At 31.7% G+C, this 57,671-nt stretch carries 51 protein-coding genes (2 of these 51 cut by a window edge); 30 read left to right on the top strand and 21 right to left on the bottom strand.

Annotated features, from left to right (window positions below; all coding sequences use genetic code 11):
- Positions 1-307: the 5' portion of a translation initiation factor IF-5A gene (locus EJ01_RS12120; protein WP_048080894.1), read on the bottom strand. It extends 83 nt beyond the left edge of the window; the window shows 307 of its 390 coding nt (coding positions 1-307); it begins with the start codon at positions 305-307; the stop codon falls past the left edge of the window.
- A gap of 690 nt (positions 308-997) precedes the next feature.
- On the opposite strand from EJ01_RS12120, the gene EJ01_RS12115 reads away from it, so the two are divergent.
- The 7 genes from EJ01_RS12115 (at position 998) to EJ01_RS12085 (ending at position 7,953) form a co-directional block, all read left to right on the top strand.
- A complete protein-coding gene (locus EJ01_RS12115) occupies positions 998-1,441 on the top strand; it encodes a pyruvoyl-dependent arginine decarboxylase (RefSeq protein ID WP_048080895.1) in 444 nt (147 codons plus the stop codon).
- 4 nt (positions 1,442-1,445) lie between these two features.
- Complete coding sequence (locus tag EJ01_RS12110) at positions 1,446-2,282, top strand: bifunctional fructose-bisphosphatase/inositol-phosphate phosphatase (RefSeq protein WP_048080896.1); 837 nt, start codon at positions 1,446-1,448, stop codon at positions 2,280-2,282.
- Positions 2,282-3,124 carry an NAD(+) kinase gene (locus EJ01_RS12105; protein ID WP_048081073.1) on the top strand — a complete coding sequence of 281 codons (843 nt, stop codon included), beginning with the start codon at positions 2,282-2,284 and terminating at the stop codon, positions 3,122-3,124. Before EJ01_RS12110 ends, EJ01_RS12105 begins: the two co-directional genes overlap by 1 nt.
- A 46-nt stretch (positions 3,125-3,170) precedes the next feature.
- On the top strand, positions 3,171-4,505 hold the full coding sequence (cfbE, locus tag EJ01_RS12100; protein WP_048080897.1) for a coenzyme F430 synthase: 1,335 nt from the start codon (positions 3,171-3,173) through the stop codon (positions 4,503-4,505).
- 757 nt (positions 4,506-5,262) lie between these two features.
- Entirely contained in the window at positions 5,263-6,132 is an 870-nt protein-coding gene (hemC, locus tag EJ01_RS12095) for a hydroxymethylbilane synthase (protein ID WP_048080898.1), read from the top strand.
- Positions 6,129-7,082, top strand: a complete 954-nt coding sequence (locus EJ01_RS12090; RefSeq protein ID WP_048080899.1) for a Gfo/Idh/MocA family protein — start codon at positions 6,129-6,131, stop codon at positions 7,080-7,082. The genes hemC and EJ01_RS12090 overlap by 4 nt, the downstream gene beginning before the upstream one ends.
- A gap of 271 nt (positions 7,083-7,353) precedes the next feature.
- Positions 7,354-7,953, top strand: coding sequence for an orotate phosphoribosyltransferase-like protein (locus EJ01_RS12085; protein WP_048080900.1), 600 nt, complete (start codon positions 7,354-7,356; stop codon positions 7,951-7,953).
- A gap of 655 nt (positions 7,954-8,608) precedes the next feature.
- On the opposite strand, the gene EJ01_RS17350 is transcribed toward EJ01_RS12085, so the two are convergent.
- Positions 8,609-8,749, bottom strand: coding sequence for a hypothetical protein (locus tag EJ01_RS17350; RefSeq protein ID WP_157197553.1), 141 nt, complete (start codon positions 8,747-8,749; stop codon positions 8,609-8,611).
- An 818-nt stretch (positions 8,750-9,567) separates the two neighbouring features.
- Entirely contained in the window at positions 9,568-10,797 is a 1,230-nt protein-coding gene (prf1, locus tag EJ01_RS12080; protein WP_048080901.1) for a peptide chain release factor aRF-1, read from the bottom strand.
- 371 nt (positions 10,798-11,168) lie between these two features.
- Here prf1 and pyrH point away from each other — a divergent pair, with 371 nt between their 5' ends.
- Positions 11,169-11,843 (top strand): UMP kinase, encoded by a 675-nt coding sequence (gene pyrH, locus EJ01_RS12075; protein WP_048080902.1) that lies wholly within the window; start codon positions 11,169-11,171, stop codon positions 11,841-11,843.
- A 191-nt stretch (positions 11,844-12,034) separates the two neighbouring features.
- Positions 12,035-12,235: a DUF2116 family Zn-ribbon domain-containing protein gene (locus EJ01_RS12070; RefSeq protein WP_048080903.1), complete on the top strand. Its 201-nt coding sequence runs from the start codon at positions 12,035-12,037 to the stop codon at positions 12,233-12,235.
- A 183-nt stretch (positions 12,236-12,418) separates the two neighbouring features.
- Here the strand turns inward: EJ01_RS12070 and EJ01_RS12065 are convergent, their stop codons facing one another.
- From EJ01_RS12065 to EJ01_RS12045, 5 genes are all read right to left on the bottom strand, one after another.
- A complete protein-coding gene (locus tag EJ01_RS12065) occupies positions 12,419-13,354 on the bottom strand; it encodes a transcription initiation factor IIB (RefSeq protein ID WP_048080904.1) in 936 nt (311 codons plus the stop codon).
- Positions 13,351-13,617 (bottom strand): H/ACA ribonucleoprotein complex subunit GAR1, encoded by a 267-nt coding sequence (locus EJ01_RS12060; RefSeq protein ID WP_245611204.1) that lies wholly within the window; start codon positions 13,615-13,617, stop codon positions 13,351-13,353. Before EJ01_RS12060 ends, EJ01_RS12065 begins: the two co-directional genes overlap by 4 nt.
- 497 nt (positions 13,618-14,114) lie before the next feature.
- Positions 14,115-15,176 carry a UPF0104 family protein gene (locus EJ01_RS12055; protein ID WP_048080906.1) on the bottom strand — a complete coding sequence of 354 codons (1,062 nt, stop codon included), beginning with the start codon at positions 15,174-15,176 and terminating at the stop codon, positions 14,115-14,117.
- 145 nt (positions 15,177-15,321) lie between these two features.
- Positions 15,322-15,987 (bottom strand): RraA family protein, encoded by a 666-nt coding sequence (locus EJ01_RS12050; protein WP_048080907.1) that lies wholly within the window; start codon positions 15,985-15,987, stop codon positions 15,322-15,324.
- A 6-nt stretch (positions 15,988-15,993) separates the two neighbouring features.
- Positions 15,994-16,284 (bottom strand): DUF211 domain-containing protein, encoded by a 291-nt coding sequence (locus EJ01_RS12045; RefSeq protein WP_048080908.1) that lies wholly within the window; start codon positions 16,282-16,284, stop codon positions 15,994-15,996.
- Positions 16,285-16,808: 524 nt separating this feature from the next.
- Here EJ01_RS12045 and EJ01_RS12040 point away from each other — a divergent pair.
- The 10 genes from EJ01_RS12040 to EJ01_RS11990 all read left to right on the top strand — a co-directional run bounded on the left by EJ01_RS12040 (position 16,809) and on the right by EJ01_RS11990 (position 28,439).
- Positions 16,809-17,156 carry a toprim domain-containing protein gene (locus tag EJ01_RS12040; protein ID WP_245611203.1) on the top strand — a complete coding sequence of 116 codons (348 nt, stop codon included), beginning with the start codon at positions 16,809-16,811 and terminating at the stop codon, positions 17,154-17,156.
- Between the two features lie 98 nt (positions 17,157-17,254).
- Positions 17,255-18,415 (top strand): DNA primase DnaG, encoded by a 1,161-nt coding sequence (dnaG, locus tag EJ01_RS12035; RefSeq protein ID WP_048080910.1) that lies wholly within the window; start codon positions 17,255-17,257, stop codon positions 18,413-18,415.
- A gap of 118 nt (positions 18,416-18,533) precedes the next feature.
- On the top strand, positions 18,534-20,045 hold the full coding sequence (locus EJ01_RS12030) for an ATP-binding protein (RefSeq protein WP_048080911.1): 1,512 nt from the start codon (positions 18,534-18,536) through the stop codon (positions 20,043-20,045).
- A gap of 81 nt (positions 20,046-20,126) precedes the next feature.
- Positions 20,127-21,107, top strand: a complete 981-nt coding sequence (gene xerA, locus EJ01_RS12025) for a site-specific tyrosine recombinase/integron integrase (protein WP_084689214.1) — start codon at positions 20,127-20,129, stop codon at positions 21,105-21,107.
- Between the two features lie 88 nt (positions 21,108-21,195).
- Positions 21,196-21,501, top strand: a complete 306-nt coding sequence (locus EJ01_RS12020; protein WP_048080912.1) for a WYL domain-containing protein — start codon at positions 21,196-21,198, stop codon at positions 21,499-21,501.
- 581 nt (positions 21,502-22,082) lie between these two features.
- Positions 22,083-22,826: a class E sortase gene (locus EJ01_RS17850; protein ID WP_052376140.1), complete on the top strand. Its 744-nt coding sequence runs from the start codon at positions 22,083-22,085 to the stop codon at positions 22,824-22,826.
- Positions 22,827-22,913: 87 nt separating this feature from the next.
- On the top strand, positions 22,914-25,463 hold the full coding sequence (locus tag EJ01_RS16675) for a chitobiase/beta-hexosaminidase C-terminal domain-containing protein (protein ID WP_052376138.1): 2,550 nt from the start codon (positions 22,914-22,916) through the stop codon (positions 25,461-25,463).
- A gap of 192 nt (positions 25,464-25,655) precedes the next feature.
- Positions 25,656-26,843: an MFS transporter gene (locus tag EJ01_RS12000; protein WP_048080913.1), complete on the top strand. Its 1,188-nt coding sequence runs from the start codon at positions 25,656-25,658 to the stop codon at positions 26,841-26,843.
- Between the two features lie 118 nt (positions 26,844-26,961).
- Complete coding sequence (locus EJ01_RS11995; RefSeq protein WP_048080914.1) at positions 26,962-27,450, top strand: TspO/MBR family protein; 489 nt, start codon at positions 26,962-26,964, stop codon at positions 27,448-27,450.
- A gap of 41 nt (positions 27,451-27,491) precedes the next feature.
- Positions 27,492-28,439: a YbgA family protein gene (locus EJ01_RS11990; protein WP_048080915.1), complete on the top strand. Its 948-nt coding sequence runs from the start codon at positions 27,492-27,494 to the stop codon at positions 28,437-28,439.
- A gap of 162 nt (positions 28,440-28,601) precedes the next feature.
- Here the strand turns inward: EJ01_RS11990 and EJ01_RS16670 are convergent, their stop codons facing one another.
- Positions 28,602-30,674 carry a histidine kinase dimerization/phosphoacceptor domain -containing protein gene (locus tag EJ01_RS16670; protein ID WP_052376136.1) on the bottom strand — a complete coding sequence of 691 codons (2,073 nt, stop codon included), beginning with the start codon at positions 30,672-30,674 and terminating at the stop codon, positions 28,602-28,604.
- Positions 30,675-31,378: 704 nt separating this feature from the next.
- On the opposite strand from EJ01_RS16670, the gene EJ01_RS11980 reads away from it, so the two are divergent.
- Both EJ01_RS11980 and EJ01_RS11975 read left to right on the top strand, forming a co-directional pair.
- Positions 31,379-32,041, top strand: coding sequence for a biotin transporter BioY (locus tag EJ01_RS11980; protein ID WP_084689211.1), 663 nt, complete (start codon positions 31,379-31,381; stop codon positions 32,039-32,041).
- A 265-nt stretch (positions 32,042-32,306) separates the two neighbouring features.
- On the top strand, positions 32,307-32,882 hold the full coding sequence (locus EJ01_RS11975; RefSeq protein WP_048080916.1) for a DUF1284 domain-containing protein: 576 nt from the start codon (positions 32,307-32,309) through the stop codon (positions 32,880-32,882).
- A gap of 2 nt (positions 32,883-32,884) precedes the next feature.
- Here EJ01_RS11975 and EJ01_RS11970 read toward each other — a convergent pair whose 3' ends face one another.
- The 7 genes from EJ01_RS11970 to nadA form a co-directional block, all read right to left on the bottom strand.
- Positions 32,885-33,145, bottom strand: coding sequence for a hypothetical protein (locus EJ01_RS11970; protein WP_048080917.1), 261 nt, complete (start codon positions 33,143-33,145; stop codon positions 32,885-32,887).
- Positions 33,146-33,270: 125 nt separating this feature from the next.
- Complete coding sequence (locus EJ01_RS16665) at positions 33,271-35,202, bottom strand: sensor histidine kinase (RefSeq protein WP_211253435.1); 1,932 nt, start codon at positions 35,200-35,202, stop codon at positions 33,271-33,273.
- A gap of 501 nt (positions 35,203-35,703) precedes the next feature.
- Entirely contained in the window at positions 35,704-36,471 is a 768-nt protein-coding gene (locus EJ01_RS11960) for a hypothetical protein (RefSeq protein ID WP_048080918.1), read from the bottom strand.
- 213 nt (positions 36,472-36,684) lie between these two features.
- The gene (locus EJ01_RS11955; protein ID WP_048080919.1) at positions 36,685-38,661 is read right to left on the bottom strand and encodes an FUSC family protein; all 1,977 of its coding nucleotides are present in this window, start codon (positions 38,659-38,661) and stop codon (positions 36,685-36,687) included.
- 185 nt (positions 38,662-38,846) lie between these two features.
- Entirely contained in the window at positions 38,847-39,836 is a 990-nt protein-coding gene (hisG, locus tag EJ01_RS11950; RefSeq protein WP_048080920.1) for an ATP phosphoribosyltransferase, read from the bottom strand.
- Positions 39,837-40,751: 915 nt separating this feature from the next.
- Positions 40,752-41,897, bottom strand: coding sequence for a DUF763 domain-containing protein (locus EJ01_RS11945; protein ID WP_048080921.1), 1,146 nt, complete (start codon positions 41,895-41,897; stop codon positions 40,752-40,754).
- Positions 41,898-42,043: 146 nt separating this feature from the next.
- On the bottom strand, positions 42,044-42,964 hold the full coding sequence (gene nadA, locus EJ01_RS11940) for a quinolinate synthase (RefSeq protein WP_211251415.1): 921 nt from the start codon (positions 42,962-42,964) through the stop codon (positions 42,044-42,046).
- 776 nt (positions 42,965-43,740) lie between these two features.
- On the opposite strand from nadA, the gene EJ01_RS17710 reads away from it, so the two are divergent.
- From EJ01_RS17710 to EJ01_RS11900, 9 genes are all read left to right on the top strand, one after another.
- A complete protein-coding gene (locus tag EJ01_RS17710) occupies positions 43,741-44,244 on the top strand; it encodes a hypothetical protein (protein WP_048080922.1) in 504 nt (167 codons plus the stop codon).
- Positions 44,245-44,268: 24 nt separating this feature from the next.
- Positions 44,269-46,017, top strand: a complete 1,749-nt coding sequence (locus tag EJ01_RS11930; RefSeq protein WP_048080923.1) for a hypothetical protein — start codon at positions 44,269-44,271, stop codon at positions 46,015-46,017.
- Between the two features lie 1,724 nt (positions 46,018-47,741).
- Positions 47,742-47,927 (top strand): hypothetical protein, encoded by a 186-nt coding sequence (locus EJ01_RS11925; RefSeq protein WP_048080924.1) that lies wholly within the window; start codon positions 47,742-47,744, stop codon positions 47,925-47,927.
- Positions 47,928-47,961: 34 nt separating this feature from the next.
- Positions 47,962-48,258 (top strand): hypothetical protein, encoded by a 297-nt coding sequence (locus tag EJ01_RS11920; RefSeq protein ID WP_048080925.1) that lies wholly within the window; start codon positions 47,962-47,964, stop codon positions 48,256-48,258.
- An 11-nt stretch (positions 48,259-48,269) separates the two neighbouring features.
- Positions 48,270-48,668 (top strand): hypothetical protein, encoded by a 399-nt coding sequence (locus EJ01_RS11915; protein WP_048080926.1) that lies wholly within the window; start codon positions 48,270-48,272, stop codon positions 48,666-48,668.
- Between the two features lie 234 nt (positions 48,669-48,902).
- Positions 48,903-49,064 (top strand): hypothetical protein, encoded by a 162-nt coding sequence (locus tag EJ01_RS17345; protein WP_157197554.1) that lies wholly within the window; start codon positions 48,903-48,905, stop codon positions 49,062-49,064.
- Positions 49,065-49,267: 203 nt separating this feature from the next.
- Positions 49,268-49,504: a hypothetical protein gene (locus EJ01_RS11910; protein ID WP_048080927.1), complete on the top strand. Its 237-nt coding sequence runs from the start codon at positions 49,268-49,270 to the stop codon at positions 49,502-49,504.
- Positions 49,505-51,337 (top strand): RNA polymerase sigma factor sigma-70 region 4 domain-containing protein, encoded by a 1,833-nt coding sequence (locus EJ01_RS11905; RefSeq protein ID WP_048080928.1) that lies wholly within the window; start codon positions 49,505-49,507, stop codon positions 51,335-51,337. It abuts the gene before it with no gap.
- A gap of 440 nt (positions 51,338-51,777) precedes the next feature.
- Positions 51,778-52,497 (top strand): hypothetical protein, encoded by a 720-nt coding sequence (locus EJ01_RS11900; protein ID WP_048080929.1) that lies wholly within the window; start codon positions 51,778-51,780, stop codon positions 52,495-52,497.
- 133 nt (positions 52,498-52,630) lie between these two features.
- On the opposite strand, the gene EJ01_RS11895 is transcribed toward EJ01_RS11900, so the two are convergent.
- From EJ01_RS11895 to EJ01_RS11875, 5 genes are all read right to left on the bottom strand, one after another.
- Entirely contained in the window at positions 52,631-53,821 is a 1,191-nt protein-coding gene (locus EJ01_RS11895) for a tyrosine-type recombinase/integrase (protein ID WP_048080930.1), read from the bottom strand.
- A 337-nt stretch (positions 53,822-54,158) separates the two neighbouring features.
- The gene (gene mtnP / locus EJ01_RS11890) at positions 54,159-54,929 is read right to left on the bottom strand and encodes an S-methyl-5'-thioadenosine phosphorylase (protein ID WP_048080931.1); all 771 of its coding nucleotides are present in this window, start codon (positions 54,927-54,929) and stop codon (positions 54,159-54,161) included.
- Positions 54,930-55,025: 96 nt separating this feature from the next.
- Complete coding sequence (locus tag EJ01_RS11885) at positions 55,026-55,367, bottom strand: hypothetical protein (protein ID WP_048080932.1); 342 nt, start codon at positions 55,365-55,367, stop codon at positions 55,026-55,028.
- 100 nt (positions 55,368-55,467) lie between these two features.
- Entirely contained in the window at positions 55,468-56,112 is a 645-nt protein-coding gene (locus tag EJ01_RS11880; RefSeq protein WP_157203592.1) for a hypothetical protein, read from the bottom strand.
- Positions 56,113-56,340: 228 nt separating this feature from the next.
- Positions 56,341-57,671 carry the 3' portion of an RtcB family protein gene (locus EJ01_RS11875; RefSeq protein WP_048080934.1) on the bottom strand. It continues 118 nt past the right edge of the window, so 1,331 of the gene's 1,449 nt are visible here — the last part of the coding sequence; its start codon lies beyond the right edge, outside the window — the gene reads right to left on this strand; the stop codon is at positions 56,341-56,343.

The raw sequence follows: 57,671 nt of genomic DNA, 5'->3' as shown, positions 1-57,671 counted from the left end.
CGTCAGGGATAGGTAGTTCAAAAGTTTCGTAACTTTCAATGTCCATAAGTTGAACTTCTTTTCCCATTAGAGCAAGAACTTGAGCTACCCTTTTATCGATTATAGGTACATCACATTTAGCATCTACAGGTTTTACAAGGCTTCTTTTCTGGTTATCGAATATACCGACAGCTTCTACTCTTGCTTTTGCAGCCCCGTGTTTTCCAGGGGATGATGTCTGGATACTTTTGATTTTTGATGCTTCACCATCTAATATGACATATTTACCTACTTTTAAGGTTTTTACTTCTACAACCTTCTTTGACATGTTATTTACCTCCAAAATCCTCAAAAATCTTTTGATTTTTGGGAGTTAGAAAAATACTTTGTATTTTTCTCAAATTTCAAATTTTGGGGCCTCGAACATTTTATGTTCGGGGCATGTAAAAATTCTTTGAATTTTTACTGCTGCAAAACTTTTAGTTTTGCAAGCATCGAAAATCTTCAATTTTCGAATGTTCAGAAAATACTTCGTATTTTCTTCAACCTCCAAATTAAATTAATATTAAAGAACTTATGAAATTTATAGCGATACCAAATGACCATTACTCCAGACATTTGGAATTATAATTTTCCATAATGAGATAATATTATTAGAATCTATCACCCAATATAAAAATACATTTCACTATAAAAATATTTAAACATGAAATTAATATGTCTAACCAAATTTAGCTCTTTAACTAAATCTAAAAGATATTTTATTTGTGTATGTATATAAAAGTTTTATAGATAACTCTCAAACATTTCATGTTTGGAGCCGCCACAAAAAATGAAATTTTTTTGTATGCGTTCGAATCATAGATTCCAATCTGTGCAAATACGATCAACAACAGATTTTTAAATCCATGTTAACATTTGCATCTAATTAGAGTATAATTTTTGCACAATGAATGTTTTATTATCTATTAAAGTTAACTATATCTTTTTCAATATTTAAATCTATTAAGTGATAACAATGAAAGTAGCAATAACATCAGGAAAAGCAGAGGGTCCAAGTAAACTCAATGCATTCGATAATGCCCTGTTAGATGCAGGAATAGGCGACGTTAATTTAATAAAAGTATCTAGTATTCTCCCAGCAGGTTCACAATTCGTAGAACTCCCAGAACTTACAGCGGGAGACATGATAAACTGTGTTCTAGCCCATGCAACATCAGACAAAAAAGGGGATGTGATCACTGCAGTGATAGCCGTCGCAACATCGGATGATTTTGGCTGTGTTGTTGAACATTCAGCTGTAAACGAAGATCCAGAAGAAGTGAAAAAATATGCTGTCTTTATGGCAGAGCAGATGATGGAAATAAGAAAAATGAAGATAAACGAAATAATCGTTGAGGGGAAAAGCCATGTGGTGGAAAATGAAGGCTCAGTAATCGCCTCAATTGTTTATCTGGGGTAAAATCATGAAAAAAGAGGATATTGAATTTTGGAGGGCTGTTTCATATCGAATAATAACTGAAGTAGGTGAAGCCATTACTCCACTTGTAGGTAAGGAAAAATCAGGCGAAACCGTGAAAATGGGTGCTGATGGTACCCCCACCAAAATGATCGATGTCGTTGCAGAAGAAAAGGTTATAGAAATTTTAAAAAATACTGGAAGATCTATGACCCTCATAAGCGAAGAAATAGGCGAATATAAAATAGGAAAAGGAACATCAGAAGTTGTTTTTGTAGTTGATCCCCTGGATGGGACCATAAATGCCCTTAAAAAGATTCCATTTTACGGAATTTCCATTGCAATTGCAGATTCATCCAGCAAATCATTAAATTCACTTACCCTGCAGGATATTGAAATTGGCTTTGTTAAAAATCTTGCAACTGGAGACATTTATGAAGCAGTTAAAGGAGAAGGTGCCAGTTTAAACGGTGAAACTGCAATTCCTTCATCGAGAGAAGATGTTACTGGTTCTTTAATAGGAGCTTATGTTCGCGGGGCCATGACCAAAATGAATGAAATATGCAAAACTGTAAGGCGAATTAGGTTACTTGGTTCTGTTGCTACTGAGCTGTGTTATGTTGCCGATGGTACCTATGATGCTTTTTTAGATATCAGAGGGAACTTAAGGGTAGTAGATATAGCCGCTGCTAAACTCATAGTTGAAGAAGCTGGAGGCACTGTAACCAATGAACAGGGAAAAAGATTGGATAATAAATTAGGTGTTACAGAAAGAACATCTATAATTGCAGCATGTAATTTAAACGTTCATGCAGACATAATAAACATTACGGAGGTTTTATGATGCGAATAGGGATTGCAGCACGCCTTGATATTCATAAAGCCATTGAACTTACCGATGACTTAACAGATTTTCTGATTAAAAATAGTGTAGAAGTTTTTTTAGATCCTGCCCTTGTAAAAAAACTTAATAAGTATCATGATTCTGCCAGAGAAATTCAGGACATGGATGTAGATATTATCATTGCAATTGGGGGTGATGGAACAATTTTAAGGACCCAGAGTTTTATAGATGGGAAAAATATCCCAATATTTGGGATAAATATGGGTACAGTAGGATTTTTGACAGAAATAGGTCCTGAAGAATCATTTCATGCCCTTAAAGAAGTGTTAAATGGTAATTATTTTATTGAAGAACGTACTCGCCTTGAAGTATGGCACAACAAAGACCTTGCACCAGCATTAAATGAAGTCGTTTTAATGACCCGGAAACCTGCAAAAATGCTTCATCTTGAAATAAGGGTTGATGATGAAATAGTTGAAGAATTAAGGGCTGATGGACTTATAATTGCAACTCCAAGTGGTTCTACTGCCTATGCAATGTCTGCAGGAGGCCCCATTGTTGATCCTCGTGTAAATGCATTTATAATAGTTCCAATATGTCCATTTAAACTTGGTTCGCGCCCTACGGTAGTATCTGGCGAAAGTATAATAAGTGTAAAGCTGCTTAGAGAAGGTAAAAAAGCCATAGCAGTTATAGATGGGCAGGTTGAGGAAGAGATCAACTACATGGAAGAAGTTATATTTAAAAAATCAGACCAGCATGCTTATTTTGTAAGATTGACCAAAGAGTTCTATAAAAAAGTAAGAGAGAAACTTATAAAAGGCGGAATAGGTCTGGAATAACTACTTCTTTTTTTATTTTTAGTGAATACATAGGAGCATATACTCAATGAATGCGTTAATTGTAGACATGACACATGGAGGAAAATTAATAGCTTCAGAGTTTTCAAAATTAGATGATTTTAATGTCTTTGCACTGGATATATATAACACGCTTTCTCTAGATGAAAAACTTTCTTTAGAGAAAAAAGGGATAAAATTCGTTGAAAAATCGTTTCTGGATGAAGCAAATAATGATAATTTTTTAATTGTTGCCCCTGTACACTGTAACATCGACTCAAAAGTCGATATGACTCATCACGAAGCAGTTAATTTTCTGATGAAAGACAAGATTAATATTCCAGTAATTGAAGTTACAGGAGTAAAAGGAAAGACCAGCACTGTAAAAATGCTCAAAGAAATATTTAAAGATTTAAACCCATTAATTTTAAGCAGCTTAGGTGTTGAAGTCGTAGAAAACCGTAAAAGCACACTTTTAAAAAAAGACATAAGTATAACTCCAGCAAGTATCATTGAAGCGTGGCATCTGGCTGAAGATTATAAAAATATTGGAATCTGTATATTTGAAACTTCTCTTGGGGGAACTGGACTTGCAGATACAGGCATAATTACCAATATAGCTGAAAACTACTCCATAGCATCTGGAGGGAAAACTGCAAGCCAGGCTAAAGCGCAAATATTTAAAAGCAATGTAATGGCATGTGATTTTGATTCATTTAATCAATTTTATTCAGATTTCTACAAAAAAACAAACACCTTCGGCAGCGCCAATGCAAATGTCCGTGCATCTAATATAAAATTTGGGCTTGATAAAACATCTTTTAATGTAGAAGTTAACGGCCTCAAAACCATAGATGGGGATATTCTAAACACTTCCTTCGATGTTTCAACTTTTGCACCTGCAGAACACCATTTAAACAATGTTCTCGGAGCTTTATGTGCCGCTTTAATTTTAAAAACTTCCATTAACCAGATTAAAACAGGATTAAGAAATTTTAAAGGAATTGATGGCCGAACTTCCATAAAAAATTACAAAGGAAGCAAAATTATAGAGGAAATCAACCCCGGAATTAATGTTACAGCCATTAAAAAATCAGTTAAAATGATTCAAGATCTAGAAAATCCAGTAATTATTTTTGGGGGCAGATATGGAGTAACCTGCGAAGAAATAGATGAAAAGGCCACTGCAAGGTTTTTTAATTCTATGGACTCTAAAATTCAGCTTATACTGGTTGATGAACTTGGTAAAAGCATCACAAACATGATAAAACGAAAATATAAGTATACTGACTTCAATAATGCTATTGATGAAGCTGCCCAAATGAATTCTAAAATGATTCTTTTGATATACAGATCTAATTTTTCAGATCTTGCCAGAAGATAATTTAAATATGAAAATTTTGAAATTACATGAAAATCTAGGATAAATCTTAAATTATATACCTAATGATCAATAAACCAATTTTTGTAAAGTTATGAGGTTATGATAATTCTTATAAAGTTATGATCTAAATGTGAAATTATTCACAAAAATCTTTTTAAAGGTCATTGATGAACATTCAATATGGAGTTGGAAAAACTATATATTATTTTGAGTACTCGAAAATCTATCGATTTTTGAGGCCTTCGAAAAATCAAATCGTTTGAAAATCGGAGATTTTCGGTGTTTATGGAGCATAACTCCGTAACCGTAAAAAACCAAATGTTTTTTACATGCATCGAAAATTCTTTGAATTATAGGAAATGCAAGCATGCGAAAAATGAAGCATTCGAAAATTCTGTGAATTTTCGATGCATTGAAATCAGAGCTTGCAAATCTTTGATTTGCGCTCCGAAATCGTAGATTTCGAGAGATTTCAATAGTTTTTTGCGGTTACAAACACGAAGCTTTCGAAAAACAAAGGTTTTCGATGCGTCAAATCGAAGATTTGACAGTGTTTTGTGCATTCAAAAACCTGTCAAAAATCAATTTATTTTTGACGCACAGAAAAATGCTTCGCATTTTTCTTAAGTTTCGGTTTTTGAAAGATTTTGTAAACATTTCCGAACCACAAAAAACCTATGGTTTTTTGAGGATTTCGAGGGATTTTTGATGATTTTGTAGGGTTTTTTAGTTTATTAAATAATTTGGAGAGGATTCTTTGAAAGTTGGCACCCGGGGAAGCAATTTAGCAGTGACTCAAACGAAAAGTATAATCAGTCAGTTGTCTAAAATAATAAACGAAGAAATAGATATGGAAATAATTAAAACTACCGGAGATAAAATCACTGATTCTCAACTTTATTCCATTGATGTAAAAGGCATATTCACCAAGGAACTGGACAAAGCAGTTCTGGAAGAAGACGTTGATTTTGCAGTACACAGTTTAAAAGACCTTCCCACAGAACTCGCAGGTGACCTTGAAATAGTAGCTGTTCCAGAAAGAGAGTCCCCAAATGATGTGCTTATATCTTCACATAAATGGGATGAACTCCCTGAAGGGGCGTCTATTGGGACAAGCAGCCTAAGAAGGGAAGCTTTTTGTAATTATCACGGCAAAAAATTGAATATTAAACCTATAAGGGGAAATATAGATACAAGAATTAAAAAAGTAATTAGTGGAGAATATGATGCAACAATAATGGCAGAAGCTGGCCTTAATAGGCTTGGTCTAGCCCATCATATCAAAGAAGTATTTCCAGTAGACTATTTCACTCCTGCAGCTGGGCAGGGAGCATTAGCTGTAGTTGCAAGGCATGACAGCAGTGTTAGGAAAACTTTAGAAAAATTAAATCATTTTAATTCAGTACAAGAAATAGCAGCTGAAAAAGCTGTGCTTGCAGAACTTGGAGTAGGCTGTCAATGGCCGCTTGGAGTATCTGCAAAGGCAAATGGCAATAAATTAGATGTTTACAGTATTTTATTAACAAAAGAAGGCGATGTACTGTCTGAGGCCAAATTAAGCGGATCAATAAACGATGCAGAAAAATTAGGTAAAGATGTTGCAAAAATAATGGAGGATTATGTGTGAATAAGGTAAATGTGGGCGTAATTGGTGTAGGAGCTATGGGAGTTCACCACGCCAGAGTATATTCTGAACTTGAGAATGCTAATCTAATGGCTATATCTGATCTTATGAGAGAAAAATCAGAGGAGGTTGCTAATCAATACAATACAAGGGGATTTGTAGATTATATGGATATTCTTAAAATGCCTGAAATAGATGCGGTTAGTGTATGTGTTCCTACTACTCATCATTTTAATGTTGTTATGGATGCAATAGAACATGGTAAACATGTATTGGTAGAAAAACCAATAGCATTTACCTTAAGAGAAGCAGAAGCAATGGTAAAAGCTGCAAAAGATGAAGGTGTTAAACTTGCAACTGGTCACGTTGAAAGATTCAACCCCGCTGTAGGAAAGGCAAAAGAACTTATAAAGGATGATGTTATTGGTGAAGTTGTATCTGCATCTGCAAAAAGAGTAGGTCCATTTCCTCCACGAATTAAAGATGTTGGAGTTATAATAGACCTTGCAATACATGATGTAGATATAATGTATCACCTCTTTGACAGCCCAATATCTCGAATATATGCCAATATGGGAAGCAAACTCGAAAAATGTGAATATGAAGACCATGCAGAAATAATGAGCAGTTTTAAAAACGGCATTATTGGTATGCTTGAGGTAAACTGGCTTACACCTTACAAAAAAAGGAAATTAGAAATAACTGGTGTAGACGGGATAATTTCCATTGATTATATCGATCAAACAGTTCACGTATACGGAAAATCCACCCAAAATGTAGATATAGACTACAAAGAACCTTTAAGGGAAGAACTAAGTTCATTTTTAAATGCAGTGGATAACGGTGAAGATCCTAAGATCACTGGTAAAGACGGGATATATGCACTTAAAGTTGTAACTGCAGCCATGAAATCTGCAAAAGATAATCTTCCGGTTGAAATAAACGGTTACTAAGACTTTCTTTTTTTAAAATGTCGATGCATATTCTATCTTTTCGGCATTTAAACTTTTTTTTTGGCGATCATAATTTAAAATTGTGATAAATTAAATATTATAAAAATTTTAGAGAAATTAGTTACAGAATTCCCATATATTTTTATTTCTCAAAAATCAAACCATTGTATAATGTCTGTTTAGTAACAGATAAAAACTTATATGGCAATATCTTAAAAATTAAGTATGTATATTATTAGAAATAATCCTCAATTAAATTGGACGTGTTTTTATGAATGAAGAGCTTATAAAAAGGGCTTATGAACTAAGAAGCAGGGGCTTTACCACTGGAGAAATAGCAGATGAACTTAATGTCTCTAAAGACACCGCCAGATGGCTTATTTTACAGGTAACTGGTAAAAAAATGGAAGAAGGAACCCAAAAAGCTCCAGTTGATTTCGCTATAAACTGGAAAAACTTAGGCAGCAGTTCTACACGAATGATGCATGTATCTGCAGCCATGGCTGATTTAGCTTTAGAATATGGTGATGTTGAAGTAGTAGTAGGTATAACTGTAAGTGGAGTACCATTTGCAACCATGATGGCAGAAATAATAGATGCAGATATAACCATATTCCACCCTATAAAACACAGAAAAGAGGAAGATGCACGGGGAGCAATAAGCAGTAACTTTGCATCAGTTGAAGGTAAAAAAGTCGTGATTGTGGACGACGTCATAACAAGTGGAAGAACTGTAAACGAAGCAATAAACATATTAAACGATCTTGGGGCAAATCCACTTTGTGCAGTTGTTTTAATTGATAAAAAAGGAATAGACGAAATTGAAGGAGTTCCTGTGGAATCCTTGATTCGTGTGAGTAGGTTAGGATAAAACTAATTCCTATTTATTTTTAACAGGTATGGTAGTTTTAACTGTCAATTTTTGAGATTCAGGACTAGTGTAAATAATATATTATCCTTTCCCAATCTATAATCAGCTTTTTCTAAAACTGATTTATTATTTTCTTCATATCTAATTGTTTTTACAGGGATTAATGGTTTATATAGCTCAACACTCTAAACTAATTGCTATATATTTGATATAACAAGTTATATTATCAAAGTCCATCAGAATTCTATTTGATGGAACAATTTTTACCTTTTTAGTTATAGGAGTATCTCCTTCATTCAAACCTTGGAATAAATAATTATCAAATTTATCATTGGTTTCCCTGATTATATCAGCTAAACTAACGTTTTTCCCTGTTGATTCTATTCTAAATTTTTTTCATTGATTTCTAATTGAAAATTTATGGGTTTTCTTTTCCACTATTTTCATTTTCTAGTTCTATATTAATACATTTACAAAATATATCCACTATCTTAAATTCTGGACCACCTTCTTCCACAATGAAAATTCCATTCATTTTTTTACTTCTTCAGCTTTAAAATCTCTTAATTTTCTTAAAACAACATTATAATGATTAGCTTTAATTATTGCTTCATCAGTAAATCCAGAAGTTGAAACTGCAATAACCTTATTAGCATTAGCCGTTTGTTATTATTTGTTCAATCCAATCAATTTCTCCTTTTTCTGCCCTATCTCTACATTCAATAATAGTTAAAAATTCATGTTTACCTACTTTATTTCTAATTGAAATATCAACTTCTCTTTTCTTTCCAGCCACAACATCAAATATATAATCTGGAGACTTAACTACTGCTTGACTATTAAGCTTATACTTTCAAGCTCTTTTAAAATTAATTCAGTTTCTCTACCTTTTCTTGGCATTAAGACACCATATTTTTATTTTATTCCCCCTAATTAACAGTTAATATGATTATAAAATAAGTTTTAAATTAATAAATTTTTTGTTTAAAATAAACAACTGATTAGGATTAAACCAAATTTTATGATTCAATAGCACTTGGAATGCAAAAATATAAAAAAATAGCATACATTTCATATAATAAGAGAATATTATTTTCCAAATTAGTAAAAAAAAGAATTCCATTGATTTATTTTTCCCACAGCTCTCAAACATGTAGTGTTTGGAGCATCGAAACGAAGTTTCGATAGCTCAAAAATTTTTTATTTTTGAGCGAGGATTTTTTGATCAACCTTTTTTAGAAAAAAAAGTTGAGGTGTACCTGTGGAATCCTTGATTCGTATAAGTAGACTTGGATAAGTCTAATTCTTATTTATTTTTAATCCTTTTTTCTTAAATTATTTAAAAAAATCAGAATCTATTCTATCTAAACTACTTTTCAAATTAAATAAAAAAAATAGAGATAGAACTCTATGTTCTATACCTTAGCAGCAATACCACCAAATGCACGTGATAACTGCATCTCCTCCACCTTTTTTCTAAAAAAGTCCTCAAAAATCAGAGATTTTTGGGACGCCAAAAATTCGTAGAATTTTTGAGCGGTGGTCAAAAAATGCAGAAAAATCGTAAATTTTTCTGCCCAGAAAATTTCTCAAAAATCATTAAAAAAATATAGATTAAGTTCTATATCTCAATATAGCAGCAATACCACCAAATGCACGCAATAACTGCATTCCTTCCTCTGTTTCAGTTGAAATAATCTCGATATCAGATCCAACCTCTTCAGCCATATCAACAAACTCGTCGATAATGTCCCTTGATCCAACGACCTTCATTATTTCTCCACATTGTGGGCACTGCTCATTTCCTATTTCTTCAGATTTTTTAATAGTTTTTCCTTCGGTATATGCACATGCAGGGCATTCACATGTCTCGCGCTTGTAACTAACATCTTCAGATAGAAGAAGGACTTCAACTGCACCCATTTCAAGATTTCGCCTTACATCTTTTTCTCCATAAGATGAAAGCCCATCTTCGTTAATGAGTTCCTTTAAAAACCGCTGTACAAGTTTTTTCTCACGCATTATATCCATTTCATTTAAAACATCCATGGACTTGTCAATGACTTCCCTTATACCAAATTCACCAGTATATGAAGTATCTACAGTGGTTATAACCTTATTTTTAATTTCATAGTGCATATAATCCCCTTCAAGGAACTCTTCCTTGGTATGCCCGGGTCCACCTAACACTACTCCCTTTAAGTCAGGGATCGGTAAAAAAGCATCGTTAATATGATGTCCTATTCTTTTTAAGAACTCATGAGCTGCAAGGTCAATTAAACGGTCAAACCTTCGCTGGGACTGTCCACCTGCTTTGTGCTTACCTGGAACACCACTAGTTAATGTTTTAACAATATCAATTCGTTTACCACGTAAGACAGCAATTGTAGCTTCTTTTCTGTCCAGTACAGCAAGTCCATATGTTTCCTTTACATCCAACATATCCTGAAGCGGTTCCAAATAAAATTCAGAATTACAGTGATATGTGTAAGTCTGTATAACTTCTGGCGGCTCAAAAACGTAAGTTTCCATTTTTTCAGTACCAGGACCTCCTTTAGGGATCATTCCAACAAAAAGGAGCAGTCCATGTTCAGGGGGTTTTGGAAACAGCTTCAATTTCTGCACAATTACCTCAATTGCAGACTGTACATTCTTTTTGGTTTGTTTACTCTTAATGTTAGCACTTTGACTTAATTCTTCCCTCATGTGCTTAACTACATCACTCACCTGTTTATCAGGGGGGATATAAACTGACACAAGTTCAGTTCCCCTTCCTTTTTTATCTGCGAGTTCTTCGATGGTTCTTTTAAACTCGTATAACTCTTTTGATGACACTTCAGCCAAAAAAATCACTCCTTAATAATAGTAATAGTAAATTAGTTCATTATATCAACATAATTTAAAATATCAGAACATAAGCTATTTTATATTATATCTTCAATATATAAATTAAAATTTTACCCGTAAATTAATTCATTATATCCATCATTTAAAATATTAAAACATAAGCTCTTTAGTATATTATATCTTCAGTAATATATAATTAAAACCTTACTAGCAAATTAGTTCACTATATCCTCATAATTTAAAATATCAGAACATAAGCTATTTAATTTATATTATATCTTCAATAATATATAATTAAAACCTTACTAATTCTACTTTAGAATTATATTTATTTAAGTTACATTGACAGTTAATATGGTGATGATAATATGAAAATTGTGGTCGCAGTAGGCGGATCTATAATAATTAAAGAGAATAGCCATGAAAAATTTAAAGATTATGCTGATGTTTTAAGAAGTATGAATGATGAACACAAGTTATTTATTGTAGTTGGTGGTGGAAAGCCCGCTCGAGAATACATTGGAATTGCAAGGGATCTTGGAGTTTCTGAAGCAGCTTGTGATGATATAGGGATTGATGTTACACGATTGAATGCTAAACTTTTAATTATGGCCCTTGGTGAAGATGCATATCCAAAGGTAGCTAAAAATTTTCACGAAGCAATGGAATTTTCAGTATCTGGTAAAATTGTGGTTATGGGTGGAACTGAACCAGCCCACAGTACAGATGCTGTCAGCAGTATCCTTGCAGAATTTGTAAATGCTGATCTTTTGATAAACGCCACATCAGTGGATGGATTATACGATAAAGACCCAAATAAGCATGATGATGCTAAAATGTTTGAAAAAATTACCCCTGCAGAAATGATGTCCATTTTAAGCAGTAAAGAAACCAAAGCTGGTACTTATGAGTTTTTCGACAGCACAGCAATACAAATAATTAAACGATCAAAAATAAAGACCAGAATTGTAAATGGAAATCACGCTGAAAATATTCAAAAAGCAGTTTCCAGCGAAATAGGGACTACAATTGTTCATGATTAAAAAATCACTTCATTATTTAATTTTTCATAATTCATGGTAGTCTTTATAAATGTGAAGGATATAGGTTGTATCATAAAGTATTCCAAACATCATTTTTTTTACATGAGTTAAAATGGTTAAATAATGAATACATATTTTTAAAGTTTTAAAATTCAATTTTAAACTACTTACAATAAAAGAGGTGTATTAATATGACAAAACCACATAAACACTGTCCAGTATGCGGAATATCAATTCCACCAGAAGAGCGATTTTGCTCACCTAAATGTGAAGAAACATACGCAGAAAGAGCTAGAAAAGTCGCCAAAACTCGGAGAATGTTTTATATAATTCTTGCAGTAATTATCGTGATTTATATAGCATATGTATTTAGAGGACAATTAGGATTTTAAAATTCCTCTTATTTTTTATTAGTCTTTCAAGTTAATTCTGCAGTATAATTAATAAAATTAGTGCACAAAAACAAATTTCAAGTTTTAATAAAATTTAACAGGCAATAGCTTTATATAACATGCACATTACCTTTTTTTTACTAAATGATTAAAAATAGATTTTATTTAAAGTAAGTAGGGTAACTATAAAGTTACACCCATATCAAGCTGTTCTGTAAGCTCTTTGTATCTGTTACGGATGGTTACTTCAGTTACACCCGCGATGTCTGCAACATCCCTTTGAGTTTTTCTTTCACCAAGAAGTACAGATGCTATATATAAAGCTGCTGCTGCAACTCCTGTTGGTCCCCTACCTGATGTAAGACCTTTTTCCATAGCTTTTTCAATTATTTCAATAGCTTTGGATTGTACTTCACCAGATAAGCTTAACTCACTTGCAAATCTTGGTACGTAATCAACTGGAGATGTTGGTGGTAATTTTATGTTAAGTTCACGTGTTAAGAACCTGTAAGTTCTTCCAACTTCTTTTTTACTTACTCTAGAAACTTCTGCAATCTCATCAAGAGTCCTTGGAACGTTACATCGCCTGCATGCTGCATATAATGATGCTGCAACTACTCCCTCTATACTTCGCCCTCTTATGAGTTTGTTTTCAACAGCACTTCTGTAAACAACTGAAGCTGCTTCTCTCACACTTCTAGGTAAACCCAGTCTCGAAGAGTCTCTATCAAGTTCACTTAAAGCAAACGCGAGGTTCCTTTCTGTGGCACCAGAAATCCTTATTTTTCTCTGCCATTTCCTTAAACGGTACCATTGAGCACGGTTCCTGGCAGGGATATCCCTACCGTAGATGTCTTTGTTCCTCCAATCGATCATGGTACTTAAACCTTTATCGTGGATGGTATAAGTTATTGGAGCACCTACCCTTGTCCTTTTATCCCTTTGCTCATGGTCAAATGCTCTCCATTCTGGTCCCATATCAACTAAATTATCATCGATAACCAGTCCACACGCACCGCATACTATTTCCCCGCGTTCGTGATCGTTAATGAGTTTGTCAGAATTGCATTCCGGGCATCTTGTTTCGACCTTTTCAATTTCTGAAACGTCGTATTTCATCTTTTCTTTCGTTTTTTTCGCCCCCATTTTTTTATAGGTTTTGATGATATATACAAGCTCTCTCCAACTCGCTTTTCAAGATTTTTAGTGTTTTTTGCGTAAACTTTGACTGATATATACGGTCTTTTTGTAGGTCCAAAGAAATCGTGAACAGTTCCAATCCTTTTTTTATCTTCAGTAAAAACAGGTAGTCCAAAACCAGGCGTTTTATCGGATCTTAGTATGATTTTGCCCTTGTTGGAGATATGTGATATAATTCCCAATTTTTTCAGTTTATCATCAACCGATAATTTTATATATTATTATAGTGTGCGGAAGTTATATATAAATATTTCGATATTTTTAAATAATAAATGTTAATCTCTAATATAAGTCTTTTGAATTTATAACCCAACATCTACTCCTAAAACTAAAAATTACATATAGTAAGATAAATCTATAATCAAATTTTAATCTAAAATACAAAAACCATGAGCACAGGCATCTGAAGTTTCTAAAATCTATAAAGTACCACTAAAACTAAAAATAAAGGATCTTAATAAATAATAATTCTTAAACGCTCATGCCCAGAATGTTGTGTAAATAATAACGCTTCATTTTTCATGTGATTAATGGTTAAATAAATTGCATTTTTTAAGATAAATCCCATATAATCAATTAAAACTACAATTTAACATAAGTATAACTCATGCACAGGATCATGGACACGAGCGTTCTTAATTATGCTTTTAATCATAAATTAATTGATAACATATCAAGCTTAAGCTTTTGAACTTACCTTTTTTTCTTTATAGATTTTACCGTAGTAAAACGTTGCAAGGGCTCCAATAGACGTTGGAATAACATAACTTACCACACGATCCAGCAGAGATACTGCAAGGACTATATCTGGAGAAACACCTACAGGCAGGAAAAGGGCAATCATTACAGCCTCACGAATACCAAGAGACCCGGGTATATTCGGGATTATAGAGACCACAAATGCAACAGTATAAATAATTACCACAGGTAAAATTGGAGGATGGTAACCTACAGCCACAAATGTTAAATAAAAACGTAAACTATCTATTCCCCACATTAAAAAAGAGATTAAAATACCCACAACAAACATCTTACGATCTTTAAGTACTCCCTGAAAACCAGTGGTAAAGCTTTCGATATATCCTATCAGCTTATCGTGGATATTGCTAAAAGGTGTTTCTTTAGATGTTAACCTTTTTGCAAGCGGATATATACGCTTTGCAATAGAAATAACCAATCTGGTAGCGACCTCCTTCTTATAGCCAACATATATCATAAGTCCAAAGATAACTATCACAAGTATAATTAAGATAATGATTATCAAACTAAGCCAGAATCCGGCATCTAATGTAAATATGAGATATATAGTAAGTATAGAGACCAGTACAAATGGGAAAAATTCAAAAACCCTATCTGCAGTGGTAGATGCAAATCCAACTTCAAAAGGAATACCCTCAAACTTGTCAAGAAGATACGCACGTAAAGGTTCTCCACCAGCTGCACCTGGAGTGACGTTATTCCCAAAAATACTCGAATAAAGCATTAAAATTATCTGTTTAAATTTAGGTGCCTTATCGAGAATATCTAAAATAAATTTCCATCTTACAGCCCACATAAGCAGCATAACAAGTTCTAAAACCAGTGTAAACAACATTATCGTTAAATCAGTGTGATCTAAAACACTTAAAATTTCATCTAAGCCTATAAAAAAAGACACTAAGAATATGATAAATAAGCCCGCAGCAAACGACAGCGCAATTTCCAGTTTATGATCCTTTATAAATTCGGTGGTGTTCTGCATATTAAATCCCTGTAAAACTAGTATTATCCTTATTAGTACATTAAAAACATCTTCATAAGTTATGTGAATATAACCTTATATAAATGTTTTTCAAGCAGTAATTAACATTTGATTATAAATAAAACAAATTATTAGGATTAAATATTTAATTTAATCCAAGTATATCTGAAAAAGAATAGCCTTTTTCAATTTTTGAGATGATTTGAGCCTCATTTCTTTTAATGCGCAATGTTTCATCTATAACGTCTTTTAAATGCTCATCTGGCACAACTACGACTCCACATTCATCCCCTATAATTAAATCATGAGGATTAACAGTTACATTTCCACAGGTTACTGGAATATTAATTTTACCTTCTGCTTTTGAGCTTCCGGCATTAGGAACAATAGTCTTTGAGAATACGGGATATTTTAATTTCTTTACTGCTCCAACATCCCTTACAGCCCCATCGATTACCGTACTTATTATTCCCCTCTCTTGCGCTGTTTTTGAGGCTAGCTCACCCCATACAGCTTTATCATCACCTTCAACCTGAATGACAAGAACTTCACCTTCTTTAGCCGCTTCAATAGCTTTAATACTTGTGCCCCAGTCATCAGCCATCGTACTGGCAGTTACTGCCCTTCCAACGATGGTCCTATCAAATAATGGCTTAATTCCAGAAAGCACTCCCGGATTACCTGTTACTTTGTTTAAAGCATCTGAAACCTGGGATGTATTAAGATTCAAGCGTGCTACTTTAGAATCAGAAAATTTGGGTGAAAATAATTCTAAGATGCTCTCAGGTGAAAGCTTCTTCTTATTTTTCATATAAAATCAGTCCTGAGGTGTTGTAACTTCTTCAACAAGTTTTTTACCGGCAACAACCTCGTCAACACTGTGAATTGAACCGCCGTATTGCTTAATTGCTTCACTTATTTGTTCAAAATTTAAATCATTTCCCTGCATTGTTACTTTAACGTTCTCTGTTTCTTTATCTATTTCCATTAAAGTAACGTTTACACCATCTACTCCATCTATTTCACTTAAATATTTTGCAAAATAAGGTATATTTGGTTCATGAGGTTTTAGTATATCTAAAACAATTCTAATTAGGCCTTTTGCCAATTTAATATCCTCCAAAAATATTTTTAATATTTTTGAGGTTCAAGAAATGCTATGCATTTCTTTCAACCTCCAAATTTTTGTTAGAAAATTTGGGGTTTCAAAAATCTCGAAAAAGATTTTCTTCAACCTCCAAAAAACTTTGTTTTTGGGGTTCCAAAATTCATTCTGAATTTTGTCAACCTCCAAGTTTGGTAGTTAATAAATCATATTTCTACAATATCATTTAAAACTTTACATTTATATCAAAGTTTTAAACGAAAAACTATATTATTTACATAATTCTGATTTAAATAGTCTACTAGCCGATCATTTGATATAGATCAGGACTTAAACTTAATAATAAAATGTATTAAATGGTTTAATTATTTATAATTAATACTTGTTTTGAATGTTCAATTATTTATATAAGATAGACTATATAATCTCATAGATACTATTTAGACATTTCATAAAAAGGGCTTACCATGAGTTTTAGAAGATTATCTCGCATTGTTGAAGAGCTATCATCCTGCGTAGAACAAGGAATGCCAATTCTTATCGAGGGTAAGAAAGACGAAGAGGCTTTAAGAGAGTTAGGTATTACTGGTAATATCATCAAAGTTTCAGGTTCTGGTCTTAAACTCTTTGAAATTGCAGAAATAGCCGCCAAGACATCTTCAAAAGTCATTATACTGACAGATTTTGATAAAAAGGGAGATATACTTGCAAAAAAACTGTCAGAAGATATACAGAGCCTTGGCTCTCATCCTGATCTTAATATTAGAAAAAATATTATAAAAATCACGCGAAGATATATTAAAGATATAGAAAGTCTTCCAAAACATATGAAACAATTAGAATTAGAAATAAATCCTTATGGTAATTACCTATAATTATTATCAAGGGATTTCCGCCGAAATGGAAAGCCCACCCTTAATGATCTTAATCGATTCAAATGTATCTATAATTACAATAATAAAGGAGGCCCATTATGGGAAAAGGAGAAGAAATAAGTACAACTAAATACCTCATTCACGCTCAAATTAACGCTAACGGAATTGTAGAAAAGCCGGACGTCGTCGGTGCGATCTTTGGACAGACAGAAGGGCTTTTAAGCAATGACCTTGATTTAAGAGAATTACAAAAAACAGGACGTATAGGGCGAATTAAAGTCAACATCAATTCAAGGGGAGGACGCTCAAAAGGAGAAATAGTAATCCCTTCAAGCCTAGATAGAGTTGAAACTGCAATTCTTGCAGCATCACTTGAAACAATCAATCGTGTAGGGCCTTGCGAAGCTTACATACAGGTTTCTAAAGTTGAAGATGTAAGGGCTGTTAAAAGAAGGAAAGTTGTTGACAGAGCAAAAGAATTATACAAAGGCATGATGGAAGAAGTGACTCCTGAAAGCCTTAAAATGATAGAAGAAGTAAAAGAAGCCATGAGAATTCATGAAATAACTGAATTTGGTGATGAAAGGCTTCCTGCAGGACCTAACGTCTCTACTTCAGACGCTATCCTGGTAGTTGAAGGAAGAGCAGATGTCCTGAACCTCCTCAAATATGGAGTAAAAAATGCAATAGCAGTAGAAGGAGTAAGTGTACCCAAAACTGTTGCAGAATTAACTAAAAATAAAACTGTAACTGCATTTGTCGATGGAGACAGAGGCGGAGAACTTATACTAAAAGAATTATTACAGGTTGGCGAAGTAGATTATGTCACCAGAGCTCCAAGAGGAAAAGAAGTTGAAGATCTTGAAAAGGACGAAGTAATGGTAGCTTTAAGGGACAAAGTACCTGTTGAACAGATGTATCATGATCTTGGAGTTAAAGTTGAAAAAATAGAAGAAAAAGAAAAAGATAAAGCTGAAGATAAAATCACCGTTCTTCGAAATGTATTAAAAGACCTGGAAGGTTCAGGTAATGCAGAGATCTTTGATGACGCTTTAAACATCTTAAAAGAAGTTAAAGTTGAAAATCTCTATGATGAACTTAAAAACATCGAAAATAATACATATGCAGTAGTATTTGACGGTGTTATAAGTCAGAGATTAATAGACATTGCAAAGGAAAAAGGGCTTAAACACGTCGTAGCGGTCAGAATGAGCGATGTGGTTAAAAAACCAAGTCCAATTAAAGTTATAACAAGATAATTTTTTAATTTCCACTTTCGGGTGGAAACCCTTTTATTTAATAATCCATTAATTTAAGCACCACATGGGATAGTTATTTAATTAACATCCCCCAATCCACATTCCAGGGGTATTTATTATGTATGTTAACATGAAAAAAGAGTTTTTAGGAGATATAGAAACTACAAAAGACATTTTAATACCAAAAGACCCCTTAAATAGAGTTATCGGGCACGATGATATTATAAAATTTGTAAAAATTGCTGCGAAGCAACGGAGAAACCTGCTGCTTGTGGGACCTCCAGGAATTGGAAAATCATTGATAGCCCAGGCAATTTCTTTTCATTTAACCAAACCTAATGAAGAAGTAACCGTTGTACACAACCCTGAAAGACCCGAAAGGCCTTTTGTTGAACTCAAAACGCGTAAAGAACGGGAAAATGAAAGAATAGATCTACAAAAAGCAGAAGGAGATGTTGTAGATCCTGCTGAAGTCCCAGATGCAGTTGCGGAAAGACTAGGGTTTAGATGCATCCACTGTGGAAGTTTCAACAGCGCATATCAAAGTATATGCCCAGAATGTGGTGGAGATAAATTTTCACATATCAATGCCCGAAGAAAACACTTAGGTGATCTCCTCGGAATGTTTGAGATGAACAGCGGCCCTATAAGCATACCCCAAGATAGAGTTACAACAACCCGAGTTAAAAATGGAAAAGAAGAAGTTGTAATCTATGAAAGAATTGATGGGGACCAAATTAAGATACTTGACCAGCATGCCCTTGAAAAACGGCGTGAACTTGTGGATGAAAAACCAAAAAATGTTATAGTTCCACTTAAAAGAAAATTATTTGTTCAGGCAACGGGAGCAAGTGAAACTGAACTTTTAGGTGATGTCAGGCATGACCCTTATGGGGGACATCCAGATTTAGGGACACAACCCTATGAAAGAGTCGTACCTGGCGCCATCCATGAAGCCCATGAAGGCGTTCTTTTTATAGATGAAATAGTTCATATTGCAAGATTACAGCGTTATATATTAAGCGCTATGCAGGACAAAGTATTCCCAATTATAGGAAGGAATCCGCAAAGTGCTGGAAGTTCAGTTAAAGTTGAAAATGTTCCATGCGACTTTATTTTTGTTGGAGCATGCAATATACGAGATATACAGTACATCCTGCCACCGTTACGTTCAAGAATACAGGGAGAAGGTTATGAAATCCTTATGAAGACAACGATGCCAGATACTGAAGAAAATGTTGCAAAACTTGCACAGTTTGTAGCTCAGGAAATTGAAATGGACGGTAAAATACCCCATGCATCAAAAGGGGCTGTTAATATTTTAATTGACGAAGCCAGGAAAAGGGCAAATGTTATTGATGAGCAAAAAGACTCTTTAACTCTTAGATTAAGAGATCTTGGTGGTGTTGTTAAAATGGCAGGTGATATGGCTGTAATGGAAGGTGCAGATCTTATAATTGAAAAACATATGAACTTTGCCGTAAATAACGCAATTTCAATCGAAGATCAAATTCTTAAAAGGTATAATTCCTTTGAAAATGCTATTCAAAAAGATCTGTCCAGTTCTCAGAGCATGGGAAATGGAAAAGGATACAGACCAAATGAGAATGTGGACAGGAGTTATATGTAGTAAAACTTATGTAGTATAACCCCTAAACCAAAATACGCTATTATCTAATTTCAATTAAATAAACATGTCATAGCTGATACCATGAATCCATATTCTAATCACATGAGAAGAAACGGGGGCGAAGTTGTTTCTGAAGCACACGGCTATGACATAGATGAATCTATTTTAGAACGTTATGATTTTCCCGAAATGATAGAAGATTATCTCATTGAGATGGAGATAAGAAACTATTCTAGAAATACCATCAAAACATACAAATCAATCGTTATTAATTTTTATAATTTTTTACTTGCAGAAAAGAACCTCACTGATGATCGAAGGGTTTTAAGGGCATTTAAAAAATATATAACCCACCTGAAGCGTGACAAAAACGTTTCACAGAACTACATATACCTTGTAACCGTAGTGGTGAAAAAGTTCTTTGAATTCGGCGGTATTCACATTTTAAATGAAATTAAAACACCTAAACGGACTAAATCACTCCCTAAACATTTAAATGAACAGGAAGTGAAAAACCTGATACATGCCTATGATAAAGCAGGTGAAAACATAACTAAACATGCCCAACTTAGGAATCTCAGAAATAAAGTTATTTTAGCTTTACTTTATTCATCAGGACTTAGAGTTTCAGAGCTGGTATATTTACATACAGATAATGTTGATCTTACAGAAAGGACAATAAGGATCCGTGGAAAAGGGGAAAAAGACAGAATTGTACTTTTTGACGGCAGGACAAAAACATTAATTGAAGAATATATCGAGAAAAAAGACGACGACAGCCCATTTCTTTTTGTAAACAGGTCTGGAAATCATTTAACTCCTAGATATATCCAGATGATGATTAAAGACCATGCTAAAGCTGCAGGGATTAAGAAAAAGGTAACTCCCCACATTTTAAGGCACTCCTTTGCAACCCACCTTTTAAAGAATGGTGTTGATATTAGAGCAATTCAGCAGCTTTTAGGACACGCCAACTTGAGTACTACCCAGATTTACACCAGTGTTGATATGCACACACTTAAAAATGCTTATGATAAAGCTAAGTCTGTTCATGGCGATTAATTTTAGATTTAAAGCTAATTTTATTTTTAATGTTATAATTATCTAATTTTCATAATGGTCAAATACTCCTTTTTATCATAATAATATCATGCAAAATGATATTAAAAATGTGATCTGTTCTGCAATACAGTCCAAAAAAATGATCCAGTTCAACTACGAAGACAGTACTCGTGTAGCTGAACCGTACTGTTACGGCGAAAGTAAAGTAGGCAATGAAGTTTTAAGAGCTTTTCAGGTAAAAGGAGAAAGTAAATCAGGCAAACCTGTTGGCTGGAAGTTATTTAAAGCCTCTAAAATAAAAAACGTGGCAGTCACTGACGAATACTTTGCTATTGGACATCATTACGGCAAAGAGCCTGTTATTAAGAATTCATACTGCTGCATTGAACTGTAAAATTTATTTATCAAACTTAAGACTTATTTTATCTAATAAATTTAAAGCTAAGTGATTACAGTCTTTAATTTAACAACTTTTTTCAATATTTCATTAGTTTATTTTAAATATATAGTGATCTCGCTGGCTAAAAATAGTTTTGCTAACGAAATTATATCCAGTTAAAGTTATAAAAATTTTTGAGTTCCATTTATCAAATAAATCATTTTTAAATTATATTTCCTATTTTTGAGAATATATAAAATTATAATCGTTAAACTGTCTCTTTTATCAGTTATTAATCATATTTAAACCAAATAATGCTATTTTATAGATATAAACCAATTAATTATCGTCACAAATGTAAAAAATACCCTAAATAAATATAATAAAAATAGAAAACTTTAAATTATGATTTAATTACAAGAGTAATATTTAATAATAATTTCATAGTTAATATTTGAAATATAATATGTAATATAAGTAAAAAAACACCAAATAGGATTTAAATATAAAAATAAAATATTATTCTGATTCTATTTTTCCAAATAATATGTTTATTACTTAAATAAATAAAATAATGCATTCAAAATGGTGATTTGATGTTAAAAAATAAAATTTTACCTTTAATTATTGTATTAGCATGTGTTTTAGTTCTTTCAGCCATTATTGTATTTAATTTTGAAGAAAGTCATGCATCTAATTCAAGTGATGCATTATCAAATCCTCAAGAAAATAAGGACTTATCTAATATCCTAAATAATAATTTAATTAATTCATTGACTGTAAATCCAAATAATACTCTAACTGAGTTAAATAACAATCTAACTACTATTTTAAATATTAACATAAATAATGCGGCAAATATCAGTCAAACCTCCATAGATATAAATTCCACCAATGAATCAAATCAGATAACTAAAATCCCGGGAAATCGATACATATTGATGATTCCAAAAATGAGAATAACTGGAAAAATTCGTTCTAATACTGTAAACGGCTATAATACTGTGTACCATTATTCTCAAAGTGTTAATCCAGGGCAAAGCGGAGAATGTGGGCTTTTAAGTCATAGAACAAAATATTCCGGGCTATTTAGTAAACTAGGCTCTCTTGAAGCTGGAGATGAAGTAATAATAACTGATTATTTGCTCCATAGAAAATATGTATATATCGTTACCTCAAATGGTAACGATATTCGATGGAACTACAAAAAGAAACCATTAACATTTGCCCAAAGTGGAGATGCAAAATTACTATTAATTACATGTTATCCTCCAGGAAAATCTGAAGCAGCATTCATTACACATTGTAAATTAGTATCAACTACCATTCTGGCAAATTAAATATTATTTTTCTTAAATTTCAAGCAATAGTTAATTAATTAAAATCATTTATTTTAAATGAAAAAATGTAAGGATGTGAAAAAGAGAATGAAAAAACAAGTAATATTTTTAATATTAGCACTTAGTTTTTCAGTAGTAATTTGCAGCACAGCATCAGCAACAAGCCTAACTAATAGTTCACAACCAAAATATCAGCACGATACTCAGAACACCGGCCAATCACAATATAATGGGCCATCGACCAATACTACAAAGTGGATCAATAACTTAACAAATGATTATCTATTTTCTCCAGTTACGGGTAGTGATGGAACAATCTACATTGGAGGATACACTGGCCTATATGCTTTGAATCCTAACGGCACAGTTAAATGGCATAATGATACTATTAATACCCACTCATCTCCGGCCATCGGTGCCGATGGGACTATCTACATCGGGTCTAATTACTATAATGAAACTACTTATGAATCAGGAGGTATTTTATACGCATTAAACCCTAATGGAACCAAAAAATGGGCATATGCTATAACAAACTCCAGTATAGAAAGTTCATCTCCAACTATTGGGAATGATGGAACCATTTACATTGGAGGACAGAACTATGATTCTGATACTGACACAATCACTGGTTTTTTATATGCTATCAATCCCAATGGAACCAAAAAATGGAGCTATGAAACTAACGGAGGTATAGAATCCTCCCCAGCTATAGGGTTGAATGGAATAATATATATTGGAAGTGGGTATTATGATGCATATAATGATATAGATTATGGTTACTTGTATGCAATCAACCCCAACGGTACAAAAAAATGGGTATACAGCATTACAAACGTTAACCTAGAGTATTCATCTCCAACTATTGGATCAGATGGAACAATATATATTACAAGTCAACATTATGACTATGATACTGATACAAACTATGCAGTTTTATATGCTATCAATTCTAATGGAGCCAAAAAATGGAGTAAATCATTTAATGGCATGATAAATTCACCATCTGCAATTAGTAGCAATGGAACCATCTATGTGGGAGTTACTTACCATAACTCAATCACTTATGAACCATATGGTGTTTTGTATGCTTTAGACAGTAATGGAACACAAAAATGGAATTACACTACTCAAGGACCTCTAGATCCTTCCCCAACCATAGGGGCAGACGGGACTATATATGTTGCAGATGATGGTGCAATGCCTAATGGTATTTTATACGCCCTTAATCCTAACGGTACGTTCAAGTGGTTATATCACACTGACTTTTCAATAGATTCATCCCCAGCTATTGCAAAAGATGGAACACTCTACTTCGGAAGCGAAGGCGGTACATTTTATGCTATTGAAGATTTGATAGTTTCTGCAAATATTAAAGGCGAAATTTATAACACTTCAAAGACTGTTACTCTCACTTCAAATCAAGTGGGAACTATATACTACACTACCAATGGGACCATACCATCTACAAGTAGTGCCAAATATACAGGTCCAATTAACATAACAACTTCTAAAACTCTAAAATACTTTGTAGTAAATCAATTTGGGATCTCTTCACAGGTATATACTCAAGAATATATTATAGATACGATTCCACCTACAGCTATCGCTGATGCAACAGGAGGAATATACAATTCCAGTAAAAAAATTACATTATACATAAGCGAACCTGGAACTATTTACTACACTAAAAATGGGACTACACCAACTACTTCAAGCACCAAGTACACAGGACCATTAAGCGTTACATCTACAACTACTTTGAAGTTTATAGCAGTGGATAAAGCAGGAAACAAATCGCCAATCTACACACAGACTTACACTATTGATAAAACAACCCCTACTGCAAATGCCAATATTAAGGGCAGGTTATACAACACTACTAAAAACATTACATTAACCATGAGTGAATCCGGAATCATTTACTACACTAAAAATGGAACTGCACCAACTACAGCCAGTATTCAGTATACAGAACCAATAAGCATTACTGGTACAACCACGTTGAAATTTATTGCAGTAGATAAAGCAGGTAACACCTCTCCAATTTACACTGAAAATTACACTATTGACACTACTACCCCTACAGCAAGTGTTAACCTCAAAGGAGGACTATACAATACTAATAAGAACATTATAATTTCAATGAGCGAACCTGGAACTATTTACTACACTAAAAATGGGACTACACCAACTACTTCAAGCACCAAGTACACAGGACCATTAAGCGTTACATCTACAACTACTTTGAAGTTTATAGCAGTGGATAAAGCAGGAAACAAATCGCCAATCTACACACAGACTTACACTATTGATAAAACAGCACCTAAAATAACTTCAACTTCACCAAAAAGAGGCACTACTGGAATTTCAAGAACAAGTAAAATTTCAGTTAAATTCAGTGAAAGCATTAAAATAAGCAGTAACTGGTCCAAAATCACAGTTAAAGATAAGTATGGACATGCAGTAAAAATCAGCAAAACAATTTCAGGAAACACACTCTACATTAAAACCAATAGCAAAAGACTTAGCTATTCCTATTACACAGTTTACATTCCAGCATCAGCAGTAAAAGACAGTGCAAGCAACACGTTAGCAACAGTGTACACTTTCAAATTTAAAACTGGAAAATACTAGATATTTTCCTTTTCTTTATTTTCTAAAATTATAATCAAATTCATCAACAGGTACCCCCATTAATTTAATGAAAATTACAAAATATGAGGAATGCTAACTTTATATAAAAGTGCTCAAATATAAGACTTTGCACTCATTTTGAGGAGTATCTACTTAATATTCTTATAAAATAAACTGCAAAATAAAACATTGATGAATAATGGGTCAACACCAGTTGAAGATAGAAACAATTTAAGGGGTCATGCTCTAAAATTCATTATTTTATTAGGTATAGTGAGCCTTCTTGCAGATATGACATATGAAGGTGCTCGAAGTATAACTGGACCTTATCTTGCAATGTTAGGGGCAAACGCAGTTGTAGTTGGGTTTGTCTCAGGTTTTGGAGAATTTATTGGTTACGCCCTGCGTCTTGTTTCTGGATATCTAAGTGATAAAACCCGCAAATACTGGGCAATAACAATCACAGGATATTTTATAAATTTACTTGCTGTACCGCTCCTTGCACTTGCAGGGAGCTGGGAAATTGCCGCTGTTCTTTTAATTACAGAGAGAATGGGAAAAGCTTTTCGTACTCCTGCCCGCGATGTAATGCTTTCACATGCATGTTCAGAAGTTGGGCAGGGATGGGGATTCGGTTTACATGAGGCAATGGATCAGATAGGAGCTATAATAGGCCCACTCATAGTTGCGGCGGTTTTATTTTTAAATGGTAGTTACCAGACTAGTTTTGCATTTCTCATAATACCTGCAGTTTTAGCTTTAAGTGTGCTGATCGTGTCACGTTTTCTTTATCCAAATCCCCATGAACTGGAAATTAAAACTCCAAAACTTGAAACTAAAGGATTTAAACATGTTTACTGGATATACATGGCTGCTGTAGCTCTAATTGCATTAGGTTTTGTTGATTTTCCGCTCATAGCATTCCATTTCAAAAACTCGATTATTGTATCTGACAGTTTAACTCCCGTATTTTATGCTATTGCCATGGGAGTAGATGCCCTTGCTGCACTTGTCTTCGGCCGCTTATTTGATAAGATAGGCCTTTCCATTATGATAGTTGTCGCTGTTCTTTCCGCTTTCTTTGCACCTCTTGTGTTTTTAGGAGGTTTCTATTCAGCATTGATAGGAATAGCTTTGTGGGGTATAGGTCTTGGGGCGCAAGAATCTATAATGAGGGCAGCAATTGCAGGAATGTCACCGGTTCAAAGGCGTGGGACTGCTTATGGAGTTTTTAATACTATCTTCGGAGCTTTCTGGTTTATGGGCAGTTTGACTATGGGAATTTTATATGATATCTCCATCTTTTATCTGGTTATCTTTTCTATGATAGCCCAACTTGCCTCAGTTCCACTGTTCCTTCTAATAAGAAAATCCATATAAACTTAATTTCATTTTTTGTACATATTCAAAAATGTACACCATAAAACAGTAAAAACTATCTATTATTAAAAACAATATAATTATTAATAGATAATTAAAATTCTAAGGAGTGTAAATAATGGAAAGCCTTAAAAAATCAGAAATTTTAAAACTGGTAGTATCCATATTAATTCCGTTAATTGCAGGTTTCATAGGCTCCATTGCCACAATGTCTTCTATACCAACATGGTATGCCTCCATTATAAAACCAGATTGGGCACCGCCTAACTGGGTGTTTGGACCTGTATGGACAACTCTTTTTATATTAATGGGTATCGCACTTTTCCTTGTATGGCGTAAAGGTCTTTGGAGAAGAGATGTTAAAATTGCAGTCATTATTTTTGCAGTACAGCTTGTTTTAAACGTTTTATGGTCAGTTATATTCTTTGGATTACAGTCGTTGCTTGGAGGGCTAATTGAAATAGTGTTCTTATGGATAGCGATACTTGCAACAATCATTGCATTTTACAGGATATCTAAACCCGCAGGAATACTCCTTTTACCTTACATAATATGGGTAACTATTGCCTCTTACTTAACTTACACAGTGTACCTTTTAAATATCTAAAATACCCTAATTTTTTTATTTTGAGTGTAGAAGGTTATATCTTGAGAAAATTTGTAAAACCCAAGGTAATTGTAAGTAAATGTATAGGCTTTGAAGCCTGTAGATATAATGGACTTATAATTAAAAGCAATTTTGTTGAAAAACTTAATGAATATGTTGATTTTTACCCAGTATGCCCTGAAGTTGAAATAGGTCTTGGAATACCAAGAGATCCAATAAGAATTATTGAGCTTGAAGGTGAATTAAGGCTTTATCAACCGGCAACGGGACTTGATTTAACAGATAAAATGAAAAAATTTATCGATGAATATCTGAATGAAGTAAATGGCATCGATGGTTTTATTTTAAAGAATAGATCTCCTTCATGCGGCATTAAAGCAGTTAAAGTCTATCATGGTTTTGAAAATTCAAGAACAAAAAGTAGAGCTGGATTTTTTGGAAATGAAGTTCTAGAAAAGTTTCCATATCTTGCAGTTGAAGATGAAGGCCGTCTTAGAAATCTTAAAATAAGAGAAAACTTTTTAACCAAATTATACATATTATCTGATTTTCGAAAAGTAAAAGAATCTAGAAGCCTTAATGAACTCATTAAATTCCATTCAAATAATAAAATGCTTTTAATGGCACATAATCAGGAAAATATGAGAAAAATGGGAAGGCTAATTAGTAATCCAGATAAAAGAACATTTGATGATTTAATTTCGAAATATCAAACTGTTTTCCATAACAGTATTTTAGAACCTCCCCAATATACAGCCAATATTAATGTCTTAATGCACGCTTTGGGTTACTTTAGTAAAGAACTGACACATAATGAGAAAGCTTTCTTTTTAGATTCTGTAGAAAAATACAGAAACGGCATTTTTCCACTGTTCGTGTGTTTAAATATTTTAAAATCATGGGTAATACGTTTTAATAATGAATATTTAATGAATCAAACCTTCTTTGAGCCATATCCCGAAGAATTAATCCCCATTACAGTAGTATAACTCACCAGTATGCCCCAGATATGATACTTCTTTTTCCACCATATTTTAAATTCATTTTTTGACAGCATTCAGCACTGTCTGAATTGTATTTCCAAATTTTTACATCATTTACAATGAAATTTCTTCAGTTAAAAATAATCTAAAAATATTTAATGTAAAAATTCAATTATTATAAAGCTTTTCTTTAAAATCAATGATGAATTTAGTTCCTTCATCTCTCTCCAGCCTAATACTACCTTTTATTTGATCGGTTAAGCTGGTTACAAGCTGCATACCTAATGAATTTGTATTTCTAAAGTCCAGGTCACCTGGGAACCCTATACCATTGTCTTCTACAATTAACTGCATTTCATCGGCATTTTTAGCAAAGTGTACTGATACATTACCTGTTTTTTTATCAGGAAACGCGTATTTCAGGCTGTTAGTTACAATTTCATTTACGATTAAAGCTAAAGGAACTGCAGTGTTAATATCTAAATCTATATTAGCTATATCCATATTTAATTCGATTCCTTGAGATGCTCTGTAAGAATTGAAGAGTTCTATAGTTAAACTCCTAATATATTCACCAAAATCGATTTTCCTTAAATCATCCGACCGGTAAAGCTTCTCATGGATTAAGGCCATAGATCTAGCTCTATTCTGGCTTTCTCTAAAAACACCTAACGCCTCTTTATCATTGATATGGCGGGACTGCAGATTTAACAGACTGGATATAATTGTTAAATTGTTTTTTGCCCTGTGATGGATTTCCTTCATAAGAATTTCTTTTTCCTTAAGTGAAGCTTTGAGATCTTCCTCTGCTTTTTTACGTTTAGAAGCTTCCAGCCCTAAAGATATTAAATTTGCAAGTGAAGCTACAAAATCCTGCTCTTCAAATTTCCAGTGTCTAGTTTTGAATGTTTCATGGCAAAGTACTCCCACTAATTCCCCTTCCAGCCATATAGGAACATCCATCAATGAACAGATGCCGTTAGGTTTAAAATAAGATTCATTTAATTCAGAAGTATAATAATAACCCTGAGCATTGGCAGCAGTTACATTATGAAATTTTTTCATGGCCTCAAAATATCGAGGATATTTTGCTGCTTCCAAAATTAAACCTTGATCATGGCTTTTACCATTATAACAATCCTGACAAATGATTTTTGTTTTATCAAAATCAAATAACCATATACTAACTCGATCAACATTAATTGTTTTAAAAGATGCTTCAGTAATTTTTTGTAGGCCTTCAGGCATGTTAGACAAATCTTTTTGGGATAAATCCAGTAAAGTTTCCTGTCTTTCAATTATTTGTTGAGTTAACAGGTTTTTATGTAATTCTTTCTGTCGAATCTTAGTTATATCACTGCCGACACATAATATACCTAATTTATGAGAACTGTAACTAATAGGAGCTATGGACATAAGAACCGGTATAGCTTTTCCATCTTTAGCCCTCATAATTGTTTCAAAATTAGAAATACAATTTTCTGTAGCTTTATAAACTTTAAAAGCGCTTAAATCTTCAGAAAATATCATTTTCATATCTTTTCCATAAATTTCTGATTTTCCGTAGCCTAACAATTTTAATCCTATGCTGTTAACATTTTTAATTCTATTTTCATTGTCTATTAACACTGAAAAATTAGACATTGCCGAAACTATTTCATCAGCAGCCATAGCAGGAGTTAATTGAGGGAGCCTATACCTTACAATTCCATAACATAGTAATGCTATACCTAAAACAGCTGCAGTATAAAATGTTTCAGGAATTTTAATAGAGAATGAAGACATGACATCAGTAGCAATACCTATCGCCATAGTGAAAGATAATCCTAAAATAAGATATTTAGCCAGCTTTCTTTCCTCAGTATCGGATTTTCTATAGTGTAAATAAGCTAAAACTAATGATGTAACTATAAGGGCTGTTAACCACAGATCACTTAAACCAAAAAGTAAAGGGTTAAGCTGTACAGAATATGTCCAGCCCCAGTATTCTCGTACCATATTCACAGATGTTAAGTTAGATATAATAAAATAAATTGAAACAATTATTGATGGAACATATACCAAAGAAAGAATTTTCAATTTATTTTCAGAGTTTAACCTGTCAGTGACAACTAAAACTACATGTAAAATAAGTGATGCAGATATAATCCATATAAAACTACCAATATACCATAAATTAGCCACATAATACGTTTCTGCCTGCCTGTATCCAAATTCAAGGAACAATAAATATGCAAGCATAAAACACATTAATGCAGTTAGTTGATTTAACTTACTCCGGGTATTCTTATAATAAATAAAATTAGCAAGAAAAATACATAAAATAGATGATAAAAGCGATACTAACGCATATATATTCATTTCTTAGACGCCCCAAAATTTAAATTGTACCAATTTACAACAAAAGTGAATATTAGTCATATAAACTTGTTTTTGTAATATTAATTTATATAACTTTTCTTTAATTTGTATAGCATCATATCAATATATTTTCTTTTAATTCAAGTTATTATGAATAATAAAAAACATAACACCAATTTAATCAGTTTTTAGATCACATTAAAAAAAAGAATCACATATACCTCTATAATTAACCATATTATCCCCCCATTTTTATAATAAAGTGCTATAACTGATTATAAAACCAACAAAACCATTTCAGAAATTATTTTATAGCATTAAATGTATATCTTTCTAATTTAATTCAGTGCATTACTATACTACATCCCAAAAATATGAAAACAAAGTATTTATAATATTTAAATCTAATCAATAATGGGATAAAATACTCATTTAGAGAGTATTATTCACTTTGATATACAATATACACGATTTTTTAATCAGTATTTTTTGACGTTCACAAAATTCTTTGAATTGTGTGTAAAATATGCTTAAATATCAATTATGATATTTTTTTAAAGTGATATTAATTAGGAGGCAAAATAATGCAAACACCTATGGTTAATAGTTATTTCGAAAAGAGGTACAACTTCTTTAAATGGCGCCATGATTCTTCATTTGTAAATAAAACAGTCTTAGCTTTGATAATGGCATGTATTACAGGGATCTCAGCGCAAATAATAATACCTCTTCCATGGACCCCCGTACCTGTAACAGGACAGACCTTTGCAGTGTTAATGGCCGGAATTATCCTTGGCAGATATTGGGGAGGAATTAGCCAAGCCCTATATGTTGTAATAGGCTTAATTGGAGTCCCATGGTTTGCTGGAATGTCAGGAGGCCTTGATGCAATTTTATGTGCAAGTGGAGGATATCTCATTGGATTTATTATCATGTCCTTATTCCTCGGCCATTTTACTGATAAATACATCAGAGCAAGAAGCTTTACATCTATGCTTGGATTGATGTTTATTGCAAACTTCATCATGTTATATGTTCCAGGAGTAATAGGTTTAAGCCTATGGATGACTGCAAACGGTGCACAACCAACTTTATGGAGTTTACTTGCAATGGGAGTTCTTCCATTCGTTATTGGCGACATAATGAAGATTGGAGGGGCAGCAGCATTAACTAAAGCAATAACACCTAAAGAAGCATTTGGTGAAGAAGTAGACGTTAAAAAAGCAGCAAACTGGAGAATATTCTGATAACCATCAGGATCTTCTAATTTTTTATTTTTAAACTATAGATGTAAAAATTCCTAGAATTTTTACCGTTCCAAACGAAGCTTGCAAATCTTAAAAAATCTTCCATTTTTTATGTAGAAAAATACTTTGTATTTTTCTAACTTCGATTTGCGCTCCAAAAAAGGAGGTTTTGAGAGTTCTGCAGGCTAACAAAAATCGAAGATTTTTGTGCCATCAAACACTACGTGTTTGAGTGCTCCAAATCCTTTGGAGAGTTTTACAAACAATGAAAATTCGAGCACACCACCTTTTATGCATGCAGGGATTCCAGGGATACGGATACAGCGAAGATTTCAGCAAAAATATGGCTGAAGTAATTGAAATCCTGCAAAATTTTCCTGAGCATGAAATAGAAATAGTCGCAGAGACAGATTCAATCTGTACCTGCTGTCCATACAATATCAATGAGAAATGTCAAGAAAGTCAGGAATCCATCGAACACAAAGTGTTCGGGGCCGGCAAAAACAACGTTTTTGCGGTTCAAGAAACGAAGCATTCAGAACTCCGTTCCGATGCATCGAAAATCGAAGATTTGACAGATTTTCGAAAGTTTCTTTCAACCCCAAAATCAAAGATTTTGACGGCCAATAATAAAATCATAGCAATGGACCTTAAGGTACTTAAAAAACTAGATATATCTCCAGGATCTATTTTTGAAGCAGGAGAAATATTTAAAATTACAAATGAGAAACTAAAAACATATTTTGACGTGAAAGATATATGTGGAGACTGCAGATGGAGTGAAAAATGTCTATGGTATCTAAAGAAATGTGAAGTTAGTACAGAGTTAATCAGCAAATAATTCTATTTTGATTCATCTAATTCTTCTTTTAACTGCTTCATAATAACCATTATATCATATAAACTCTTTTCTTTGACCATTTCTAAAAATTCAAATATCATTTCAGTATTTACTTTGTTTTCATTTCGATATGTGTTAAAATCTTCAAGTGGAATTACTACGGCATATTCTTCTGAACCTAACTCATCTCCAAAATCAGGATGAAGCTCAATATAACCCTCTTTAATTTGACCAATTGTAAATCTGTAAGGTAATTCCGTCATATAATCCCATTAAGTAGTATTTGTTATATATTTTATTTATAGCGTAATAAAACTATTTAAACCTAATGTTACCGTATTTGAAACATCAATTAATTATTTTAAAGTAAATTTATATAAAATAGCCTTTAAACCCTTTCTAAATATTCTAATTCTTTAAAAATAATGGTAAAAGTTGTTCCATTCCTATTATATATTTTTAATTCACCTTCCAGCTGTTTTACAAGCATTTCAACAAGTAAAAGACCTAAAGAATTAGATTTCTCATGTAATAAATGTTCAGGTAACCCTCTTCCATTATCACTTACGGTTAATTTTAACTTATCCATTTCTCGAGTAAATTCTACACTAATTAGTCCTTCGTCCTTTAAAAATGCATATTTAATGGAATTCGTAACCAGTTCAGTTACTATCAAACCACAGGGGATAGCTGTTTCAATATTAAAAATTATATCTTCAATATTGAATTTGGGAGTTATCCACTGGGCATTGTAATGAGTTATAATATCCATTACAAGTCTCTGGATATAACTTCGAAAAGGGATATTTGATAGATTATCAGAAAGATAAATCGATTCATGCACTAAAGCCATTGCTTTTATGCGCACTTCACTTTCTTTAAGAACCTGTATGGTCAAATCATTGGTAATATATTTAGATTGAAGGCTCAACAAAGAGCTTATAATCTGCATGTTATTTTTGACTCTGTGGTGAACTTCCTTAAGTAATAATTCTTTTTCATTTAAAGAGGATTTAAGTTTATCTTCAGCTTTTTTAAGCTCAGTAATATCACGTGCAGCGGCAAAAACACCAATAATCTTACCAGATTCATCTTTATAGGTTGTTGCATTATACAAAACAGGTATAGATTTTCCATTCTTATTCTGTATCTCAAGGGGATAATTTCTTACGGACCCATTCTGAAAAGCTTTTTTGTATCCTTCTTGAGCATTATCATGCTCCGTAAAGTAACTTGAAAAATCAGTACCTATAAGTTCATGGCGTGAATAACCTGTAACTGATTCTGTAGAACTATTAACATCAGTAATTTTCCCATCAAGCCCAATTGTAACAAGAGGATCTAAATTCACTTCAATTAAACTACGGTTATAAATATTAGCTAATTTTAGCGCTTCTTCAGATTTTTTGCGGCTCTCAATCTCTTTTTTTGCCGCAGCATAAAGATTTTCATTTTCATTCAGTATAATACCCTGTCTGAAGACTGCCAAAAGTATTATAATTCCAACAGCAGCTTCAATATACAGCCCACTTATAGAAATTTTGTTATTGTTCATCAGTATGACCAGGACATATGTGATTAACACAGTTAATAAAGGCAAATAAGGTGGAAAATTAAGAGTATATATCCATAATTCAAATTCCATACATTTTTTATTGCCCATTAAAAGATCTACTTCAAAAGTAGCCGCTAAATAAATAAATAATATTGCTAATAGCCATCCTACGTTTAAAAAACCTCCGGAAACAGATATGCCTTGTATAACTTGAAAACTGTAAATATTATCAGTTACAATTTGAGCAGTGATACCCATACCTAATAACAGCAGAGGAGTACGATAAAAACCTTTAAAATTATTGAATAATATCCTCAGTAATGCCAAAAAAAGGACAAGGTCTCCCACAGCATAAGCCATACCCATCCTGTTCAAACCATAACTTGAATTAATGTAAGGTAAAAAAAAGATTCCAAAAATAAAGCTAGCAGTTATAAATATTACGGATGTATCTAAAATCATTTTGATCTTTTTATTTTTGGAAAGGGGTTCTCCTGGAAGATAAATTATGCCCAAAACAAATAAAGAATAAAATAAAAAATAAAAAATAGACACAAATGAAGGAAATAATTGTTGATGAAGAACTAATTCCATTATAGCCCATATTACATCCCCTATACCATAACACAGCAAAGCAATACCTATAATTAACCAAAAAGTTTGTACTCTCTTCCCCTGGACAATTGAAAGTTTTGCTACATAAAACAAACAGAAGCCTACTACCAGTTCAATCAGAGGGCCGGCTATATCCCTGAAACATGCCATTGAATTTTTATCCTTAGATAATAATACAATAAATAAATAACCAATTAAAATTATTAAAGATATTATAACCGAGTTACGAAATGAAATAAAACGCATTTTAAGGGTATTAATACGTGAACCTGCTCCCCTTGATTTATTAACAAATGATTCAAACGGATCATTTTTATTGGGCATATCTATGTTTAGTTTTCACATGCTTAAATAATAAAAAAAGATATTTGTGAATTATATCATAATTAAAGTTTAATTAAACGACATTTATAAAATTATATGGATAATAAGTACATATGATATCAAATATTAAATAATAAATAATATTTGTTTAAATGTAAACACTTAAAATTAATTCATATAGTTTTTAGCTCTTTTTTTAATTTATTACATAATTACACAATTTATTATACTTTATTTAAATAAATAAATCTAAAATGAAAAAATTAGAACTAAAAAGGGTTTTAAATACCTTAATTATCTTTTAAATTCGTATTCATTAAACATCTATCAAAATTCAAAAAATGGTTCACGAGCAACAGAATTCAGTAAGTTTTCTGCTGATTTTATTTGTTCATCATTTCCACTAACTGCAATCCAAACCGATCCTTCAGCACCGCTTACTCCCCCGCCTGCAACTAGCTCTGCCTTTGCTCCAGTTAATAAAGATATGGCATCAATTTCAGTGAATATTTCTCCAGGTACTGGAAGCAAACAAGGGCCATGTGCTCCAGGGACATTTAAACGCAGCGCTAAATCATTCAAATCACCGTAAACACGTTTTTCTATTCCAACAGGTAAAATCAGTCGAACACGACGTCCAACTACAGCTTGCAGTGCTGCCCCTATAGTACCCCCAAAAGGATCACCAATATAAATACCCGCCTGTTTGAGGGGCAAATTAATGGCATTTGCACCCTTGAGTATAACATCGCCCTCTTTAAGGTCATCTACAATGTCAAAAATAGTGAGTCCATTCTGCCAGATGCCTTCTTTAATTATCACATCGCCAGGGAATCCACTTTCATCTTTTACACGTCCAGCACGGGTTACAGGCCCTCCAGGAGGGAGTACAATGCCCCTAAAAAATCTTTTTCTTGAAAATCCTTCCAGTTGATCAATACTGGATAAAAGCTCCTCAGCCACGTAGCCGTTTGTAGTACCTGCAATGATTACCACGGTTCCAGATTTAACAGCTTCATTTATAACAGAATGTTTTGCAAGAGCCTTTGCTATCAACCTTTTACCAGCTGCAGGTGTAATTAAAAATTGTTTCAATAAATCTCCTCCATTAAATAATTATAAGAATCTAAACTCCATGTTTAATTGTATGTGCAAAATATCACTATTTAAATTATGTAAGCTTGTTAATAGATGGAATTTTTTTAAACATGTCAAACCTAACTTAATCGGCTTATCATTTAACTCGTAAACGTTCACACTGTTAAAAATCCCTCAAAATTAGAATTTTGAAGTAATTAGACATACACATTAATCTAACTTGGTATATCTTGACAGCGCCCCTGTTTCAACAGCTATTTCCATACCTTTAATAATCAGTTGAATATCAGCCGTTATCCAGTTTAAAAGCTGTTCCAATTCGCTATTTTGAGGATCATACGAATGATCCATTTTAAGAACATCTGGATTCAGCTTTAATTGCCCAATATTCCCATTTAATGAAACTTCAAATTTATGAAGTATATCCTTAAGTTTATTGACATGTATATCACTATCCTGCTGTAATTTTTCAGGATCCTTAGAAAGTATTGCAGATGCAGCTGTTAAATCAGCAGCTACTTTTCTATTTAAAATCATCAGCCCATTATACAGCTCAAGATCATCATTTATATCCTCAAAAGTATCTTCCAATTTCTTTATTCCTGCCTCAAGATTATTGTCTTCTCCAATATACTTTTTAAAGCATTTTACTATATTAGAATCATAATTTTTTGAAATAGCTAAAACCTGATTAGCACAAGTTATATTGGCTTTAATAGTTTTAATCAGCTGATCCGGAAGGTTAACTGTGACTCTGCTTGGTAAAATCACATATGCAAATATAAAAGCTATAATTCCACCTATAGAAATGTCAACAAGTCTTGCAATTGCATTTTCAAATACAGTTCCTGTGGGCCACACCAGAACAATGAAAACTGTAATGGCCATTATAGAAAGGGCCATATAGCCTGGGAAAAATGCCCTGAAGAAAAAAAGCATTATAAAAGCCAGGAAGATCAAAACATAATGAGGAAATATGAATGAAAGGATTATGGCTATAATTATAGCAAACAAATTAACTCCTACCCTTGAAATTAAGTTATTAACTGTGCTGGTAATATCTGGTTTTAAAATAATTAAAATCCCCATTGTAACCCATATCACGCTTCTTTCATGATTAAAATAAACTAAAATAAGTGCAATTGTCATTGCAAGTGTAAAACGAATGGCATGGCGGATATAAATGTTATTTATATTGAAGTTAGCTTCTAAAACTTCCTTAAAAGATATTTTAGAACTTTCTATTTTTTTTACATCTTTTTTTGAAGTTACAGAAAGCAGCTTATTGCTTTTATCTAATATATCCCTTATACCCTGAGAAAGTTCAAAAATCACATTATTACTTCCTAAAAAGCAGGATTCAACCTCCAAAAGGGCATCATCCATCTCTTTTAGATTCACCATGTTACCGTTACTTTTAAAATTATTTGAAACCTTTAAAGAGGACTTATCTGCAGCCGCTAAAAAGTTATTAAAGCATTCCTTAGATTTTGAAGGTAATCTTGAAGCAATTAAATCACTGTACGTCCTTAGACCCTTCAAATAACTTCCGAGCTTAAAAATATCATAATAATTAGATTTTAAGGAAACTCCAGAGAGGATCTTTAATGTAAGGAAAACACTTTGAATTGAGGACTGGGGATTAAATCCAACAGTCACCATCTCGCTTATTTTTCTCTTTTCAAGCCATATTTTAGGAATAAATAATATAGAAACTACCAGGTAAGGTAATACACTGTAAATACACCATTCTACCGGAGTTGAACCTGTATTAACCATTAAAACTGCTACAAAATAAATTAAAAAGAATGTAAATCCCAAAGAACCTTCAGTGGCCCCAAAAATATAGAGAGAAGTGGTGAAAAATGCCCATATAACTGTAAAGAAAATAAATATTTCAAGACTTGATAATGCCAAATAAGCACTTAAAAAAGCTAAAACTGTCATAAAAAGGCCCAAAATTGCTAAAATAACTACTTTACGAATAGGGAGAGAAATATCAATTATTATACTGGCTAAAAGAGTTACAAACATTATAACCCCAATTCCTTTATCAAAGCCCAAAAAATGAGCTATTAAACCTGCCAAAATCATTAAAATAATAGCCCTAACAGCATGCCCCCACTTAGGACTTCCAGTAGGTCTTGCAAGTATTTTAAATTTACCTATTAAACCTATTTTTTCCATGTTAATTCCACTATTTTTTTAAAATAATAATATTGTTTTTATTATTATTATAACTTTGTATATAACCCCCATGGCCAAAGTAGATTAGATATTATAAAAAAGAAAAACTAAAAAATACATGTTAAGCTAATAAAAATTAATGAATCAACGAAGATCCAAAAATAAATAATTAAATTATAAAAAAATTATTTAACATACTGTTTGACGTTTTCACGTACAACAGCAGAAGCACCGTAGCTTTTTATTCCCCTGAGCATTGCAGGGAATTTAGTTTTAGGAATTAAAACATTCACCTGAGAAAAGCTGGCCCCTTTTACAGCTGTAGGCTCGTCAGAGCAGAAACCCTTTGACAGTAAAAATCCTTTAACTTCTTCCAGTTTTTCAGTAGATATGTTAAATTTCACATCGAAGTATTTTCTAGCTGTAATTGCTCCTAAAAGCTGTTCAAACATCATTTGAGCTTTTTCTGCCTTTTTACCGGAGCAGCTAGGCCCTGCATATAGCCCTGCACTTGATTCCATTATTGTCTCCAGGATTTTAAGTCCTGCTTTTCTAAGACTGCTTCCAGTTTGAGTGTTATCCACAATTAAATCAGCGCCTTTTGCTATATAAACCTCAGTCGCACCATCAGAATTGATGATCTGAACCTGTTTATTATCTCCGTCCCTGAGACCTCTCACCTGAACGAATGGTTTACTGTCGCCGAATATCTCTTTGTACCCATCATTGTTCATGATGTGCTGCCTTGTTAAGTTAGGGTACTCTGTAAAGCACAGTATTGGTGTTTTTCTATCTTTATTTGCCCTGAAAAACTCAGTAAGTGAGTTGTAAGGTGCCTCATTTGGTATGGCCACAATAAGCCTTGTTTGTCCGTAATCAAGGTCGCCGATTCTTGTTATTAAGTTTTCTCCGCTTTCTACAGATTCTTCTCTTACCCAATCCTCACCAACAATTGCAATGTCAAGAATTCCCCTGTTAAGCTCCACAGGGGAGCTTTGAGGCCTTGAAAGGAATGCTTTAATTTCAGGATCGTTTGCTATCACTATTTCGTTTTCTTCCTTACCTGGTTCATATCCTTTAACTTCATAACCTGCATCAACAAATAACTGGTAAGTGTTACCTCTGTTTACATTATTCAAGCTCCCTTTTGGGAGACCAAGTACTATTTTCTCCATACTACATTAATATAGAAAAGAGTAATTAAAATTTTTCGATATTGTTTTGAACTATCTAAATAATCTTTAAGATAGGAGCATTATAATTTTAAAAGAATGTTTAAATTCCAAATTATTAAATTTCAGTAGGCGAAATTAATATTTTTAAAATAGAAATTAGTAATTTTTAAAAATCAGTGTAAATTAATGACCACATATAGCTGTAACAATATATTTTTCAGGATCTTTAAAGATTTTAGTTCATTAATTTTGAAGGATTCCATATTAATTTACTTCGTTAAACGTTGATATGACGAAGTTTGCAAAAATTTATTTTTGCCGCGTCAAAATATATATTTTGACAGTTGAAAAAATCTGTCAAAATTTAAATTTTTGCACGCCACAAAAAATCTTCGATTTTTCATTAGTTTTAATTTTTTCAACAAAAATTCTATGAATTTCTGATAGTTGATGAAAACTATAAATTTTCGAAACGTTAAAAATCTTTTTGATTTTTAACAGCGCATAAATTTATAAAATTAGTGGTCAAAAATTTTCAATTTTGAAGACATAAAAATTTAGTTTGATACTAGCATATCAATTCTTTATTTTACAAAGCTAATAAAGTTTCAATAAGTTCATTATTAATTTATTTATCTCTTATTCATATACAAACCTTTCCTTAAGCCAAAAACACGATCTAGAATCCATTAAAAACCATATAAATATTAGAACTAAAAGTTTAAATATCTAGATCAAGATAACATCCTATGAGTCAGGGCACTATTATTCCAATCAATGTTTAAAACCTCAATTAAACTTGTCTGCCCTGGCTTTTTACTCTTATTTTGCAGATAATAATTAAAAATATTCTTTTAAAAGAACATTCTTAGAAATTAAGTTCAATTTTAGGTATTAAACTAAAAATCAATAAATTTAACATTTGATAAAAGATTCCAATCTTTTAATCGCATTGTACTTATCTTTTTTATCCAATTTAGCTTCATCTAAAGCGTCTTTTAATGTGTAAATAGAGTGATCGTAAACTTCCCTGTCAACAGGATAAGGAAAACCGTCCTTTCCACCATGGGTGAAGCTGTATTTTACAGGATCTCTCCAGCTTGGCTCGGTTCCATAGACCAGATCAGAGATCAATGCTAAAGCCCTTATTTTCTTAGGCCCTATCCCTTCAAGTGTTATAAGTTCTTCGTAATTTTGAGGCTGAAGCTCGTATGCATTTTTTAAGACTTCAAATTCTCGATCACTAATATCCATATCAAGTACTGGGTGGTGCCTCGGCATTTTCATTTCTTTATAATTTTTAGACTTATCTGAATGTACTGGCACGTCAAAAAAGTCAGTGAGAAGTGTCTGGGATTTTTTTCTAAAGTAAGGCCTTAAATGATCCGGATTATCACAAATTAAATCCACGCTTATATCTCTTGCATCACCACTTTGATCGGAGGTCATGTTTAAAGTATCTGATTTAGACTCATCACAGCAGATGGCATTATGCGGTTCTTCTATAACCTTATCAATAGATTCAGAAAGCCAGTGGTATCTTCGGGCATAATTATTTTTATTGTTCAGTCCTTGCTGTACAACTGCCCAGTTGCCGTCTTCTGTAAAAAAGAATGAATGGTGGTACAGGTCATAGCCGTCTTGAATGCATGAATTATCTATTTTTGCAGAAATACGGCTTGAATATTTAAGTTCATCGATTTTCTTTGAAGATAATGAGAAAAAATCAGCTGCCGTTTCGATATCTAACGGTGCTTTTCTTGAATTTTTACCTTTACCCCCTGCAATCATGATTCCATGCTCCTGGGGGTCAAGCGCAAGCTTTAACGCACCGCAGGTTGTAGTTGTAGTTCCTGAGGAGTGCCAGTCAAATCCAATTACGCATGAAAACGCCTGAAACCAGTGTGGATCTGATATCCTCCTTAAAAACTCGTCTGCACCGTATTCATACAAAATTACATCCGTTATGCCTCCGGCTAGCTTAACCATTCTGTCAAACAGCCATCTTGGCGCGTGCCCTCCATGTAATGGGAGGTTTGCTACTCCCCTTTTTGCATGCATTTTATCTCACATTTAAAATTAAGTTTCAAATAATCATATTTAGATTTAAATAATAAAGAATTATCCTAAGAGCATGTGAAAACTAATTAAAAAAAGAATATAATCACATAATCTAAAAAAATAAATTTTAAATAAAAAGGTGGAATTTAACGTTTAGATACTTCAATCATCCGTTCAACTGCACTCCTTGCATTATCTGCTGTTTCATCATCAACAGTTACTATATATTCCTCATTTAAAAGGGCATTTTTAACCTTTTCAAGGGTGTGGAGTTTCATAGTTTTACATATAGCTTCAGATAAAGCTGGAATGACTGTTTTGTCGGGATTTTCCCGCTTCAAACGGGTTACAAGGTCCACTTCAGTACCAATGATAAATGTTTTCTTTGGAGACTCTGCAACGTGCTTAAGCATACCACCTGTGCTTAAAACATAATCTGCAAATTTCTGAATTTCAGGGTCGCATTCTGGATGCACTAATATATCTGCATCTGGATATTTTTCCCTTGAAAAGAAGATATCCCCAGTAGTAAACATCTTATGGACGTAGCAGTGGCCTCCTTCAGGTATGGTAATTATTTCCTTGTCAGTTTGCTGGGAAGTATACCATGCGAGGTTCATATCTGGTCCGAAGAGTACTGTATCTTCATCAAGGCTGTTTACGATTTTAACTGCGTTTGATGATGTGCAAAGTATGTCTGCTTCTGCTTTTGCTTCTGCAAGTGTGTTAACGTATAAAACTACTGCTGCCCCCGGATGTCTTTTCTTTGCTTTTATTATTTCATCTGCAGGAAGCATGTGTGCCATTGGACATTCTGCCTGAGGGTCAGGAATTACTATTTTTTTATCAGGGTTAAGTATAGCTGCTGTTTCTGCCATGAAATCAACACCGCAGAATACCACAAGGTCTTTTCCTTCAATCTCTGATGCTTTTATGCAGAGTTCAAGCGAATCCCCCATAAAGTCTGCAATTTCCTGTATATCTCCTGTCTGATAATTGTGAGCTAATATTATTGCATTTTTCTCTTCTTTAAGTTTTATAATTTCCTTTTGTAAATCATTCAGCATGAAAATCGCCTTCAAGTAATATTAATTAAAATTAGTATAAAATACAGTAATTTTGAATATAATATAATTATAAATAGTATCTGTTTCATCCAATAAATACTTGGCAACCCTAAAACTTTACTTTAGACACCACTTTTACTTAAAAATAATACTATTTACAACTATGATAATATCCACTTTTTTGAATTCACGAATAGAGATAACCTACCAACTTTTGTTCATTATTTACTTGAATAAAATTCTATAAATGTTTATCTATAAAAAATCAAATTATTTTTTTTAAAACTTTAATTACTTTTCAAATGCTCTAACTCAAAACCCATAAAATATAATGTCCATGTATATAATAGGTGTCCTAATAAGGTTTTCTAAACTCAAAAAATAGAAAATACACGACAAAATCAAGAGAAATGTTAAAAAGTGAATATTTAGTAACTTTTAAATAATTAAGATGATTAAAATATTTCCAACAATATTTAAATATGTAATAATACTAAAATAAGAGGTTTTATGTTATTTGGATACAAATTGCACGTTTTTAATAAATTTTATTGGTTAAATTTATTTATATTAAAAATATAGTTTAAAATAACATGAAGAAGGTGATAAAATTTCAGAACAGGATAATCAAGAAGATTCTAAACCTTCAAACACTCAAGCTAAACCTAAACCCCCAGAACCTGACGCTAATATAAGAGTTATGATATTAAATAGCTTAGAAAAACGTTTAGAAGAAAAAGAAAACGAATAAAAAATAGATGTGGATAGTTGATAAAATGGATAATAAACCTAATGAAGCAACTATTGAAGTTATCTATAATGAATCTGTCCGTCAATATAATTTAATATTGAATTCCCATAATGGATTAAACAATAAAGCAATTGGAATTATAGCTTTTAATGGAACATTACTTTCTTTATTTAGTTTATCAGTTGTTCAGTTTATTAATTCTCAACATCTGAATGATTTACAAATTTTTTTAAGTTGTATAACAATTTCATACTTATTTATTATTTTTTCAATAATTTGTTCCATTTACGCATATCATGTAATAAAATTCGGTTCAATAGATGTTAAAACATTACATACTGAATATTACATTGAATCACGCCAAACAGTTTTAGACCAATTGTGTTCCAATATTTCAAATGATTCTGAAAAGATTAGAAAACTTTTAGATAGGAGAGGTAAATTTATTAATTATTCATTGTTTTTTTCAATGATTGGAGTTATATGTATATGTATATCCTTAATTTACGGTTTTTACAGTATTCCGTAAATGAATTAATATTATGTGGTCAAAATGGAAAGTTTTTTACCTCTTACAGTATTGGGAGCTATAATTGGAATATATACTATTTTACCTAATTATAAAAAATTAAGAGTAGGTTATAGTCTTGGAAAACTTGATTTATTTATGTTATCCCTACTTGCGTTGGTTATGCTATCATTATTAATATTTAGTTCATATTTGCAAAATAACACAATAAATAGTGTGATAACTCTTAATCAACTAATAAATCAACCAATATCCACTAACAATATTCTAATAAACAATTTAATCCGAGAACCTTTTAATTATACATTTTTAGTTGATTTAATTAACATAACATCTGTTATATTTATATTTTTAATATTTTTTGTTAAATTTTTCACTAAAAAAATACGTATCAATAATAAAAAGTATTTTATTGATAAATTAGATGAATTATTCTATAAAGGGGAATACAATACAGTATTTTCATTAATAGATGATAATTATAAGAATGTAATGGAATTTAAGAAAAAAATTAAATATAGCAAACGTACAAAGGAAATAAGACGATTATTAGAACAAATGGAAAATAGGGAAGCCCAAATAAATAATGATAAAGAGAATAATATTCCTTTTTATGATAATTTAAAGAGCAGATTTGGTTATTTATGGGAAAAAAGTACCTATGAAGATATTTACGAGTATTTAGAGGATAAAATTAGTATTATCTATAAAATAAAATATTTTAAAGGTGATAACAACCTTCAGGAAAACATAAAATCTAGATTATTAGATTATGATTATATAGAAAAAGTTGTTAAATATAATCCTTATTTTGGGCTTAATATCGTTATAGATGAACATTTAGATTCATCTTTTCGAGAGGACTATGCTAATTTATACTTTAGAGAGCTAATGAAGGATCGAAACAGTATATTATATAGAGAAATTAGAAATACTACTTCAGGTTATGAAAGGTATGAAATTTCTAAAAATAATAAAATTATGCATCAAGTTCTTTATAATATTAATAAAGCAGATGAAGCCAATGTTTACAAACCCATAGGTGATTTAACCGATGAATTATTAGATAAACAGCATAAAAAACCTTATGATGAATATAATGATTATAATAGTAAACTTATTGATGATCCAGAAAGGCTTAATGACCCCTTGTTTATGGCAGTGCATTTTTTTGATATAATGATTAGAGAATCCATTTATCAAGATGTTAAATGGCATATGTGGCTGTATTATTATGATTCTTTTGTTGAGAAAATCGTTAGAAATTACGAAATAAGCGATCTTCGTACAGTTAATTATGAATTCCCTAATGTATATTCATTCCTTCTTAATGAAATATTAGGCAACTTAATAAGTTGGATTCGATTAGTTAAAAATGATAATATAGTTCCCCAAAAGTTAAGAAGTACTGATTGTAAAGATTATGAAAATGAAAATATCATTAAAAGTAGTATAATTTGTTTATGTTATTGTATTCAGTATATTCTAAAACCAAATAAAATTCCCAGAAAATTCAAAGTATATTTACTTGAGAATGTTTTTCATCTTTATTTTGATTTAGTTTTATGTAGAGATAAAATAGTAAATGAGTATAGTACTGTGCTAGAAAATTGTTTATTAAAAACAGCTTCAGTAAGTACAGATCACAGAGATATTTTACTTGATTCAATTAATGAAATTGATAAGCCTAGTCTAATCTATAAACACAAAGTATCAGGCTTAGATACGATAAATGAAATTAAAAATAAATTAATAAATGCTAAATTAGATTAAAATAAATCTTCTAAATAATTAAAAGAATAATCATTCAAAGAGATTAAATCACTCCAAATGACATTAAACCACAATCTTTACATACATATACACAACAAAACGTTTTTTTCATCTATCTTTGATATATATTGTAATTCAAAATTATGACCTAAAAACTTACTTTATTTGTATTTTTTCATGTCTAGTTTTTTAGATTAACCCTTTATCTATTTTGGACTTTTCGTTATTTTAATTGATTCTATTTTCTGGAAGTATGTTTATTTTTAGTGAAACATTAATTAAATTAAACATAAGTGTTTCATGAATGATTCAAAAGTAGTTACTCTATCTTAACAGGGTAAATAATGAATAGAAATGCGATTAATAGTAAAAGAGGTAATAGGGAATAAATAATAACCCATTAAAGAAATAGATTGATAAAAGGATATTATGATGTAAATAAGGTAGTATAAGCAATATTAATGATTCTGTTAAACTCTAAAAAATCTTAGATTCTGCTCCGAACAGACGTTAGCTTATTTTTTCAGCACTTCATATATTGTTCGGCATGAAACGAATGATATTCAATGAAAGATTATATGGACTTTACTATCAACATTCCAAGTATCTCCTATAATATGCTTACATATACGATTAATTAAAACAACATGATAATGATACTATCTATTTATTTAATTCAACCATTCAACTAAATTAATTGAGTTATATTTTAATTGATAATAGCACTAAAGAATATAGAGCAACCCATCAATAAACTATAAATAAGCATGAATTACATAAATATTATGTTATAAACATTAACTTCGTTTAACTACTCTATAAAGAAGTTCGCAATAAATTCTAAAAAATATTAGAAAACAAAGTAAAATCATTAAATCTGAAAACAAAGGATTAACAGAGCTAATTCAGATTATCCCTAAACTTCATAAAAAATATAATTTATAAAAAAAGCGAAGTTAAACATAAAACATAACTGAATAACAGGTAAGACGACTACCAAAAAAATCCCAAGTATACCCCTATTGAACATCTCGTACCAAGATTCTACTATTTTTTTAGGTTTGAAGGCTAATGTCGGCACATACGAACTTTAAAACACTGTCTTTTATATATGGCATTCCTTATTTTTTACAATATCATCATAATACAGTATTATTTTCTTTTTTAAGCTCCAATATTTATTTTTTCTAAACGGAAATTTTAATCCTACCTTTATATATAAGGGAGAAGTAAAAATTTAAAATTTATTTTTTCTAAACGGAAATTTTAATCGAACCTTTAGAGTAAGGAGAAGTAAAAAGTTAAGTCGAATTTTAATCAAACCTTTATATATAAGGGAGAAGTAAAAAGTAAAAATTTATTTTTTCTAAACGGAAATTTTAATCAAACCTTTATATATGTAGACAAGTTAAGTCGAATTTTAGATCGACGTTTATATATAAGGGGGAATAACTTTTTTATCTTGTTATTTTCCTAAAAGTAAAAAGTTTCATCATTTAACTGTTTTTTAATTATCTTTTCATGCATTGTAATGAGAATTAGACCGTATTTCACCCTATTTTTTGATATTCCTTGTCTAATTCTCATTTAAACAAAATTAAAATTTATAATGCTCCTTTATTATCCAATTTAAAAAACTTTAATCGCCAAATAAGGTGATTAAATTATTTTTTTATGAGCATATAGTAAAATAAACAGCATATAAACAAAATGGAGTGGTAAATATGAGAATAAATAAAGTAAATTTTTCAGATATTGTTGATCTGTTAAAGACAAATTTAAACCTTAATATCTTTGAACTAAGCTATAAATTAGATTGTTCTGAAGGTGTTATATACAGAAGAATGATTCCTGAAGGTTACAGGGGATTATCAGGGCTTAAAGAGGCTATAAGGGAAGGAAAATTATAAAATTCCTTCAAAATCATTTTAAGGAGCGATATAAATGGCAGAAATAGAATTTAAGGATTATAACTACAAACAAATCAAACATTCTCTTATAAAGTCTGGACAACTACCAAGAGAGAATGAAGACAATATTAAAGAAGATATAGATGAATTAAACGAAGATTATAATAGAGTAGTCTTTAAAGAGCATGGAAAACACTGGTTTGCAGATGAAGAAAAAGCTGGAGTAGTTAATGAGGAATATCTAGTTAAAGACGATGAAGGACATATTAAAACAGTTAGAACCAGTTCTAAATACGACTACAAACTTGCTATGCGACAGCTTGGATTATAAGAGGTGATATAATGCTTTTAACAAATGAAGAACGTCAAGAAATATTTGAAAAAGATTTAGAAAAGATTAGGGACTATTTAATCAAAAGATTCAAACTTAAATTAAAAAAGAATCCTGAAAGTTTACTTTATAAGTCATCAGGACTCGAAATGAAATATATTATAACTCCAGAAAAAGAAGAACTTGAAAAGTTATCTGGAAAGGGATCACTTGATGAATTGAAAAGATTTAATGATGAACTATGGGATAAGCTTCAAATGTTCTCTGTAAGGGCTTTTGTGGTATATAACAATAAGGCGATGATAACAATAGATTATAAGTCTAATATGGAGATTTTAACGTTCCCTAAAGTAGATGACGGTTCTAATAACGTACATACTAAGTTTAAGAAGCTTAATGCTATGTCTTAATTTTAGTATATATGATTATTTTTTTTATGATTTTTAATAGGATAAAAAAAAGAATAAAATTCTATTTATTTTTTTATGGATTAATAAAGGAGTGGTTATTTTATGTTTGAATCTATTTTAAAAGATTTTGATGAGATTGCAGACGGTTTAAAGGAAATAAATACATTAGTGAATGATGAAATTAGTAGAATTAAATCTGAATTAGAGGAGGTATAAATTATGGTTAGTGAAAATATGAAGAATTTGATAAAGGATTTAAGATTTGATTATAGATTAAATAGAATATTAGAATGTGATATACCTGATAATGAGAAATTAATTCTGTTGGAAGCTGAAAAATGCGATAGATTATCGAATCTACAGGTAGAAACAAGACCAGCAGAAGAACAGTACTAATTTTATTTTTTTTATTTTTTTTTGGTTTCATAGGTACAAACCGTAACCAACTAAATATCCTAACATATAGTGAGGATTATACCATTTTTAATTTTTTTAAATTTAATATAAACCCTCAAAACATCAATTCGCTGTTAATAACGTTTTTAATTTTAACAAAGTTACATGAAAAAGTTTAAATAAATACATAGGAGATGGATATAATGAATTTCTTAGAAGATTTAATGAATAATGAAATAGAATTAAACGTATATTTAAATAATCACATAGTACATAAGAATGTAGTTATTAAAGGACTAATAGAGATGAAAGAGAACTACATTATTAAACTTGAGAACTCAGAGGAAGGTAAACAGAAATACGGGGAACATACATTTATAATAAACTCTTTAAACATTGATAGAATTTCAGTTTTACATGAAAACGGAGAGGTGTTATAAATGATTACAGAGCAACAGTTAAGACAATTTAAAGCAATAATATACGAACACTTCCAAGCCTCAAAAGACAAAGACAATTTAATTGATTACTTAGTACACAATTTCTTATTAGATAATTACGAAATAGACGATATTATAGATATTATAAATGTATTAAGCGACCAACATGACGATTTAATAAGGAATTATGAAGACGCAATATGTCCAATTAAGCCCAATAATTATAATGAAATGTTCCCAACATTAACAGAAGATAAAGTATTCGAGTTATCCAGACAAATAAGGGTTATATTCCAAACAGAAACAGGAACAATAAACTATAATAATGTTTTATATGATTACACCGATGAAGTAAAAGACATTGCTATAAAGATATATGAGAACGGTAAAGCACCCGAATACTTACAGAAATACTTAGAAAGTAACCATATAGGCGATAAAGACGAAATAAAGATTATTTTAACCGATATATTTACGCCTCATATTTCAAATAGTCAGATTAATCATATAGATGTTGGAGGTAGTGCAGAATCTGGAAAGACACGATTAACTAATACAGTATCTAAGATAATTCCAGATAAATATCTTACAGTAGTAAAGACAGTATCTCCAAAGTATTTATTCTATAAAGATGATTGGAATGAACGTTATAACTATATAATAGTCCAAGATTCAATGGATAGTGAAATTATCAATTTAATGAAGACAGCAACAGACCCAGAGAACGTTGGAGATGTTTCACATAGAACAGTAATAGATAAGAAAGCCGTAACTCTGACAATAGAAGGAAAGGTAATGGTTATATTAACACACGCTAAAGACTTAGTAGATATTGAATTAAATAGTAGATTAAGGAGTATAAATCCAGATGAAAGTGAGGAGCATAGTAAACAAGTAAAGAATATGTTAAAGTTAGGATTCGGACAATCAGAAACCAAAGACGATAAATATAGGAAGATAGCCCAAGCAATATTTGAATTACTAACAGTAAATGAATTTAAAGTATTTAATCCATATTTACAGTTTTTAGATGTTACTACAATGGGTAAAAGAGATGTTAAGATGTTTAGAAATACACTAAACGCATTAACTTTCCTTAATCAGAAATCAAGAGATATTACAACCGAAGGAATATTAATAGGTACTTATGAAGACTTTAAATTAACTAAGGATTTATGGAATAAATATCAATATCACCAGCAATATAAGGCAAACGACAAACAGTTAAGGATATTAGAGCTTTTACCAACATTACCAGACGATGAAACACTATCTAAGAATCCAAACATAATTAAAGACGGTTTAGGATATAATGAAATAGCTAAAGAGATTAAAGTATCTCCATCTACTGTTAAAAGTTGGATACATGGCAGAACAAACGATGAAACACAATCAGAGAAATTAGGACTAAGAACACAGGAATTAGTAGATATTTTAAAGGTTGGTAACTCAAGCAACGGCAAAGCTTACGTATTTCGTACAGAGAAAGGCGAAGAACTTGCCAATAGTAGAGCAGTCACAGCAGTCACAAGCAGTCACAAACGAAATGCAACGGCAGATTTTACTCCTTTCGACGAAATGCCTAATATAAAGACTTTAATATATAATTATATAATAGCAGTCACAGGAAAAGAGAGTACACTATCCGATATTACTAAAGTATTTGAAAGTCATAATATAGAGAATAAGACACTTGCCAATGATGAACAGATTTTTAACACTATCTCAGAAATAGAAACTAAAGGTATCATAAACGAAATCATAAATATTAATAATTATAGTATTTTAGATCAGTTTATAGACACTCAGGTATTATGTGACAGCATAATTTAAACACATAAACCAAGTATAATTAGACGGTTATAGGGTAAAATAAACCCTATTTGCCGTTGCATCAAGAATGTGACAGCATGTGACTGCTGTGATAGCACTAAAAATAACCCTAATCTAAACACGCCTTTAAAGAAAATAAACCCTATTTGCCAACACAAACGAAATGCAACGGCAAAAAATCCTTTAATTATAACTACTACCATACACAAAGCAAACGATTTAAACACAAATAAACACAAGTTAAAGTTATATTTAGCTGGTTAAAATTTCTTAAATCCTATATGTTACAGGTTAAGAATCCTTATTTTTATATATTTTCTCTTTTTTTAGTTGTTTCGCCCCACACTCCGTTTTTAACGGTGTGGGGTAAATAACTAAAGTTTTTTCTTCAACATTCAGTTTAATATTACTTAAATTCCATAGACCACAGGTGATGAATTATGAATGAATATAACTATAAAGAAGTTTTTAAACACGCTAAGAAAATAGCAATATCCCACAAAGGGCAAGTATTAGGAGGTAAACCCAATAAATATCCAAGCATAAGTATATACAAACAACCAAAAGATTACAAAGGTTTTAAAGACCCAAAGTATCCAACAGCCATATTATGCGATTATATAAAAAAATTAGATAGATATTTAGTAGTAATAGACATAGATAAACCAAACTATTCTAAACTTTTATCATATTCAAACATTTTACCAGAACTTTCAGACATTATACCCGAACTTATACCAATAGAGATATTCAAAGAAGTTATAGAAGATACAATACATGATACATACTCAGTTAAAACGCCTAATGATGGCTATCATATATATTTATTAAGCGAAAATAAACCAAAACATAAACCGATAGGCTTTGGTATAGATTATATAGATGGTATAGAGCATATAAAATATGGTACTTCTTTAAAATACGTTATAACTGATTATGTATGGAATAGAAGACCTAGTAAAGAATATTATGATAAGTTAGATGATTCTCCAAATAATATTTTAAGTGTTTCTAATAGTGATGATATTTTAAAAGATATTATAAAAGCTTTAGAGGTTAAAGGTTATAAAATGCCTAATCCTATTAGAGTAAATCCAATAAATAATATACCTGTCTTAAAAACACCTATCTTAAAAACACCTAATCTTATATACATTTAATAATAATTTCAAAAGATTTTAAAAAAAATAGCAAAGTTGAAAAGTACTGAAATTTTGTTACATTTGTTACAGACATAATAACTGAATGTGTAACATGTGATTTTTAAAATATATTATAATACAGGGTTTATTTTTAACTCCTGTGTTTTCCAAGCTCTTTTTCTCGATCTATTTTATCTTTAAATTTTATTTCACCTTCTTCTTGACGTATTCTTTCCATTACATAACTTATTTGTTCAGATAAGGATTCATATTTGTCTATTATTTTAATCTGTACGTTATCAGTAGTTAGTTTGTCTACAACTTCTATGTATTCTTCTCTTAGTGATTCAGGATCTACTTTAAAATATGCACTTGTTGTCGAATCTATTGTATGACCCATAAGCCATCTGGTGGTTAAATGAGGTACTCTATTCTTTTGTAGTGTTGTAGCGAAAAATTTACGGAAACCATGACTTCTTACTACATAATGTTCCCCAACTTTTCTAAAACCTTTCTTTCTACCTATATGATTGAACATACTGCTTATATCGGTAGGTTTAGTGGGATTATTTGATATTAAACTTCTGAAAAGTTTATCATCAGGGTTTGGTTCATAACTTGGAAAATTATGATTAAGGTCTTCTAAATAAGTTATTATGCGTTCTACACTTTCGGGAGAACTAAAAGTATAGTAAAGATTATCTGTTTTAATTCTTTTAATTTTCCATAAAGGTACAAAAGTTTCTTCTTGTTTTACTTTTGGTTTGACTTTTTCTATTAATTCAGGTATATTACTTGGATATTTTTCAAGAGGTATAGAATCATAGAAGTTTCTAAATGTTAGACTAGATATTTCAGCCCTACCCATACCACTACTTATTCCCATTAACACTATTGCTTTGTATTCATTATTACAGTATTCTAAAAATCTTTTTATCTCTTCCATTGTGGGAAGAACGACTACTGTTTCAGGCATACGAGCTTTTTTTGATTTCTTTTTCTTAGGTCGGGGTAATTGAATATCAAACTCGTTATAAAACGCTCTTACAAGTATCATTGTATGGTTTTTTGAATATTGGGCAATGTCTAATTCATCTAAGTATAATTTAAAGTTATTTAAATATGAATAGATTTTTCTCTTTCTATATCTATTAATAGAATCTTCTTCATCTTCAGCTTCGTCTATTAATTCTTTTAATGTCTTCCCTGTAAAATCAGAATATTTCTGCAAACCATATTTGTAAATTTTTATAGATTTTTCTGCTAATTCTCTATTGGAGCAAAATGTTTTGAATATTGGTTCATTTTCAACATGTGTTGATGTTTCTCTTATGGCATACATTTTATCACTTACTATATGGGTGGATATTTAGATGGTTACGGTTTTGTACCCATTCGAGAACTAAAAAAGTAGATTGAATATAGTGTGATAAGTAAAAACATAGTGAAAAATAAAGTTTTAGCTGTGCCAATAAATACTTAAATCTTATTATTCATGACTTAATACTGTTTGGATACTGGCCAGCATCACTATATAACCTCATAATTTCTGCAGGTACATAATAAACAGCTTAGTTAATAAATATTTTAATCATTACTACCAATTATTCTATTATTTATATAAAAAAATTAGATATGAAAATTAATTGAAAAAAATAAAGATTATTTGAAGCTTCAAATTACACTTCATCTATTTCTGCACCTAAAAGTGCATAACTGCAGGGACATTCTCTTTTATCTGGAGTTTTTGTTATTGCTTCAGATATTAACTTAACCAGATTCTCTTTTTGCCCTTCTACGACTTCGAATACTTCATCTATTGTCAGCTTGGTTGGGGATATTGATGCCGCATAATTTGATACCATGCAGATACTTGCATAGCATATTTCAAGTTCCCTTGCAAGTATAGCTTCAGGTATTCCGGTCATTCCAACAACATTTCCGCCCAGCTGTTTGAACATTGCAATTTCTGCAGCAGTTTCAAATCTGGGTCCTTCAGTGCACACATATACTCCATTTGGGACAACTTCACCTGACTCTATTAAATAGTTCCGTAAATCATGACAGTAAGGTTCCGTAATATCTATATGTACTGTTTTAGTGTCATAAAATGTGAATTCTCTTGTTTTTGTAAAATCAATGAAATCATGAGGTATTAAAAAATCACCAGGTTTAACAGATAAATCCAGAGATCCAACAGCATTGGTTGCTATTATTCTCTCAACGCCAATTTTTTTCATGGCATAAATGTTTGCCCTGTAATTTATCATATGGGGCGGATTTGCATGTCCTTTTGCATGTCTTGGCATGAATGCAATATCTTTACCATGTAATTTGAAAATGCTGATCTCTGGAGATTCACCATAAGGTGTTTCTATAATCTTAGTTTCAACGTCTTTTCCCATTTCAACGATTTCGTATATTCCTGTGCCGCCAATTATTCCTATCATGTTCTCAACTTTTTCTATGATAGTTAATTGTTCGAGATACAATAATAAATAGATATGCCTTGTCCTGTAAAATATAAATAGCACTGCTTTTACCCATTAATACGGCTTAACCCGCTTATAATACTCTTCAAAATTAGTTTTATGTTTATCAATGAAATTAGAAATTTTTTCTTCTGAAATCTGGTTTAGATGCATTAAGGGGCAGTAAACTGTAAATGAAATGACTGCAGTATCCAGATCTATATTATATATAACTTCAATCTCAATATTTTCGTCTTTGATCTGGAAATCATGCTTATTTAATTCTTTTTCAACTATTTCACATTCTTCCTCATTCAGCACATCTTCTCTAAAAATCAACTGGAAATCTCTTGAGATATTTGACCCTTTATCCAATTTTTCTATGTCAAATTCTTTTATTCCCTCAAATTTTAACATAGTCAACCCTTCATTAAATATTAAAAAATAGATTCATATTACTATTTTTATCTTTAATTAACTAGTTATTTATGATCTTAAAAAAAGCGCCAGGAGCGTGTTAAAAAAATATCCCCTGTTTTTTAGTTTCCAATTTGTTTACCGCGTCCTGGAGATTGTTTGCTGAAATCTGTTCCTGTTTGTTAAAAGTCCGCAGTGCATCAGCTAATTTTCTGAGATCATCAGCAACAGCTTTATTATCTCCCTTCCTTAAATCCTGCGCTAATTTGTTCATTAATGGATCCATGCTATTCAATGTATTCACTATTTCATCACTGTATGCAGATTTTAAACTGGAGGCAACATCTCCCCTTAAAAGCAAATCATACCCTAAAGCCATATTTTTAGTAGCAGTAATATTCTGTTTAAGTTCATTTAACGTGTTATTTATGGACTGTATGCCCTGACCATTTTCCAGATCGTTGGCCTGTTTTTGCCGCTGACTTAGAGGAATGTTGTTAAGCAGTGATAACTTTTCAATTCTATCAGCCTGCATTTCAAGACTTGCTATTTCAGCATCATAAGTTCCAGATTCATTGATGGTTTTAATTTCATCCTTTAAAAGCTCAATATCTTTAGGCATTAAATAAGTGGTTGCATAGGTATAATAAGTAACATATGCTCCTAAAACTACAATTATAACTGTAAGTATAACTATTAACCTTTTATGCATGTATTTGCCTCTGTAAATTTCATAATTAACCAAAATAGCTCACTTTTCTATATAAAGAGTAAATATTGTACCTATTACTGGTTTTATTATTGTATATTATTAAATTATTAATTATTTATAGTTATGAGTAGTACAAAAATAGTATTAAAAATAAAAAAAAGAGATTGAAAACAGATTACGCTGTTTTAGACTATTTATCCCTTGAATAATAAAAATAAAATTAAATAAATTTTATCCAGTTTATAAAAAAATAAAAAGATGTTATCCTTTTGCAACACCAAGAGGAATCATTTTTCCAACCATTCTAGATATTCCTGCATCATGGGATGTTTTTACAACTGCATCCACATCTTTGTATGCTCCAGGAGCTTCTTCTGCCACTACAGGCATTGAAGTTGCCCTTATAATAATTCCTCTATTTTCAAGGACTTTTTGAACTTCTTCACCGCGGTATTCTTTCTTAGCTCCTGCTCGGCTCATTTTACGTCCTGCACCATGAGCAGAAGAACCAAAAGTCTCTTCCATTGCCACATCTGTTCCTGCAAGCACATATGATGCCGTACCCATAGTTCCAGGTATAAAAACAGGCTGTCCAACTTTTCTATATTCTTCAGGTATTTCTTCTCTTCCAGGACCAAATGCACGTGTTGCTCCCTTTCTGTGGACAAACAGCTCCATTTTTCTTCCCTGTACATTGTGGACTTCTTTCTTTGCAATGTTGTGTGCCACATCGTAGATTATTTCCATGCCCATTTCTTCAGCATCCCTTTTGAAAACTTTCTCAAATGATTCTCTAACCCAATGTACAATCATTTGCCTGTTAGTCCATGCATAGTTAGCTGCAGCTGACATAGCCTGGAAATAATCAGTTGCTTCCTCAGAACCAATAGGTGCACATGCTAACTGCCTGTCTGGAAGATTAATCTGGTACCTTTTGGCTGCCCTGTCCATAACTCTAAGATAATCAGAACATATCTGATGTCCACATCCCCTAGAACCAGTGTGGATTAAAACAGTAATCATACCCTCTTCTATTCCAAAAACTTTTGCAGTATCTTCATCATAAATTTCATCCATTTTCTGGACTTCTAAAAAGTGGTTTCCAGAGCCAAGAGAACCTAATTGAGGCACCCCTCTTTTTTTAGCTTTATCACTGACTTTGCTGGAGTCTGCAGATTCCATTTTTCCATTTTCTTCCAGATATTTTAAGTCTCTTTCCCAACCATATCCATTTTCAATAGCCCACTGTGCCCCATGATCTAGCACTTCATCAATTTGGCCAGGTTGAAGCCTTACTTTACCTTTACTTCCAACTCCAGAAGGTACATTATTAAAAAGAGTATCTACAAGTTCTTTCATTTTTGGTTTAACGTCATCTTCAGTTAAATTTGTCTTTATAAGCCGGACACCACAGTTAATATCAAAACCAACTCCTCCAGGACTTATAACCCCATTATGGGTACTGAATGCCGCGACACCACCAATAGGAAATCCATATCCAAAGTGAATATCCGGAAGTCCAATTGAAAATTTTTTAATACCCGGTAAACATGCTACATTTGAGACCTGATCAATTGCCCCACTTTCTATAT

Source organism: Methanobacterium veterum (assembly GCF_000745485.1).
Lineage (GTDB): Archaea > Methanobacteriota > Methanobacteria > Methanobacteriales > Methanobacteriaceae > Methanobacterium_D > Methanobacterium_D veterum.
Note: the sequence above shows the minus strand (reverse complement) of the source record. Positions and strands in the feature narration are given on the sequence as shown.

Coding starts and splice junctions, on each gene's coding strand:
- EJ01_RS12115 (WP_048080895.1), top strand. CDS start 998: ATGAAAGTAGCAATAACATCAGGAAAAGCAGAGGGTCCAAGTAAACTC.
- EJ01_RS12110 (WP_048080896.1), top strand. CDS start 1,446: ATGAAAAAAGAGGATATTGAATTTTGGAGGGCTGTTTCATATCGAATA.
- EJ01_RS12105 (WP_048081073.1), top strand. CDS start 2,282: ATGCGAATAGGGATTGCAGCACGCCTTGATATTCATAAAGCCATTGAA.
- cfbE (WP_048080897.1), top strand. CDS start 3,171: ATGAATGCGTTAATTGTAGACATGACACATGGAGGAAAATTAATAGCT.
- EJ01_RS12085 (WP_048080900.1), top strand. CDS start 7,354: ATGAATGAAGAGCTTATAAAAAGGGCTTATGAACTAAGAAGCAGGGGC.
- pyrH (WP_048080902.1), top strand. CDS start 11,169: ATGAAAATTGTGGTCGCAGTAGGCGGATCTATAATAATTAAAGAGAAT.
- EJ01_RS12070 (WP_048080903.1), top strand. CDS start 12,035: ATGACAAAACCACATAAACACTGTCCAGTATGCGGAATATCAATTCCA.
- EJ01_RS12065 (WP_048080904.1), bottom strand. CDS start 13,354: ATGAAATACGACGTTTCAGAAATTGAAAAGGTCGAAACAAGATGCCCG.
- EJ01_RS12055 (WP_048080906.1), bottom strand. CDS start 15,176: ATGCAGAACACCACCGAATTTATAAAGGATCATAAACTGGAAATTGCG.
- EJ01_RS12050 (WP_048080907.1), bottom strand. CDS start 15,987: ATGAAAAATAAGAAGAAGCTTTCACCTGAGAGCATCTTAGAATTATTT.
- EJ01_RS12040 (WP_245611203.1), top strand. CDS start 16,809: ATGCCAATTCTTATCGAGGGTAAGAAAGACGAAGAGGCTTTAAGAGAG.
- dnaG (WP_048080910.1), top strand. CDS start 17,255: ATGGGAAAAGGAGAAGAAATAAGTACAACTAAATACCTCATTCACGCT.
- EJ01_RS12030 (WP_048080911.1), top strand. CDS start 18,534: ATGTATGTTAACATGAAAAAAGAGTTTTTAGGAGATATAGAAACTACA.
- xerA (WP_084689214.1), top strand. CDS start 20,127: ATGAATCCATATTCTAATCACATGAGAAGAAACGGGGGCGAAGTTGTT.
- EJ01_RS12020 (WP_048080912.1), top strand. CDS start 21,196: ATGCAAAATGATATTAAAAATGTGATCTGTTCTGCAATACAGTCCAAA.
- EJ01_RS17850 (WP_052376140.1), top strand. CDS start 22,083: ATGTTAAAAAATAAAATTTTACCTTTAATTATTGTATTAGCATGTGTT.
- EJ01_RS16675 (WP_052376138.1), top strand. CDS start 22,914: ATGAAAAAACAAGTAATATTTTTAATATTAGCACTTAGTTTTTCAGTA.
- EJ01_RS12000 (WP_048080913.1), top strand. CDS start 25,656: ATGAATAATGGGTCAACACCAGTTGAAGATAGAAACAATTTAAGGGGT.
- EJ01_RS11995 (WP_048080914.1), top strand. CDS start 26,962: ATGGAAAGCCTTAAAAAATCAGAAATTTTAAAACTGGTAGTATCCATA.
- EJ01_RS16670 (WP_052376136.1), bottom strand. CDS start 30,674: ATGCTTGCATATTTATTGTTCCTTGAATTTGGATACAGGCAGGCAGAA.
- EJ01_RS11980 (WP_084689211.1), top strand. CDS start 31,379: ATGCAAACACCTATGGTTAATAGTTATTTCGAAAAGAGGTACAACTTC.
- EJ01_RS11975 (WP_048080916.1), top strand. CDS start 32,307: ATGAAAATTCGAGCACACCACCTTTTATGCATGCAGGGATTCCAGGGA.
- EJ01_RS11970 (WP_048080917.1), bottom strand. CDS start 33,145: ATGACGGAATTACCTTACAGATTTACAATTGGTCAAATTAAAGAGGGT.
- EJ01_RS16665 (WP_211253435.1), bottom strand. CDS start 35,202: ATGGCATGTTTCAGGGATATAGCCGGCCCTCTGATTGAACTGGTAGTA.
- EJ01_RS11955 (WP_048080919.1), bottom strand. CDS start 38,661: ATGGAAAAAATAGGTTTAATAGGTAAATTTAAAATACTTGCAAGACCT.
- hisG (WP_048080920.1), bottom strand. CDS start 39,836: ATGGAGAAAATAGTACTTGGTCTCCCAAAAGGGAGCTTGAATAATGTA.
- EJ01_RS11945 (WP_048080921.1), bottom strand. CDS start 41,897: ATGCATGCAAAAAGGGGAGTAGCAAACCTCCCATTACATGGAGGGCAC.
- nadA (WP_211251415.1), bottom strand. CDS start 42,964: ATGCTGAATGATTTACAAAAGGAAATTATAAAACTTAAAGAAGAGAAA.
- EJ01_RS17710 (WP_048080922.1), top strand. CDS start 43,741: ATGGATAATAAACCTAATGAAGCAACTATTGAAGTTATCTATAATGAA.
- EJ01_RS11930 (WP_048080923.1), top strand. CDS start 44,269: ATGGAAAGTTTTTTACCTCTTACAGTATTGGGAGCTATAATTGGAATA.
- EJ01_RS11925 (WP_048080924.1), top strand. CDS start 47,742: ATGAGAATAAATAAAGTAAATTTTTCAGATATTGTTGATCTGTTAAAG.
- EJ01_RS11920 (WP_048080925.1), top strand. CDS start 47,962: ATGGCAGAAATAGAATTTAAGGATTATAACTACAAACAAATCAAACAT.
- EJ01_RS11915 (WP_048080926.1), top strand. CDS start 48,270: ATGCTTTTAACAAATGAAGAACGTCAAGAAATATTTGAAAAAGATTTA.
- EJ01_RS17345 (WP_157197554.1), top strand. CDS start 48,903: ATGAAGAATTTGATAAAGGATTTAAGATTTGATTATAGATTAAATAGA.
- EJ01_RS11910 (WP_048080927.1), top strand. CDS start 49,268: ATGAATTTCTTAGAAGATTTAATGAATAATGAAATAGAATTAAACGTA.
- EJ01_RS11905 (WP_048080928.1), top strand. CDS start 49,505: ATGATTACAGAGCAACAGTTAAGACAATTTAAAGCAATAATATACGAA.
- EJ01_RS11900 (WP_048080929.1), top strand. CDS start 51,778: ATGAATGAATATAACTATAAAGAAGTTTTTAAACACGCTAAGAAAATA.
- EJ01_RS11895 (WP_048080930.1), bottom strand. CDS start 53,821: ATGTATGCCATAAGAGAAACATCAACACATGTTGAAAATGAACCAATA.
- mtnP (WP_048080931.1), bottom strand. CDS start 54,929: ATGATAGGAATAATTGGCGGCACAGGAATATACGAAATCGTTGAAATG.
- EJ01_RS11885 (WP_048080932.1), bottom strand. CDS start 55,367: ATGTTAAAATTTGAGGGAATAAAAGAATTTGACATAGAAAAATTGGAT.